At 76.4% G+C, this 55,719-nt stretch carries 54 protein-coding genes (1 of these 54 only partly in view); 20 read left to right on the top strand and 34 right to left on the bottom strand.

All coding sequences use genetic code 11. The annotated features are described in order from the left end of the window. Window positions 1-44 precede the first annotated feature (44 nt). The 17 genes from ACI8AG_RS12290 to mraZ all read right to left on the bottom strand — a co-directional run bounded on the left by ACI8AG_RS12290 (window position 45) and on the right by mraZ (window position 19,339). Window positions 45-332 carry a YggT family protein gene (locus ACI8AG_RS12290; protein WP_456589456.1) on the bottom strand — a complete coding sequence of 96 codons (288 nt, stop codon included), beginning with the start codon at window positions 330-332 and terminating at the stop codon, window positions 45-47. Between the two features lie 51 nt (window positions 333-383). Beyond that, the gene (locus ACI8AG_RS12285) at window positions 384-1,115 is read right to left on the bottom strand and encodes a cell division protein SepF (RefSeq protein WP_456597262.1); all 732 of its coding nucleotides are present in this window, start codon (window positions 1,113-1,115) and stop codon (window positions 384-386) included. Between the two features lie 25 nt (window positions 1,116-1,140). Continuing rightward, entirely contained in the window at window positions 1,141-1,941 is an 801-nt protein-coding gene (locus ACI8AG_RS12280) for a YggS family pyridoxal phosphate-dependent enzyme (RefSeq protein ID WP_456597261.1), read from the bottom strand. An 81-nt stretch (window positions 1,942-2,022) separates the two neighbouring features. Further along, window positions 2,023-2,754, bottom strand: a complete 732-nt coding sequence (gene pgeF / locus ACI8AG_RS12275; protein WP_456597260.1) for a peptidoglycan editing factor PgeF — start codon at window positions 2,752-2,754, stop codon at window positions 2,023-2,025. Between the two features lie 91 nt (window positions 2,755-2,845). Beyond that, entirely contained in the window at window positions 2,846-4,150 is a 1,305-nt protein-coding gene (gene ftsZ, locus ACI8AG_RS12270) for a cell division protein FtsZ (protein WP_456597259.1), read from the bottom strand. Window positions 4,151-4,518: 368 nt separating this feature from the next. Next, window positions 4,519-5,169, bottom strand: coding sequence for a cell division protein FtsQ/DivIB (locus ACI8AG_RS12265; protein ID WP_456597258.1), 651 nt, complete (start codon window positions 5,167-5,169; stop codon window positions 4,519-4,521). A gap of 176 nt (window positions 5,170-5,345) precedes the next feature. Continuing rightward, window positions 5,346-6,806, bottom strand: coding sequence for a UDP-N-acetylmuramate--L-alanine ligase (gene murC / locus ACI8AG_RS12260; protein WP_456597257.1), 1,461 nt, complete (start codon window positions 6,804-6,806; stop codon window positions 5,346-5,348). Beyond that, a complete protein-coding gene (gene murG, locus ACI8AG_RS12255; RefSeq protein ID WP_456597256.1) occupies window positions 6,803-7,900 on the bottom strand; it encodes an undecaprenyldiphospho-muramoylpentapeptide beta-N-acetylglucosaminyltransferase in 1,098 nt (365 codons plus the stop codon). Before murG ends, murC begins: the two co-directional genes overlap by 4 nt. Further along, on the bottom strand, window positions 7,897-9,423 hold the full coding sequence (gene ftsW / locus ACI8AG_RS12250) for a putative lipid II flippase FtsW (protein ID WP_456597255.1): 1,527 nt from the start codon (window positions 9,421-9,423) through the stop codon (window positions 7,897-7,899). Before ftsW ends, murG begins: the two co-directional genes overlap by 4 nt. Continuing rightward, window positions 9,420-10,862, bottom strand: coding sequence for a UDP-N-acetylmuramoyl-L-alanine--D-glutamate ligase (murD, locus tag ACI8AG_RS12245; protein WP_456597254.1), 1,443 nt, complete (start codon window positions 10,860-10,862; stop codon window positions 9,420-9,422). The genes ftsW and murD overlap by 4 nt, the downstream gene beginning before the upstream one ends. Next, complete coding sequence (gene mraY / locus ACI8AG_RS12240; protein ID WP_456589466.1) at window positions 10,859-11,938, bottom strand: phospho-N-acetylmuramoyl-pentapeptide-transferase; 1,080 nt, start codon at window positions 11,936-11,938, stop codon at window positions 10,859-10,861. The genes murD and mraY overlap by 4 nt, the downstream gene beginning before the upstream one ends. Further along, window positions 11,935-13,326, bottom strand: a complete 1,392-nt coding sequence (locus ACI8AG_RS12235) for a UDP-N-acetylmuramoyl-tripeptide--D-alanyl-D-alanine ligase (RefSeq protein ID WP_456597253.1) — start codon at window positions 13,324-13,326, stop codon at window positions 11,935-11,937. Before ACI8AG_RS12235 ends, mraY begins: the two co-directional genes overlap by 4 nt. Beyond that, window positions 13,323-14,879 carry a UDP-N-acetylmuramoyl-L-alanyl-D-glutamate--2,6-diaminopimelate ligase gene (locus ACI8AG_RS12230; RefSeq protein ID WP_456597252.1) on the bottom strand — a complete coding sequence of 519 codons (1,557 nt, stop codon included), beginning with the start codon at window positions 14,877-14,879 and terminating at the stop codon, window positions 13,323-13,325. The genes ACI8AG_RS12235 and ACI8AG_RS12230 overlap by 4 nt, the downstream gene beginning before the upstream one ends. A 110-nt stretch (window positions 14,880-14,989) precedes the next feature. Beyond that, a complete protein-coding gene (locus ACI8AG_RS12225; protein ID WP_456597251.1) occupies window positions 14,990-16,834 on the bottom strand; it encodes a peptidoglycan D,D-transpeptidase FtsI family protein in 1,845 nt (614 codons plus the stop codon). Window positions 16,835-16,837: 3 nt separating this feature from the next. Next, window positions 16,838-17,428, bottom strand: a complete 591-nt coding sequence (locus ACI8AG_RS12220; RefSeq protein ID WP_456597250.1) for a hypothetical protein — start codon at window positions 17,426-17,428, stop codon at window positions 16,838-16,840. Continuing rightward, window positions 17,425-18,420: a 16S rRNA (cytosine(1402)-N(4))-methyltransferase RsmH gene (rsmH, locus tag ACI8AG_RS12215; RefSeq protein ID WP_456597249.1), complete on the bottom strand. Its 996-nt coding sequence runs from the start codon at window positions 18,418-18,420 to the stop codon at window positions 17,425-17,427. The genes ACI8AG_RS12220 and rsmH overlap by 4 nt, the downstream gene beginning before the upstream one ends. 484 nt (window positions 18,421-18,904) lie before the next feature. Beyond that, complete coding sequence (gene mraZ, locus ACI8AG_RS12210; protein WP_456589472.1) at window positions 18,905-19,339, bottom strand: division/cell wall cluster transcriptional repressor MraZ; 435 nt, start codon at window positions 19,337-19,339, stop codon at window positions 18,905-18,907. A gap of 226 nt (window positions 19,340-19,565) precedes the next feature. Here mraZ and ACI8AG_RS12205 point away from each other — a divergent pair, with 226 nt between their 5' ends. From ACI8AG_RS12205 to ACI8AG_RS12195, 3 genes are read left to right on the top strand one after another with little or no spacing between them, the layout of a single operon-like run. Beyond that, window positions 19,566-20,549, top strand: coding sequence for an AAA family ATPase (locus ACI8AG_RS12205; RefSeq protein ID WP_456589473.1), 984 nt, complete (start codon window positions 19,566-19,568; stop codon window positions 20,547-20,549). A 2-nt stretch (window positions 20,550-20,551) separates the two neighbouring features. Continuing rightward, the gene (locus tag ACI8AG_RS12200; protein ID WP_456597248.1) at window positions 20,552-21,898 is read left to right on the top strand and encodes a DUF58 domain-containing protein; all 1,347 of its coding nucleotides are present in this window, start codon (window positions 20,552-20,554) and stop codon (window positions 21,896-21,898) included. Continuing rightward, the gene (locus ACI8AG_RS12195; protein WP_456597247.1) at window positions 21,895-24,231 is read left to right on the top strand and encodes a transglutaminase family protein; all 2,337 of its coding nucleotides are present in this window, start codon (window positions 21,895-21,897) and stop codon (window positions 24,229-24,231) included. The genes ACI8AG_RS12200 and ACI8AG_RS12195 overlap by 4 nt, the downstream gene beginning before the upstream one ends. Here the strand turns inward: ACI8AG_RS12195 and ACI8AG_RS12190 are convergent. From ACI8AG_RS12190 to ACI8AG_RS12180, 3 genes are all read right to left on the bottom strand, one after another. Further along, window positions 24,219-24,608, bottom strand: a complete 390-nt coding sequence (locus tag ACI8AG_RS12190; RefSeq protein WP_456597246.1) for a DUF3040 domain-containing protein — start codon at window positions 24,606-24,608, stop codon at window positions 24,219-24,221. The two genes, ACI8AG_RS12195 and ACI8AG_RS12190, sit on opposite strands and share 13 nt — an antisense overlap. Before the next feature lie 164 nt (window positions 24,609-24,772). After that, on the bottom strand, window positions 24,773-25,987 hold the full coding sequence (dinB, locus tag ACI8AG_RS12185) for a DNA polymerase IV (RefSeq protein ID WP_456597245.1): 1,215 nt from the start codon (window positions 25,985-25,987) through the stop codon (window positions 24,773-24,775). Between the two features lie 105 nt (window positions 25,988-26,092). Continuing rightward, window positions 26,093-26,749 carry a permease gene (locus ACI8AG_RS12180; protein ID WP_456597244.1) on the bottom strand — a complete coding sequence of 219 codons (657 nt, stop codon included), beginning with the start codon at window positions 26,747-26,749 and terminating at the stop codon, window positions 26,093-26,095. 181 nt (window positions 26,750-26,930) lie between these two features. Here ACI8AG_RS12180 and ACI8AG_RS12175 point away from each other — a divergent pair, with 181 nt between their 5' ends. From ACI8AG_RS12175 to ACI8AG_RS12165, 3 genes are all read left to right on the top strand, one after another. Further along, window positions 26,931-27,260: a BatC protein gene (locus ACI8AG_RS12175; RefSeq protein WP_456597243.1), complete on the top strand. Its 330-nt coding sequence runs from the start codon at window positions 26,931-26,933 to the stop codon at window positions 27,258-27,260. Window positions 27,261-27,328: 68 nt separating this feature from the next. Then, window positions 27,329-28,579 (top strand): cupin domain-containing protein, encoded by a 1,251-nt coding sequence (locus tag ACI8AG_RS12170; protein WP_456597242.1) that lies wholly within the window; start codon window positions 27,329-27,331, stop codon window positions 28,577-28,579. A gap of 13 nt (window positions 28,580-28,592) precedes the next feature. Then, on the top strand, window positions 28,593-29,561 hold the full coding sequence (locus tag ACI8AG_RS12165; protein ID WP_456597241.1) for a sucrase ferredoxin: 969 nt from the start codon (window positions 28,593-28,595) through the stop codon (window positions 29,559-29,561). 10 nt (window positions 29,562-29,571) lie between these two features. Here the strand turns inward: ACI8AG_RS12165 and ACI8AG_RS12160 are convergent, their stop codons facing one another. The 4 genes from ACI8AG_RS12160 to ACI8AG_RS12145 form a co-directional block, all read right to left on the bottom strand. Then, window positions 29,572-30,759 carry an alkaline phosphatase family protein gene (locus ACI8AG_RS12160; RefSeq protein ID WP_456597240.1) on the bottom strand — a complete coding sequence of 396 codons (1,188 nt, stop codon included), beginning with the start codon at window positions 30,757-30,759 and terminating at the stop codon, window positions 29,572-29,574. After that, window positions 30,756-31,493 (bottom strand): class I SAM-dependent methyltransferase, encoded by a 738-nt coding sequence (locus tag ACI8AG_RS12155; protein ID WP_456597239.1) that lies wholly within the window; start codon window positions 31,491-31,493, stop codon window positions 30,756-30,758. Before ACI8AG_RS12155 ends, ACI8AG_RS12160 begins: the two co-directional genes overlap by 4 nt. Before the next feature lie 67 nt (window positions 31,494-31,560). Next, complete coding sequence (locus tag ACI8AG_RS12150) at window positions 31,561-32,046, bottom strand: VOC family protein (RefSeq protein WP_456589484.1); 486 nt, start codon at window positions 32,044-32,046, stop codon at window positions 31,561-31,563. A 66-nt stretch (window positions 32,047-32,112) separates the two neighbouring features. Further along, entirely contained in the window at window positions 32,113-32,724 is a 612-nt protein-coding gene (locus tag ACI8AG_RS12145) for a GDSL-type esterase/lipase family protein (protein ID WP_456597238.1), read from the bottom strand. Between the two features lie 134 nt (window positions 32,725-32,858). Here ACI8AG_RS12145 and ACI8AG_RS12140 point away from each other — a divergent pair, with 134 nt between their 5' ends. After that, complete coding sequence (locus ACI8AG_RS12140; RefSeq protein ID WP_456597237.1) at window positions 32,859-33,044, top strand: hypothetical protein; 186 nt, start codon at window positions 32,859-32,861, stop codon at window positions 33,042-33,044. A 69-nt stretch (window positions 33,045-33,113) separates the two neighbouring features. Next, window positions 33,114-33,419: a hypothetical protein gene (locus ACI8AG_RS12135; RefSeq protein ID WP_456597236.1), complete on the top strand. Its 306-nt coding sequence runs from the start codon at window positions 33,114-33,116 to the stop codon at window positions 33,417-33,419. 28 nt (window positions 33,420-33,447) lie between these two features. Here the strand turns inward: ACI8AG_RS12135 and ACI8AG_RS12130 are convergent, their stop codons facing one another. From ACI8AG_RS12130 to ACI8AG_RS12120, 3 genes are read right to left on the bottom strand one after another with little or no spacing between them, the layout of a single operon-like run. After that, window positions 33,448-37,227 (bottom strand): DNA polymerase III subunit alpha, encoded by a 3,780-nt coding sequence (locus ACI8AG_RS12130; RefSeq protein ID WP_456597235.1) that lies wholly within the window; start codon window positions 37,225-37,227, stop codon window positions 33,448-33,450. Continuing rightward, a complete protein-coding gene (locus ACI8AG_RS12125) occupies window positions 37,224-37,733 on the bottom strand; it encodes an SAV_6107 family HEPN domain-containing protein (protein ID WP_456589488.1) in 510 nt (169 codons plus the stop codon). Before ACI8AG_RS12125 ends, ACI8AG_RS12130 begins: the two co-directional genes overlap by 4 nt. After that, window positions 37,733-38,056 (bottom strand): DUF6504 family protein, encoded by a 324-nt coding sequence (locus tag ACI8AG_RS12120; protein WP_456589489.1) that lies wholly within the window; start codon window positions 38,054-38,056, stop codon window positions 37,733-37,735. Before ACI8AG_RS12120 ends, ACI8AG_RS12125 begins: the two co-directional genes overlap by 1 nt. A gap of 235 nt (window positions 38,057-38,291) precedes the next feature. On the opposite strand from ACI8AG_RS12120, the gene ACI8AG_RS12115 reads away from it, so the two are divergent. From ACI8AG_RS12115 to ACI8AG_RS12090, 6 genes are read left to right on the top strand one after another with little or no spacing between them, the layout of a single operon-like run. Further along, the gene (locus ACI8AG_RS12115; RefSeq protein ID WP_456589490.1) at window positions 38,292-38,840 is read left to right on the top strand and encodes a YbaK/EbsC family protein; all 549 of its coding nucleotides are present in this window, start codon (window positions 38,292-38,294) and stop codon (window positions 38,838-38,840) included. Further along, window positions 38,837-39,430, top strand: coding sequence for a GNAT family N-acetyltransferase (locus ACI8AG_RS12110; protein WP_456589491.1), 594 nt, complete (start codon window positions 38,837-38,839; stop codon window positions 39,428-39,430). Before ACI8AG_RS12115 ends, ACI8AG_RS12110 begins: the two co-directional genes overlap by 4 nt. Then, window positions 39,427-41,097, top strand: a complete 1,671-nt coding sequence (locus ACI8AG_RS12105; RefSeq protein ID WP_456597234.1) for a phytoene desaturase family protein — start codon at window positions 39,427-39,429, stop codon at window positions 41,095-41,097. The genes ACI8AG_RS12110 and ACI8AG_RS12105 overlap by 4 nt, the downstream gene beginning before the upstream one ends. After that, complete coding sequence (locus tag ACI8AG_RS12100) at window positions 41,094-41,906, top strand: carotenoid biosynthesis protein (protein ID WP_456597233.1); 813 nt, start codon at window positions 41,094-41,096, stop codon at window positions 41,904-41,906. Before ACI8AG_RS12105 ends, ACI8AG_RS12100 begins: the two co-directional genes overlap by 4 nt. Then, window positions 41,903-43,039, top strand: a complete 1,137-nt coding sequence (locus ACI8AG_RS12095; protein WP_456597232.1) for a glycosyltransferase — start codon at window positions 41,903-41,905, stop codon at window positions 43,037-43,039. Before ACI8AG_RS12100 ends, ACI8AG_RS12095 begins: the two co-directional genes overlap by 4 nt. After that, window positions 43,036-43,695: a flavin reductase family protein gene (locus ACI8AG_RS12090; RefSeq protein WP_456589495.1), complete on the top strand. Its 660-nt coding sequence runs from the start codon at window positions 43,036-43,038 to the stop codon at window positions 43,693-43,695. The genes ACI8AG_RS12095 and ACI8AG_RS12090 overlap by 4 nt, the downstream gene beginning before the upstream one ends. A gap of 6 nt (window positions 43,696-43,701) precedes the next feature. Here ACI8AG_RS12090 and ACI8AG_RS12085 read toward each other — a convergent pair whose 3' ends face one another. After that, window positions 43,702-44,679, bottom strand: coding sequence for a carbohydrate kinase family protein (locus ACI8AG_RS12085; RefSeq protein WP_456589496.1), 978 nt, complete (start codon window positions 44,677-44,679; stop codon window positions 43,702-43,704). Window positions 44,680-44,814: 135 nt separating this feature from the next. Continuing rightward, window positions 44,815-45,510, bottom strand: coding sequence for a CDP-alcohol phosphatidyltransferase family protein (locus tag ACI8AG_RS12080; RefSeq protein WP_456597231.1), 696 nt, complete (start codon window positions 45,508-45,510; stop codon window positions 44,815-44,817). 66 nt (window positions 45,511-45,576) lie between these two features. Between ACI8AG_RS12080 and ACI8AG_RS12075 the strand changes: the two genes are divergently transcribed. Continuing rightward, window positions 45,577-46,383, top strand: coding sequence for a lipase family alpha/beta hydrolase (locus tag ACI8AG_RS12075; RefSeq protein ID WP_456597230.1), 807 nt, complete (start codon window positions 45,577-45,579; stop codon window positions 46,381-46,383). On the opposite strand, the gene ACI8AG_RS12070 is transcribed toward ACI8AG_RS12075, so the two are convergent. From ACI8AG_RS12070 to ACI8AG_RS12055, 4 genes are all read right to left on the bottom strand, one after another. Then, window positions 46,380-47,180 carry an ABC transporter permease gene (locus tag ACI8AG_RS12070; RefSeq protein ID WP_456597229.1) on the bottom strand — a complete coding sequence of 267 codons (801 nt, stop codon included), beginning with the start codon at window positions 47,178-47,180 and terminating at the stop codon, window positions 46,380-46,382. The two genes, ACI8AG_RS12075 and ACI8AG_RS12070, sit on opposite strands and share 4 nt — an antisense overlap. Window positions 47,181-47,185: 5 nt before the next feature. After that, on the bottom strand, window positions 47,186-48,106 hold the full coding sequence (locus tag ACI8AG_RS12065; RefSeq protein WP_456597228.1) for an ABC transporter ATP-binding protein: 921 nt from the start codon (window positions 48,104-48,106) through the stop codon (window positions 47,186-47,188). Next, a complete protein-coding gene (locus ACI8AG_RS12060; RefSeq protein WP_456597227.1) occupies window positions 48,103-49,212 on the bottom strand; it encodes a LolA family protein in 1,110 nt (369 codons plus the stop codon). The genes ACI8AG_RS12065 and ACI8AG_RS12060 overlap by 4 nt, the downstream gene beginning before the upstream one ends. Before the next feature lie 69 nt (window positions 49,213-49,281). Further along, a complete protein-coding gene (locus ACI8AG_RS12055; RefSeq protein WP_456597226.1) occupies window positions 49,282-49,878 on the bottom strand; it encodes a TetR/AcrR family transcriptional regulator in 597 nt (198 codons plus the stop codon). Between the two features lie 76 nt (window positions 49,879-49,954). On the opposite strand from ACI8AG_RS12055, the gene ACI8AG_RS12050 reads away from it, so the two are divergent. The 5 genes from ACI8AG_RS12050 (at window position 49,955) to ACI8AG_RS12030 (ending at window position 55,332) form a co-directional block, all read left to right on the top strand. Continuing rightward, a complete protein-coding gene (locus tag ACI8AG_RS12050; protein ID WP_456597225.1) occupies window positions 49,955-51,496 on the top strand; it encodes a class I adenylate-forming enzyme family protein in 1,542 nt (513 codons plus the stop codon). Beyond that, the gene (locus ACI8AG_RS12045) at window positions 51,493-52,260 is read left to right on the top strand and encodes a crotonase/enoyl-CoA hydratase family protein (RefSeq protein WP_456589504.1); all 768 of its coding nucleotides are present in this window, start codon (window positions 51,493-51,495) and stop codon (window positions 52,258-52,260) included. Before ACI8AG_RS12050 ends, ACI8AG_RS12045 begins: the two co-directional genes overlap by 4 nt. Before the next feature lie 597 nt (window positions 52,261-52,857). Continuing rightward, window positions 52,858-53,034: a hypothetical protein gene (locus ACI8AG_RS12040; RefSeq protein ID WP_456597224.1), complete on the top strand. Its 177-nt coding sequence runs from the start codon at window positions 52,858-52,860 to the stop codon at window positions 53,032-53,034. 943 nt (window positions 53,035-53,977) lie between these two features. Beyond that, window positions 53,978-54,643: an HNH endonuclease signature motif containing protein gene (locus tag ACI8AG_RS12035; RefSeq protein WP_456597223.1), complete on the top strand. Its 666-nt coding sequence runs from the start codon at window positions 53,978-53,980 to the stop codon at window positions 54,641-54,643. A gap of 53 nt (window positions 54,644-54,696) precedes the next feature. Then, window positions 54,697-55,332 carry a hypothetical protein gene (locus ACI8AG_RS12030; protein ID WP_456597222.1) on the top strand — a complete coding sequence of 212 codons (636 nt, stop codon included), beginning with the start codon at window positions 54,697-54,699 and terminating at the stop codon, window positions 55,330-55,332. Between the two features lie 39 nt (window positions 55,333-55,371). On the opposite strand, the gene ACI8AG_RS12025 is transcribed toward ACI8AG_RS12030, so the two are convergent. Beyond that, window positions 55,372-55,719 carry the end of an AI-2E family transporter gene (locus tag ACI8AG_RS12025; protein ID WP_456597221.1) on the bottom strand. 855 nt of this gene lie beyond the right edge of the window, so only the last 348 of its 1,203 coding nucleotides appear in the window; its start codon lies beyond the right edge, outside the window — the gene reads right to left on this strand; its stop codon occupies window positions 55,372-55,374.

Genomic DNA, 55,719 nt, shown 5'->3' with positions numbered 1-55,719 from the left:
GGAGCGCCACCGTCCGACGGCACTGACCCGGGGGGTTTCAGCGGTCATGCGAGTGCGAGCGTGACGTTCCGGAGAACCACCACGGCGATCAGCAGCACCATAAACCCGAGGTCCAGTCGGATGGACCCCAGGTTCAGCGGCGGGATCACCTTCCGCACCGCCCGCAACGGCGGGTCGGTGGTGGAGTAGACGATCTCGAGTCCGGCCGCGACGGCGCCCGAGGGCCGCCAGCTGCGCGCCAGCACCATCACCCAGTCGACGACGAAGCGCGCGAAGAGCAGGATGAGGAAGACGAGCAGCACCGACGAGACGATCTGCCAGAAAAGAGACACGGGCCCCGCTCGATCAGGGCACCCCCGGGTGCCGACTCCACTCCACGCCGCTCAGGACTTGTCGGAGAACCCGCCCTCGCGGATCTTCGCCTTGTCCTCAGCGGTGACGGCGACGTCCTGCGGACTGAGCAGGAAGACCTTCGCCGTGACGCGCTCGATACTACCGCGCAGTCCGAAGCTCAGGCCCGCAGCGAAGTCGACGAGCCGCTTGGCGTCGGCGTCGTCCATCTCGGTCAGGTTCATGATGACCGGCATGCCGTCGCGGAAGCGCTCCCCGATGGTGCGCGCCTCGTTGTACGTGCGCGGGTGCAGCGTGACGACCTGGTAGCTCTTGGCCGCGGGTGCGGGCGCCGCCTCCGGCTCGGGCTCAGGGGCCGCCACCGGCTCGCGGACGGCCAGGCCGGCCGCGGCGACGGGGGCGCTGGTGGTGCTCAGCGCGCGGGCGCCGGTCGACCCGGACCCGGCGCCGACCGGCGCGAGGCCGAGCGGGCGGGCCTGGATGCGGCGCACCGAGATGGGCTCGGGGTCGCGGGCCGCGGGGACCTCGGCGGGAGCGGGCTCGTCGTCGGCGTACCCGTCGGCGTAGTCGTCGGCGTAGTCGTCGTCATCGGCGTAGCCGCGATCGGCGTAGCCCTCGCCGTAGCGGTCCTCCTCGTAGCGGCCGTAGCGACGGTCGCGGTCGAGCTCGTCCGACGGGCGGGCGTCGTACCGGCCGTAGCCGCGGGGGTCGTCGTCCTCGACGAGCCCCAGGTAGATCCCCATCCTCCGCATGGTTCCGGCCATCGGACCTCCCCCTCTGCTGGTGTCCTCAGCGTCGCGTCTGCACGGTCGTCGTCACATCGTCCCCGTCCGCCCGGTGCTCGAGCGGCTCGTGTGACTGCTGTGACTCGCGTGGCTGGTGTTCCTCGAACTCACCGCAGGGTAGGGGGCGGGCACCGAACAAGGCGGTTCCGACACGCACGATCGTCGCGCCCGCCGCGACCGCCTCCTCCAGGTCGGCGCTCATGCCCGCGGAGACCTCCACCGCCTGCGGGTGGTCGGCGCGCAGGCGGTCGGCCAGGGCGGCCAGCCGGGCGAACGCGGGGGCCGGTCGCTCGCCCCGGGGAGCCACGGCCATGAGCCCGCGCAGCCGCAGCCCCGGCGCCGACGCGACGAGGTCGGCGAGCGCGGGGACCTCCTCCGGGCGCGCCCCGCCACGCGCGGCGAGCCGGCCCTCGGGCCCGCCGAGGTCCACCTGCACGAGCACGTCCACCGGCCGGCCGGTCTCCTGGCCGACGCGGTCCAGCGTCGCGGCCAGGGCGGCTCGGTCCAGCGAGTGGACGGCCGCCCCGGTCCGGGCCACCGCGGCGGCCTTGTTGCGCTGCAGCTGGCCGACGACGTGCCACCGCAGCTCCACGTCGGCGAGCGCCGCGGCCTTCCCCAGCAGCTCCTGCACGCGGTTCTCGCCGAAGTCCCGCTGGCCGAGCGCGGCCAGCGCGCGCACGTCGTCCGCGGGCCAGGTCTTGCTCACCGCGAGGAGGGAGACGGTCGCGGGGTCGCGCCCGGCGGCCCGGGCGGCGCGGTCGATGCGGGCGCGCACCGCGCGCAGGTTCTCAGCGAGCGAGCTCACGTCCTGGAGTGTCCTCCCAGCGACCGGCCCCCGTGCAGGGGCCCGCCGCGAGCCGGCGAGCGACGGGGGGCACGGGGGTCCTCATGCCAGCCAGACCAGCCCGGCCTGGCGGCCGGTGACGCCGTCGCGCCGGTGGGAGAAGAGGGTGGGGTCCTCGACGGTGCAGCGCGGGTCCTGCACCACCTCCGGGATTCCGGCGCGGCGGAGGACCTCCTCCACCCCGGCCCGGAGATCGAGCCCGGGGGTGCCCGAGCGGGTGCGGACCGCGGCCGCCGGTGCGACCCGCGCGACGTCGGCCTGCATCGCCTCGGGCACCTCGTAGCAGGCACCGCAGACCGCGGGGCCGAGCAGGGCGGTCACGTGCCGGGCACGGGCGCCCAGGCTCGCCATCGCTGACAGCGCCGCGGGCAGCACCCCCTGCCGGACCCCCTCGCGGCCGGCGTGCACGGCCGCGACGACGCCCGTCTCGTGGTCGGCCAGCAGCACGGGCACGCAGTCGGCGGCCAGCACGGCGAGCACCAGCCCCGAGGTGGCGGTGACCAGGGCGTCGGTGGCGGCGACCGGCCGGTCCTGCGGCCCGTCGACGACGGCCACGCCGGTGCCGTGGACCTGGTCCATCCACACCAGGTGGCCCTGCGGCACGCCTAGTTCCCGGGCCGCGCGGGCCCGGTTGGCCGCGACGTCCCCGGGATCGTCACCGACGTGGGACCCCAGGTTGAAGGAGTCGTACGGAGAACGGGAACGGCCGCCCCGCCGGTCGGTGACGACCCTGCGGGGTCGCACCGCCGACGGAGCGGCCGGATTCGTATCCATGTAGGCGAAGCCTACGAGGTGACGCTCTGGAACGGCCCCCCTGCAGGGACCCGACGCGAGCGGAGCGTGCGTCGGGGGGCAGGGGGGTCCTTCAGCCCTTGAGGAACTCCGGGATGTCCAGCTCCTCCTCGAAGTCCTCGCTGGACAGCGGCCGACGGCCGTTCGCGGCCGGCCCCGGGATGGGCGGCAGCGGCGGCACGGTCAGCCCGCCCCCCGCAGCCGGCCGGCCCGCGGAGCCCGACGGCGCCTGCTGGGCGAGCCGCTCACCGGTGGCCGGCGGAGCGGCCGGGGCCGGGGCGGGTGCCGGCGCCGCGGCGGGCGGCGGGGCGCTGGCGACCGGCGGGGCAGCCACCGGCCGACGGGGCGCCGCGAACGGCGAGGCGCCGCCGGTGGACACCGGTGCCTGGACCGCACTGGTCACCGCGGCCCCGTCCGAGCGCGTGTTGGGCCGGCCGCCGTCGAAGCCCGCGGCGATCACGGTGACCCGGACCTCGTCCCCGAGCGCGTCGTCGATGACCGCGCCGAAGATGATGTTGGCGTCCGGGTGCGCGGCATCGGAGACCAGCGAGGCGGCCTCGTTGATCTCGAACAGACCGAGGTCCGACCCGCCCGAGATCGACAGCAGGACGCCGTGGGCGCCCTCCATCGACGCCTCCAGCAGCGGCGAGGCGATCGCCTGTTCCGCCGCCAGCAGGGCGCGGTTGTCACCGCGCGCGCTGCCGATCCCCATGAGCGCCGAGCCCGCGCCGGACATGACCGACTTGACGTCGGCGAAGTCCAGGTTGATCAGGCCGGGCGTGGTGATCAGGTCGGTGATGCCCTGGACACCGGAGAGCAGCACCTGGTCGGCGGTGCGGAAGGCGTCCATGACGCTCACGTTCCGGTCGCCCAGCTGCAGCAGCCGGTCGTTCGGGATGACGATGAGCGTGTCGCACTCGTTGCGCAGCTCCTCGATACCCGACTCGGCCTGCACGGCGCGCCGCTTGCCCTCGAACGCGAAGGGACGGGTCACGACGCCGATCGTCAGCGCACCGAGCTTGCGGGCGATCGAGGCGACGACGGGCGCGCCACCGGTGCCGGTGCCGCCGCCCTCCCCCGCGGTCACGAAGACCATGTCGGCGCCCTTGAGGACCTCCTCGATCTCCTCGCGGTGGTCCTCGGCGGCCTGCCGGCCGACGTCGGGCTGCGCGCCCGCGCCGAGCCCGCGGGTGAGCTCGCGGCCGACGTCGAGCTTGACGTCGGCGTCGCTCATCAGCAGCGCCTGCGCATCGGTGTTGATCGCGATGAACTCGACCCCCTTGAGGCCGACTTCGATCATGCGATTGACCGCGTTCACCCCGCCGCCGCCGATGCCGACGACCTTGATGACCGCTAGATAGTTGTGCGGAGGTGTCATGCGGCGCTCCCCAACTGGACCCTCATCCTCAAGTTCAGCCTTACAGTTATGTCAACTCGGTCGACGGGGATGAAGTTAGGTGTGTGCCGAACGGCGCTACAAGCACCCTCTCCGGGTCGGCGTGTCGGCGGTGCCGAATCGCACCGGACCCTCGGGACTCACTGGTCACATTCTCACCACGCGGTGTGACGACTCGCCCCGGATCCGTCTCATCCCGGGCTGCAGGCCCCACCGGCCGGGGTGAGCAGAAAGATCCGGGGGCCGGAGCGCGTGTCGGGCGTGTCGCACCGACCGGCGTGTCGCCCGGACGGCTCAGCCGAGCCGCTGCGCAGCCACCTGGCGACGGTCCGCCACAGGCGGCCGCACGGTCAGCGCAGGACGACGGCGTCCGGCGCGCTGACGTCGATCAGCTCCGCCGGTGGGAGCTCGCCGTCAGCGATCCGGTCCAGCAGCGCGACGAGCACCTCGCCCTTGGTCGCCGACTCCTCGGCACCGCCCCAGGCCACCACCGTGCCGTCGGTCAGCGCGAGGCTGATCGACTCCGCGTCGGGGGCGGCGACCTCGACGACGTCCTCGCGCAGCCAGCCGGGCAGCGCGCCGATCGCGGCCAGCCCGGCCCGGGTCGCGGCGTCGTCCGGTCCCGGATCGGTCACGACCAGCGGCACCACCCCGCGCGGCGCGGGGCCGGTGAGGCTGTCGAACAGGACCCCGTCCGCGTCGACCAGCGACCGCCGGCCGGGCGGGCCGACGACGGCCACCGGCACCCGCTCGGCGACGGTGACGACGATCCGGTCGGGCCATCCGCGCGCCGCCTGGACGTCGCGGACCTGCGGCAGCCGGGACACGCGGTCCTCGACGGCGCCCAGGTCGACCCGCAGCAGCGGTACGCCGTCGGGCACCCGCGCCACCTCGCGTACCTGGTCGGCCGACAGCGTCGCCGTCCCGTCCACCTGCACCGTGCGGACCGCCAGCACCGGGCCCAGCCACAGCAGCCAGCAGAGCCCGGCCACGACCGTCACCGCCGTCGCGACCTGCAGGGAACGCCGCCGGCGGGTGCTCCGCCGCGACGGACGCCGATCCGGCAGCGGGGTGACCCGGGCGCCGCGGCGGTCGGCAGGCCTGCGGTCGGCCGGCGGGCGGTCGGCCCGGCCACGGCTGCGCCGCGTCCGATCGCGGGTGGTGCTGCCGGTCCTGTTCACCGACCGGTGTCCGCCGTGTCGCCCTCCCCGGCCGTCCCCTCCGCGGCGCGCAGCGCGTCGAGCACCTCGGGCCCCACCATGGAGACGTCCCCGGCGCCCATCGTCATGACCAGGTCCCCGGGACGGGCCCGGGCCGCCAGCGCCGGCCCGGCGGCCGACCAGGACGGTTCGAAGTGCACCTGCTCGGCCGGCAGCGGCACGGCGTCGGCCACCATCGCCCCGGTCACGCCCGGCACCGGGTCCTCCCGGGCGCCGTAGACGTCCATGACCACGACCTCGTCGGCGAGGCCCAGCGCCGCGCCGAAGCCCTCGGCGAACTCCTGGGTCCGGCTGTAGAGGTGCGGCTGGAAGGCCACCACCAGGCGCCCCTCCCCCGCCACCGCCCGGGCGGCGCGGAGCTGCGCGGCGACCTCGGTCGGGTGGTGGGCGTAGTCGTCGTAGACCCGCACGCCCCCGGCGGTCCCCTTGAGCTCGAACCTGCGGTGCACGCCGCCGAACCGGCCCAGCCCCTCGATCAGGCCCTCCGCCGGCAGCCCCAGCTCCAGGCCGGCGAGCAGCGCCGCCGCGCTGTTGCGCGCCATGTGCTCGCCGGGGACCCGGATCCGCACCCGGCCGAGCTCGGTGCCGCCCAGGAGCGCCGTGTACGTGGTGTGCTCGCGGCCGACCGCAAGGTCGACCAGCCGCAGGTCGGCGTCCTCGGCCGTGCCGTAGGTGCGCACCCGCGCCGGGGCGGGCACCGTCCGCAACCGCGCGGCGCCCGGGTCGTCGGCGCAGAGCACCACGAAACCGCCGGGGTCGACCGTCTGCAGGAACTGGTCGAACGCGGTCTCCACGGCCGCCAGGTCGCCGTAGTTGTCCAGGTGGTCGGCCTCGACGTTGGTGACGATCGCGGCGAAGGGCGACAGGAGGAGGAACGAGCGGTCGCTCTCGTCGGCCTCGGCGACGAAGACGTCGCCCTCCCCCGCGTGCGCGTTGCTGCCCGACTCGTTCAGGTTGCCGCCGATCGCGAAGGAGGCGTCGACCCCGCAGGCCTGGGCGGCGACGGTGAGCATCGAGGTGGTCGAGGTCTTCCCGTGCGTGCCGGCGACGGCGACGCTGCGCCGCCCGGCCATCACCGCGGCCAGGGCGACCGCCCGGGGGAGGATGCGCAGGCCCCGCTCCCGGGCGGCGGCGAGCTCGGGGTTGTCCGCCCGGATCGCCGTGGAGACGACGACCGTGTCGGCCTCGCCGACGTGCGCGCCGTCGTGCCCCAGCTCCACCCGCGCACCGAGGGCCCGCAACGCCAGGAGGGTGGGGCTGTCCCGCCGGTCGGAGCCGGAGACCGGGACCCCGCGGGCGAGCAGGATCCGGGCGATCCCGCTCATGCCGGCCCCCCCGATGCCGATGAAGTGCACGGCCCCCAGCTCGGGGAGGGACGGGACCGGCCCGGTCCAGGCCGCGACGGAGTGGGCAGTCATGCGCTTGCCACCTCGCAGACGATGTCGGCCAGCCGCTCGTCGGCGTCGGGCACGCCGGCCGCGGCGGCGTGCCGGGCGAGCCCGGCCAGGGCGGTCGGGTCGGTGAGCAGCGGCAGCAGGGTGCCGGTGATCCACCCGGGGCCGAGGTCGGCGTCCTCCACCAGGAGCCCGCCGCCGGCCTCGATCACCGGCAGCGCGTTGCGCCGCTGCTCGCCGTTGCCGATGGGCAGCGGGACGAACGCCGCGGGCAGCCCGACGGCCGAGAGTTCGGCCACGGTGACCGCGCCGGAGCGGCACAGCGCCAGGTCGGCGGCGGCGTAGGCGAGGTCCATGCGCTCCAGGTAGTCGACGACGACGTACGGCGCCTGCCCCACAGCGCGGGCGGGGACGGTGACGTCGGTGTTCTTGGGCCCGCGGGCGTGCAGTACCTGCACCCCTGCGCCGGTCAGCGCGTCGGCCGCGGCGACCGCGGCGCGGTTGAGCGACGCGGCGCCCTGCGAGCCGCCGAACACCAGCAGGGTCGGCCGGTCGGGGTCCAAACCGAACTCCGCCCGCGCCTCCGCCCGGAGGGCGGCCCGGTCGAGCGAGGAGATGGCCCGGCGCAGGGGCATGCCGACGTGCTCGCCCCGGTGCAGCGGCGTGCCGGGCACCGTGACCGCCACGCGGGCGGCGATGCGGGCTCCGACGCGGTTGGCCAGCCCCGGCAGGGCGTTCTGCTCGTGCACGACCACCGGCACCTTGCCCCGGCGGGCGGCCAGGTAGGCCGGGAGGGCCACGTAGCCGCCGAAGCCCACCACCACGTCGGCGGCCAGCTCGTCGAGCAGCGCACGGGTCTGCGACACCGACCGGACCACCCGGCCCGGCACGCGCAGCAGGTCGGGCGTGGGCTTGCGCGGCAGCGGCACGGGCGGGATGAGGCGCAGGTCGTAACCGCGGGCGGGCACCAGCCGGGTCTCCATCCCGCGCGCCGTGCCGAGGCAGGTGAGGCGCAGGCCGCCGTCCCGCCGCCGGAGCGCGTCGGCGAGGGCCAGCATCGGCTCGATGTGCCCGCCGGTGCCGCCCCCCGCCAGGACGACCGACCGGACCGCGGTCATCGGTCGCTTCCCGGGCGGCCGCCGCGCGGCGCGACCGGTCGCTGCCGCGGGGCGGCGGCGCGCACGGGCTCCCGCGCCGCTGCCGGGGTGCGCACCGCGGCACGCGGGCGCCCCGCCGCACCGGGACGCCCGGCCGGCGCCGGCGACCGCCGGGGCTCGGCCCCGCGCGCGTGCAGGAGCGTGCGGGCGCCGCCCACCACCGGCCGCTCGGGGAGGTCGCCCGCGGCGGAGCGCCGCGGGCGCACCTGGTCCACGGCCACGGTCGGGGCGGGCGCGAGCAGGCGGGCCAGGCGGCCGCGCTCGGCGGTCCGCAGGGCCTCGATGGCGGCCGGCTCGGACCGGGCGAACCGGGCGAGCAGGCCGACGAGGAAGAGCGTCAGGATCAACGAGGTGCCGCCCGCCGAGATCAGCGGGAGCGTCACCCCGGTCACCGGCAGGAGTCCGACCACGTACCCCATGTTCATGGTCGCCTGCCCGATGAGCCACACGGTGATCGCGACGCAGGCCAGCTGGACGAACCGGTCGGCCGAGCGCCGGGCGATGCGGAAACCGGCGTAGGCCAGGACCCCGTAGAGCGTCACGACCACCAGGCACCCGAGGAAGCCCAGCTCCTCGCCGATGATCGCGAAGATGTAGTCGGACTCGGCCTCCGGGAGGATGTTCCACTTCATCGCGCTGTTGCCCAGGCCGACGCCCCAGAGGCCGCCGGTCGCCAGCGCGTACATGCCGCGGATCGCCTGGAAGCCGGTGTGGTCGGGATCGGCGAACGGGTCGAGGAACGCGGTGATGCGGGCCATGCGGTACGGCGCCGCCTTCACCATGACCACGATCGCCACGAGCGCGACGCCGGCGAAGGCGGCGAACCAGCGCATCGGCATCCCGCCGGCCCACAGCAGGCCGACGAGCACCAGGCCCAGGCTCACCACCCCGCCGAAGTCGGGCTCGAGGATGAGCAGGAAGGCCAGCAGGGCGAACACCGGGAGCACCGGGACGAGGAGCGACTTCGTCGTCAGGTAGCGCTCGCGGAGCGCGATCACGTGCGCGCCCCACAGCGCGAAGACCAGCTTGCCCGCCTCCGACGGCTGGAAGTCGGTGACACCCAGCGGGATCCACTGCCGGGCCCCGTTGCGCTCCAGCCCGATGCCCGGGATCAGCACGAGGACCAGCAGGCCGATCACCACGAGCAGCGCGATGGGTGACCAGCGGCGCACCAGTCCCACGGGCAGCCGCATCGCGACCACCATCGCGCCCAGGCCGATGCACGCCAGCACCAGCTGCTTGACGCCGGGCGCCCACGCCGGCTGGTCCGCCAGCGCCGCCTCGATCGCGGAGGCGGAGAAGACCATGACCAGGCCGATGAGCAGCAGCAGCCCGGCGGCGCCCAGCACGAGGTGGCAGCTGGTCAGCGGACCGTCGAGCCAGGCGGGGCCGGTCCAGCGGCGCGGCGGGGTGCGGGGCGCCGAGGCCCGGGCGCGACCGCGGGCCGGGCGCGGGGTACGCACCGGGCGTTCGGTGGTCGTCATCGCCCGGCCGCCAGCCCGCGCACCGCGTCGGCGAAGGCGCGCCCGCGGTGGCCGTAGTCCCGGAAGACGTCCATGGAGGCGGCGGCCGGGGCCAGCAGCACGGTGTCCCCCGGCTGCGCCAGCCCGTGGGCCGCGGCGACGACGCGGGCCATCGTCGCCTCTGCCGTCACACGAGTCCCAGCCACCCCGTCATCGTCGCCGCTCGGGACCTCGACGACGGGGACCGACGGGGCGTGTCGCGCCAGCGAGGCGGCCACCTGCGCGCGGTCGCGGCCCAGCAGGACCACTCCCGCGAGCCGGGGCGCGACCGCCGCGACGAGCGGGTCGACGTCGGCGCCCTTGAGCAGGCCGCCGGCGACCCAGACCACCCGGGGGTAGGCCGCCAGCGATGCTCCGGCGGCGTGCGGGTTGGTCGCCTTGCTGTCGTCGACGTAGTCGACGCCGTCGACGGTGGCGACCAGCACGTTGCGGTGCGCGCCGCCCCGGAAGCGGGCAAGCCCTCGGGCGACCGCCTCGGCCGGCACCCCGATCGCGCGGGCCAGCGCCGCGGCGGCCAGGGCGTTGACCGTGTTGTGCGGCCCCGGTACCGGTAGGTCCTCGCGCGCGAGCAGGTGCTCCCCCGCCGCGTCGACGGCGAACGCCCGGTCGACCAGCGCGCCGGCGCGCACGCCGAGCTGGCCCGGCGCCGGCTCGCCCAGGGTCACGGTGACCGGGCGGGGATGGGCGGCCACGAGTGCGGCGGCCACCGCGTTGCCGGCGTCGGCGACGGCGACCGGGGCGCGCTCCAGGATGCGGGCCTTCGCGTCGCGGTACGCGGCGAAGGAGCCGTGCCAGTCGGTGTGGTCGTCGGCGACGTTGAGCACGGCGGCGGCGGCGGGTGCGAGCGACGAGGACCAGTGCAGCTGGAAGCTGGAGAGCTCCACGGCGATGACGTCGTAGGCGGGGGCGCCGTCGTCGTCCCGCGCGGTGACCACCTCGACCAGGGGGCGCCCGACGTTGCCGGCCGCCACGGCGCGCCGGCCGGCGGCGGTGAGGATCGCCTCCAGCATGGTGACCGTCGTCGTCTTGCCGTTGGTGCCGGTGACGGCGAGCCACGGCGCCGGTTCCCCGCCCGGGCCGGCGATGCGCAGCCGCCAGGCCAGCTCCGGCTCGCCGATCACCTCGACCCCGCGGGCCGCGGCGTCGACCAGCAGCGGGGCGTCCGGCCGCCAGCCCGGGGAGGTGACGACGAGGTCGACGCCCCCGGGCAGCGCCTCGGTGGCGCCGAGCCACTCCGCGCCGGCGCCGGTCAGCTCGTCGACCACCTCCGGCCGGGCGGCGTCGGCGAGCAGCACCCGGGCGCCGGAGCGCAGCAGCACCCGCGCGGCTGCGGCGCCCGAGACGCCCAGCCCGGCGACGAGGACGGTGCGGCCGGCGACCGCCGGGGCAGCCACGCTCACAGGCCCACGAAGTTCAGCCAGTCGGCGTAGAACAGCCCGAGACCGAACGCGACCGCCATGCCGGTGACCAGCCAGAACCGCACGATCACGGTGTTCTCGGTCCAGCCGGCGAGCTCGAAGTGGTGGTGCAGCGGTGCCATGCGGAAGACCCGCCGCCGGGTGGCCCGGAAGAAGGCCACCTGGATGATCACCGAGAGCGTCACCGCGACGAACAGCCCGCCGAGGACGACGAGGAGCAGCTCGGTGCGGGTGACGATCGCCAGGCCCGAGAGCAGCCCACCGAGGGCGAGGGAGCCGGTGTCTCCCATGAAGATGCGCGCCGGGCTGGTGTTCCACCACAGGAAGCCCAGGCACGCCCCCATGCCCGCCGCGGCCACGAGGGTCACGTCGAGCGGATCCCGGACGGTGTAGCAGCCCTCGATCAGCTCGTTGGCGCAGTCGTGGGTGAACTGCCAGAACGAGATGACGATGTAGGACGCCAGCACCATCGCCGAGGCGCCGGCGGCCAGCCCGTCCAGCCCGTCGGTGAGGTTCACCGCGTTGGAGAACCCGGCGATGAACAGGTAGGCCAGGATCACGAACGCGATCGGCCCGAGGGCCAGCGGCGCGATGTCGCGGACGTAGGAGACGACGGTCGACGCGGGGGTGACGTCGTTCCCGTCCGGGAAGTTGATCGCCAGCACCGCGAAGGTGACGCCGACGACGAGCTGCCCCACCAGCTTGGCCGTCTTGTTCAGCCCCAGGCTGCGCCGGTGCCGGATCTTCAGGTAGTCGTCGAGGAAACCGACGGTGCCCATGCCGACCATGAGGAACAGCAGCAGCAGGCCGGTGGCGCTGAACCCCCAGCCGGACTCGCCGACGAACACCAGGTGGGCGGCGACGTAGCCGACCACGGTGGCACCCACGATGACGGTGCCGCCCATCGTGGGCGTGCCCTTCTTCGACAGGTGGCTCTCGGGGCCGTCGTCGCGGATCTCCTGACCCAGGCCCTGGCGGCGGAAGGCCCGGATGGCCAGCGGCGTCAGGAGGATCGAGATGATCAGGCCGACGGCCGCCGCGATGAGGACGCTCCTCACTGCGCGGCACCGCCCAGCAGATCGGCCGCGAGCAGCTCCAGGCCGTAGGAGCGGCTGGCCTTCACGAGGACGACGTCCCCCGGGCGCAGCACCTCCGTGAGCCACGCGAGGGCAGCGCCCCGGTCCGGCACGTGCACCGACTCCTCCCCTGCGCGCCGCCCTGCGGCGGCCGCGCCTTCCGCTATGCCTACCGCATCGGCGCCGACGGCAACGACCAGGTCGACCCCTGCCGCGGCCGCGTCGCGGCCCAGCCGCTCGTGCTCGGCGGCGGTGTCCGGCCCCAGCTCGGCCATGCCCCCCAGGACGGCGATGCGCCGCTCCCCCGGCAGCCCGGTCAGCGCCGCCAGCGCCGCGCGCATCGACTCGGGGTTGGCGTTGTAGGCGTCGTTGACGACGGTGACGCCGTCGGCCCGCCGGTCGACCTCCATGCGCCATCGGCTGCGGCTCTCCGCTGCCGACAGCGCCGCGGCGACGGCGGCCGGGGCGAGGCCCACGGCCAGCGCGGCGCCGGCCGCCGACAGCGCGTTGGCGACCTGGTGCTCACCGACCACCCGCAGCGCCACCGGGTGGCGCTCGCCCCCGGCGACCAGCGTGAAGCGGGCGCGGGCGTTCTCGTCCAGCCCGACGTCGACGGCGCGGACCGCGGCCTGCGCGGCGCGGCCCGTGGTCAGCACCCGGGCGCGCGTGCGGCCGGCCATGCCGAGCACCCGCGCGTCGTCGGCGTTGAGGACGGCGGTCCCCTCGGGGGCCAGCGCCTCCACGAGCTCCCCCTTGGCCTGCGCGATGCCGTCGGCGCTGCCGAACTCGCCCAGGTGGGCCGAGCCCACGTTGAGGACGATCCCGACCTCGGGCCGGGCCACCCGGCACAGGCGGGCGATGTGCCCCGGCCCGCGCGCGCCCATCTCGAGCACGAGGAACCGGGTCGTGACGTCGGCGGAGAGCACGGTCAGCGGCAGGCCGATGTCGTTGTTGTAGGAGCCCGGCGGGCTCACCGTGGGGCCGGCCGAGGCGAGGACCTGGCCGAGGAGGTCCTTGGTGGAGGTCTTCCCCGACGAGCCGGTGATGGCCAGCGTGCGCACGCCCGCGGCGGTCAGCCGCACGTGGACGCCGGCGGCGAGGCGGCCGAGCGCGTCGACCGGGTCGTCGACGACGACGCACGGGAGGGCCGGATCCGGGCGCGTGGCGAGCGCGGCGACCGCGCCGGCGGCCGCCGCCGCCCCCAGGAAGTCGTGACCGTCGGCCCGCTCCCCCACCACGGCGACGAAGAGGTCGCCCGCGGCGACCGCGCGGGAGTCCAGGGTCACCTTCCCGGTGACTGCGCCGTCGGACGGGACCGACAGCCGTCCTCCGGTCAGCTCCGCCACCTCGGCCAGCGACAGCCGGATCATGCCGGCGTCCCCGAGCCGGCGAGCACCTCGAGCAGCTCCGTGCGGTCGTCGAACGGGTGCACCGTGCCGGCCACCTCCTGGCCCGTCTCGTGCCCCTTGCCGGCGACCAGCAGGGTGTCGCCGGCCTCCGCCAGCCGCACCGCCGTCGCCAGGGCGGCGCGGCGGTCCCCCACCTCGAGCACCTCCGCGCGACGGTCGGCCGGCACCTCCCGAGCCCCGGCGAGCATCGCGGCGCGGATGCCGGCCGGGTCCTCCGACCGCGGGTTGTCGTCGGTGACCACCAGCACGTCGCTGCCCTCGGCGGCCACCCGGCCCATCTCCGGGCGCTTGCCCGGGTCCCGGTCACCACCGCACCCGAGCACGGTGATCAGCCGCCCGGGGGTGGCGCCCCGCAGGGCCGCGAGCGCGGTGCGCACGGCGTCGGGGGTGTGCGCGTAGTCGACGACGGCGACGAAGGGCTGGCCGGCCTCCACCGGCTCCATGCGCCCCGGGACCACGGTCGCGGCGAGCCCGGTGAGCGCGTCCTCGACGGCGACGCCGATGCCGTCCAGCAGGGCCACCGCCAGCACCGCGTTGGCCACGTTGAACCTGCCGGGCAGCCGCAGCCGCGCCGGCCAGCTCCGGCCCCCGGGCCCGTGCAGCGTGAAGGTCGAGCCACCTCCGGGCGCCGTCGCCACGTCCGAGGCGGTCCAGTCGGCCACCGCGCCCTCGCTGCTGGCGACGGTGACCGGCCGCGGGTGGTCGGCCCGGGCCGCCAGCCGGCGGCCGTAGGCGTCGTCGACGTCGACGACCTCCACGTCGGCCCGGCCGTCGAACAGCAGCGCCTTGGCCTGGAAGTAGTCCTCCATGTCGCGGTGGAAGTCCAGGTGGTCCCGGCCCAGGTTGGTGAACCCGGCCGCGGCGAACCGCACACCGCCCACCCGCCCCTGGACCAGCGCGTGGCTGGAGACCTCCATGACGACGGCGGACACCCCGGCGTCGGCCATGCCGGCGAGCAGCGCGTGCAGGGCGGGCGCCTCCGGGGTGGTGCGGACACTCGGGAGGGCGCTGACGGTGCCGTCCGCGGAGCGGGTCCGGGTCTGGACCGTGCCGATCAGGCCGGTGGCCCGCCCGGCGGCGGTCAGCCCCGCCTCGACCAGGTAGCTCGTCGTCGTCTTGCCGTTGGTGCCGGTGATCCCCAGGACGGTGAGCCGGCGGCTGGGCTCCCCGTAGACGCGGTCGGCGACGGCTCCGAGCACCTGCCGCGGGTCGTCGACGACGCAGACCGGCAGGCCGGTCGCCAGCGCGTCGGCCCGGCCGGCCGGGTCCGTGAGCAGCGCCACGGCCCCCCGGGCGGCGGCGTCGGCCGCGTAGCGCACGCCGTGCGTGCGGGCACCGGGAAGGGCGGCGTACAGGAAGCCGGGGCGCACCTCGCCGGACGCCAGCGTGAGCCCGGAGACGGCGACGTCGGCGGCGGAGCCCTCGGGCGCGCCGATCAGGTCGGCCAGCCGGGCGAGGGACAGCGGGCGGTTCCCCGTCGGCCGCGGGGCCGTCCCGGGGTCGGTCGGGGTCACGGGACTCCAATCTACCGGCGGCGGATGTCCGCACGGCGTCACCGCGCCCGGGCGCCGCTGCAGGGCCCCGCCACGAGCTCGCGAGCGGTGGGGGGCGGCGGGGTCCTTCCTCAGGGCGCGCCGGTCAGGGTGAACTCGGGGCGCGCGGTGCCCGACGGCACGACACCGTCGGCCATGAGCGCGGCCCGCATGATGTCGGCGAACACGGGCGCGGCCACCTGGCCGCCCTCGGCCGAGCTGGTGGGTCGCTCCAGGTCCACCGCGACGACGTACTGCGGGTCGTCCGCCGGGGCGAACCCGACGAACGTGGTCACGTAGCCGCCGCCGGCGTAGCAGTTGCACTCGGGGTTGGCGCGCTGCGCGGTGCCGGTCTTGCCGGCCACCCGGAAGCCCTCGACCTGGGCCAGCGGCGCGGTGCCGCCCGTGCCGACGACGGCCTCGAGCATGTAGGCCATCTGCTCGGCGGTGGACTCGCTGACGACGCGCGTCCGGGCCGGCTCCCCGGGCGACGTGGGTCGGCCGTCGGCGCCGGTCACCGACGACACGATCCGGGGCTCCACCCGCACCCCGCCGTTGGCGATCGCCTGGTAGACCGAGGCCATCTGCAGCGTGGTCACCGAGACGCCCTGGCCGATGGCCACGTTGGCGGCCCGAACCTCGCTCCACTCGCCCGATTCCTGGAGGATGCCGCGGCTCTCGCCGGGCAGCTCGATGCCGGTCCTCTCACCGACGCCGAACGCCCGCAGGTACTCCTCGAGCTTCTCGTCACCGACCTCGCGGGCCAGCATGATCGTGCCGACGTTGCTGGACTTGGCCAGGATGCCGGTGACGGTCCAGTCGACGGGGTCGTGGTTGTGCGCGTCCTTGACGACGCGGTCGCCGGCCTCGATCTGGCCGTCGACGGTCAGCACCCGGTCGGGCGTCGCGACGCCCTCCTCGACGGCGGCCGCGAGCGTCACCGCCTTCATGACCGAGCCGGGCTCGAACACGTCGGAGACCACGGGGTTGCCCAGCAGGGCGGGGTCCGTCGTGGCGTAGCTGCCCGGGTCGTACCCGGGGCAGGAGCCCATGGCCGCGACGCGTCCGGTCGCCACCTCCAGGACCACCGCCGAGGCCCGGGTGGTCGCGCCGTCGGCACAGGCCTGCCCCAGCCGCTCCTCGGTGACGAACTGCAGGTCCTGGTCGAGGGTGAGGGTGACGTCCCGGCCGTCGACGGCCTCGGTGACCTCGTCGATGCCCGAGGGGATCGGGTGACCGCCGCTGCCGACCTCCACGGTCCGCTCCCCCGGCGAACCGGAGAGCTGGTCCTCGAAGACCTGCTCGATGCCGGCCAGCCCGTTGCCCTCGCGTCCGACGAAGCCGACGACCTGGCCGCCCACCGCCCCGGACGGGTAGAGCCGCACCGGGTCGTCCCGGAGGTAGACGCCGGCGAGCTCCAGCTCCGCGACCGCGTCGGCCGTCTCCGGGGCGATCTGGGTGGCTAGGACCACGTACCGGCTGTCGGCGGAGAGCTTCTCGGTGAGCTCGGGCACCGGGACGTCGAGCAGCGTGGTGAGGGCGAGCGCGGTGCGCGCCGGGTCCCGGACCACGGTCGGGTCCGCCACGACCTTCGAGGCGTCGACGGTGTAGGCGAGCGGGTCGCCGTCCCGGTCGAGGATCTGGCCGCGGATCGCCGCCAGCGGGATGGTGCGCAGCCGGTCCTGCTCCGCCGCGCTGGCGTAGGAGCCGCCGTCGATGCCCTGGAGCACCACCAGCCGTCCGACGACGACGACGAGGAGGGTGATCAGGACGGCCAGCCCCCACCGGTTGCGGCGGCCGCGCTGCTCGACCGACAGCCCGGCACCGCTGCGCCGCGTACCGGGGATGCGACGGGGGACGAACGGCCCGGTCTCCCCCCGGCCGGCCGGGGACGGGCGGGGAGCGCGGGCACCGGGTCCGCGGACGCTGCTCGGCACGGGTCAGTTCCCGCCCGGCGGCGCGGGCTCGGGCTGCACTGCCGGCTCCGGCTGCGGTGCCGGCTCGGGCTCGGGGGCGGGCTCGGGTGCACCGCGCAGCGTCGTGGTGCCGTCGGGGCCGAGCACCAGGTAGCCGGCGACGCCGGCCGGGACCAGCCCGGCCTCCACCGCCGCCCGCGCGACGTCCGCAGGGGTGTTGCCGGCCACCACGAGCTGCTCCAGCCGCTGCACCTCCTGGGCGCGCGCGGCGTTTTCGCCGCGCATCTGGGTCGCCTTCAGGCTGTCCACCGCGATGGCGGTGTTGAGCACCAGCAGCCCGAGGGTGGTGAGCGCGAGGAGCGCGACGACCAGGAGGACGAACGGCGCCTTGCGGGAACGCGCGGCGCTCCGCACGCTCCGGCGCGGCCGGGCGGCGGCACCGGTCGGTACCAGCCGCAGCTCCGGGCGGGGCGTGGCGCGGCCGGTGCCGCGCGCACCCGACGGCGAGGGGCGCGGAGCCGGGCCGGTGGCCCGGGAGGGAGCGGTCCGGGCGTGGGGGGTGCGGGGAGCCGTGGCGCGCGGCAGGGGCGTGCGCACGGCGGCGGCGCGGGTCATGCCGCCCGCCGGATGCGCTCGGCCGCCCGCACCCGGGCCGACGCCGCCCGGGAGTTGCCGGCCGTCTCCTCCGGCCCGGGGGCCTCGCCACCGCGGGTGAGCAGGCGCAGCACCGGCCCGTGCTCCGGGAGCGGCACCGGCAGCTCCGGCGGGGTGCGGTCCGCGGCTCCCGCGGCCAGGGTCTGCTTCACGATCCGGTCCTCCAAGGAGTGGAAGGTGATGACGGCGACGCGCCCGCCCACGGCGAGGGCGTCGATCGCGGCGGGGAGGGCACGCTCCAGCGCGCCGAGCTCGTCGTTGACCTCGATGCGCAGGGCCTGGAAGGTCCGCTTCGCGGGGTGGCCACCGGTCCGCCGGGTGGCCGCGGGGATGGACTCGCGGACGAGCTCGGCCAGCCGGGCGGTGCCCGTGAACGGCTCGCGGGCCCGCTCGCGGTCGATGGCGGCGGCGATCCGCGAGGCGAACCGCTCCTCGCCGTAGACCCGCAGCACGCGCGCGAGGTCCTTCGGCGGGTAGGTGTTCACGACGTCGGCTGCCGTCCGGGGCGCGCCCGGGTCCATGCGCATGTCGAGCGGGGCGTCGGTGGAGTAGCTGAACCCCCGGTCGGGCCGGTCCAGCTGGAGCGAGGAGACCCCGAGGTCGAACAGGACGCCCTGGACCTCGTCGATGCCGAGCCGGTCGAGCACCTCGGGGAGCTCGTCGAAGACGGCGGGCACGACCGTCACGCGCCCGGCGTGCCCGGCGGCCTCGATCCGTCGGGTGGCCTCGGCGCGGGCGTCCGGGTCGCGGTCCAGCCCGACGACCCGCAGCCCCGGGTGCGCCTCGAGCATCGCGAGGGTGTGGCCGGCCAGCCCCAGCGTCGCGTCGACCATCACGGCACCGTCGGCGGCGCACGCCGGGCCGAGGAGCTCGAGGACCCGGTCCAGCAGCACCGGCACGTGCACCGGGGGCTGCCCGGGCCCGGGGGCCGCGGCAGGTCCGGTGCTGCTCATCGTCTGCTGCCTCTCGAGTGGTCCTGACGGGTCCCGCGATGGTGCCGCGCCGCGGGCGGCCGCTGGGGGACGCGGAAGCGGGGGCGTGCGGGATCGGGCGGGTGGGGGGCAGGAGGTGGGTGGGCGCGGTGGGGTGGGCGCGGTGGGGTGGGTGGGGCGCGGTGGGGTGGGTGGGGCGCAGTGGGGTGGGTGGGGCGCAGTGGGGCCGGTGGAGCGCAGTGGGGCGGCGGGAGGCCGGATCCGGGGGGGGGTGTCCGGCCCCGCGGCTCCGCCTGGCGTCGGGGAAGAGCGTCAGGTGGGGTTCCGCGGGGCCGGTGGGTCACCCCCTGCCGGCGAGGGGCCGGCCCGCTGATCCGTGCGGTCCTCCTCGTGGGACCGAGCCGCGGGGAAGGCGGCTGGGGCCCGGTCCGGTCGAGCCGCGGGGAAGGCGGCTCGAACGGGTGCGTCGCGGAGGCCGGTGGGAGCGGGTGGGGCGATCCCGGGATCACGACAGCGTCGGCATCCCCTCGCTCTCCATGTCGGCGAAGGCGGCCTCCTGCTCGGCCACGTAGGCGTCCCAGGTCGCGGAGTCCCAGATCTCGAAGCGGGTGTCCACGCCGACGACGACGACGTCGCGGTCCAGGTGGGCGTACTCGCGCAGGCTCGCGGGGATGGTGATGCGGCCCGTCTTGTCCGGCTCCAGCTCCACCATCGAGCCGAAGCTCATGCGGGCGCGCATGCGCGCCGCGGCGGTGTCGGAGGGTGCCATGGCGGCCATCGCGGCGCTCTGCTCGGCGACCCGGGCCATCGTCAGCCCGTAGATGCAGCGCTCCTGGCCCTTCTTGATCACCATGCCGTCGGCCACCTGGTCGCGGAAGCGGACGGGGAGGGCGAGCCGGCCCTTTTCGTCGAGGCGCAACTGGTAGCTGCCGACGAACACCGGATCACCCCCTGCATCGGTCCTCCCATGGCTCTGCAGCTCCCCCGGACGGGACCCTGCCTCCCCACCAGGCGACACAGTAACCCACTGGCCCCCACTGGACACCACCTGAGGCCGTGTCGTGACCCACCGCCCCCACCTCGCGGAACGCCCTCGCGACCGGGGTCGCGGAGCACCGTGATCCGCGCCCGGGACGGGGGGTCGACTGCGCACGTACGGTGGAGCGGTGACGGAGGCGACACGGTCCGCCGACGGGACGGCCGACGCGTCGGTCGACGTCGCCGCGGAGGGCGCACGCATCGCGGCCGCGGTCAGCCGCGTCGTCCAGGGCAAGGAGGACGTCGTCCGGCTGGCACTGGTCGTGCTGCTGGCCGAGGGCCACCTGCTGATCGAGGACGTGCCCGGGGTCGGCAAGACCACGCTGGCCAAGGCGCTGGCCGGCGCCGTCGACGCCAGCGTCCGGCGCATCCAGTTCACGCCCGACCTGCTGCCGAGCGACGTGACGGGGGTGGCGGTCTACGACCAGGAGACCCGGGCGTTCGAGTTCAAGCCGGGGGCGATCTTCGCCAACCTGGTCGTCGCCGACGAGATCAACCGCGCCTCCCCCAAGACCCAGTCGGCGCTGCTGGAGTGCATGGAGGAGCGGCAGGTCACCGTCGACGGCGTGAGCTACCAGCTGGCCCGCCCGTTCCTGGTCATGGCCACGCAGAACCCGCTGGAGATGGAGGGCACCTACCCCCTCCCCGAGGCCCAGCGCGACCGGTTCACCGCCCGCGTGTCCATGGGGTATCCCGATCCGGCCGCGGAGCTGGCCATGCTCGACGACCGCTCCACCGCCGACCCGCTGACCGCCCTGCGCCCGGTGGCCGACGCCACCCTCGTCCGGTCCCTGGTCGCCGCCGTGGGCCGGGTGCACGTCGCCGAGGCCGTCCGCCGGTACGTCGTCGCCCTGGTCGAGGCCACCCGCCGGTCACCCGACCTGCGCCTGGGCGCCTCCCCGCGCGCCGGCCTGCAGCTCCTGCGGGCCGCCCGCGCCTCCGCCGCCCTCGACGGGCGTGACCACGTGCTGCCCGACGACGTCCAGGCCCTCGCCGTGCCGGTGCTGGCCCACCGCCTCCTGCTCAGCGGGGAGGCCGTGGTCGGCCGACGCAGCGCCGAGCAGGTGGTGGCCTCGCTGGTGGCCTCCGTGCCGGTCTTCCGCGGGCGCTGAGCGTGCGCGGCGTTCCCGGCCGGTCCGTCGGGGCCCTCACGACCCGCGGCCGCTGCCTCCTCGCCGGGGGCCTGGCGCTCGGGCTGGTGGGGGCGGTGCTCGGCGAGCGGTCGCTGGTGCAGCTGGCCGCCTTCGTCCTGGTCCTGCCGCTGCTCGCCGCCGTCAGCGTGGCGCGGGGGCGGTTCCGGGTCACCACCCGGCGCACCGTCACCCCGCAACGGGTGCCGCGCGGCACGCCGGCCGAGGTCGAGCTGCAGCTGCAGAACGCCGACGCGCGGCGCGGCGGGCTCTGGCTGCTGACCGAGCAGCTGCCGGCGGCGCTGGGCCGCTCGCACCGGTTCACGGTGGCCGGCCTGGCCCCGGGCGCCGGCACCACCGTCAGGTACCGGCTGGTCGGCCGGCACCGCGGTCGCTACCAGCTGGGGCCGCTGCGGCTGCGGGTCGTCGACCCCTTCGGCCTGGTCGAGCGCACCGCCGTCGGCTCCGACACCGCACCCCTGGTCGTGGTGCCCCGCGTCCGACCGCTGGGACGCGGTGGCCCGGGTGGCGGCCGGGGTGGCGACGACGGCACGCACCGCGCGTTCGCCGTCCACGGCGACGACGACGTCAGCGTCCGCGAGTACCGGCGCGGTGACGACCTGCGCAGGGTGCACTGGCGGGCGAGCGCGCGCACCGGCGAGCTCATGGTGCGGCTCGAGGAGCAACCGTGGCGCGCCCAGGGCACCCTGCTGCTGGACACCCGGGCGCGCGCGCACCTGCTGGCTCCGGCGTGGGACGCCTCCCGGCGCGCTCCGGGGCCGCCGGGCGACGACCAGCCACCCGCCGACAGCCTGGAGTGGCTGGTCGAGGCGGCGGCCAGCATCGGGGTCGCGCTGGCCCGGCGCGGCGCCCGGCTGCGGGTCGTAACCAGCACCGGGGAGCTGACGCCCGATCCCGGCGCCGCGGCGCTCGGTGCCGAGGAGCTCCTGGACCGGCTGGCCGTCGTCGGGGCCTCCCGGGTCGGCGACCTGTCCGACGCCGCGTCGGCCGCGTGCCGCGCCGCCGGCGACGGGCCGCTGATCTGCCTGCTGGGCGCGGTCGGACCCGACGACGTGGCCGATCTCGTGCGGCTGCGCCAGGGACCGGTGCCCGGCCTCGCCGTGCTGCTGGACGTGGCGACCTGGGGCGAGCCGGGCCGCGGCCGGCGCAGCGCGACCGGTGCCGCGCTGGACGCGCTCTCGACCCAGCGCGACCAGGCCGTCGCCGCCCTCGCCGCGGCCGGCTGGCGGGTGACCACCGCGTCGGCCGGGCAGGACGTCGGCGAGGCGTGGGCCGCGCTGACCGGGACTCCCGTCGGGGCGCCGGCATGACCGCGACGGACGTCCGCACCCCGGTCGCCGCCGCGGCAGCGACCCTCCTCGGCGCGCTGGCGCTCTCCCCCGTCTTCACCAGCCGGGCGTGGGTGCCACCGGTGGTGACGGTCGTCGTCGCCGTGCTGGCCGGCGGCCTGGCGCTGCGCGCGGCGGTCGCCCGGCTCGCCGGCGACCGCGCACGCTCGTGGCCGGTCGAGGCGCTGGGCCCCGTGGTGGTGCCGGTCGGGCAGCTCGTCCTCGTCGCCTGCGTGCTCACGGCCGTGTTCGTGCCGGATGCCGCGCCGGCCGGGGTGCTGCCCACGCCGGCCGCGCTGGCCCGGCTCGCCGAGGTCTTCGGGGCGGGGGCGGCCGAGATCCAGGAGCAGGCCACGCCCGCGCTCCCGCTGACCGGCCTGCTCGCCCTCACCACCTTGTTCGTCGGGCTGGTGGCCGTCGCGGTGGACCTGCTGGCGGTCACCGTGCGGCAGGCAGCGGTGGCCGGGGCCGCGCTGCTCCCCCTGGTGTGCGTGCCCGTGGCGACGGTGACCGGCGGCATCGGGCTGGTGGCGCTGGTCGGGCCGGCCGCCGGCTTCGCCGTGCTCCTGTGGGCCGACCAGCGCCGCTCCCTGGAGGGACCCACCGGCGGTGGCACCGCCGTGCGCATCGGCGTGGTCGCGGTGGCGGCGGGCGCCGTCCTGGGCACCGCGGTGCCCACCCTCCCCGAGGGTTCGTTCGCCACCGGGCTCGGCGGCGGGGCGGGGTCGGCCACGGGGACCTCCCTGGACCCGGCGGCGGAGCTGCGGGGGCAGCTGACCCTGCCCGAGCCGATCGAGCTGCTGCGCGTGGACACCTCGGTGGAGGACCCCGGCTACCTGCGCGCGGTGGCGCTCGACGAGTACGACCCGGTGGAGGGCTGGTCGCTGAGCAACCTCGACGGCGAGGTCTCGGTCGCCGAGGACGACCTCCTCGCTCCGCCGCCGGCCCGCCAGCCGGCCCGCCAGGTGGTCGCCGAGGTGCAGGTGCTGGACCACGACGACCGGTTCCTCCCGGTGCCGACCTCTCCCCTCTCGGTCCGCACGGACGGCGAGGACGGCGCGTGGCGCTTCGACGACGCGACCGGGACCGTGTTCGGCCGCGGGATCACCAGCGCCGGGCTGGCGTACCGGGTGACCGCGATCGAGCCGCGCCCGTCCGACGAGCTGCTCGCGCGCGCGGCCCCGCTCCCCGCGGACGACCCCCTGCAGCAGCGCTTCGGCGCGCTGCCCGAGCTGGACCCGGCGATCACCGACCTGGTCGCCGGGCTGACCGAGGGCGCAGGCACCCCGTACGAGCGCGTGCTGCGCATCCAGGCGTACCTGACCGACCGGTCCAACGGGTTCGTCTACAGCCTCTCCACCGCCCCCGGCACCAGCGGCGACGACCTGGTGGACTTTCTGCGGTTCAAGCGCGGCTACTGCGAGCAGTACGCCGGCGCCATGGCCGTGCTGGTCCGGCAGGCGGGGCTGCCCGCCCGCGTGGCGCTGGGGTACACGCCCGGCGACGTCCTGCCCGACGGAACCCGGCTGGTCACCAGCGACGACGCCCACGCCTGGGTGGAGGTCTGGTTCCAGGGGATCGGGTGGGTGCCCTTCGACCCCACGCCGCTGGCCGCCGACCGGCAGGTGGAGCTCCCCTGGTCGCCGCGGACCACGGCGCAGGAGCGGCTGGACGCCGCACCGGCCGTCCCCGCGCCGTCGGTGGCGCCTCCGCCGGCGGCCCCCCGGACGGACCGCCTCCCGCAGGCGGCACCCCAGGTCGCCGCCCCGACGCAGACCGGGGCCGACCGGGGTCCGCTGCTGATCGGCGCGGGACTGCTGGCGCTCGGCGCCGTCGTCCTGGCCGCCCCGGGCTCCGCGCGTGCCCTGCAGCGCCGCCGCCGGCTGGCCGGGGGCGGGACGTGGGCGGAGCTGCGCGCCACCGCCACGGACCTGGGCGTGCACCTGCATCCCTCGTGGACCCCGCGCCGGGTGGCCGACGCGCTGGCTCTCACCCTGACCCGGGGACCTGGCGGACCGTCGGTGGAGTCGTCGGTGGCGGCCGTGCGCCGACTGGCCCGCGCCGAGGAGGCAGCCAGCTACGGGCGGCCGGGCAGCGCGCGACCGGACGCCGAGCTGCAGACGGCGCTGCGGACGGCCCGCCGGGGGCTGCTCGGGGCGCGCCCGCGGGCGGTGCGGGTGCGGGCGCTGCTGTGGCCGGCGTCGCTGGTGGCCGAGATCCGGGACCGGGGCGCCCGGTGGGCCCGGTACGGCTCCGGCCGCCGTCCGGGGCGGACGGCGGCCGGGAGGTCGGCGCGCGAGGGCTACTGGTCGTAGCGGCGGCGGAAGCGCTCCTCGAGCCGGTTCTTCATCGGCTGCCGCCCGCGCTTGCCACCACGGCCGGCGGCCGAGGAGCCGCGCGGCCCGGCGGCCTCGACCGCGCCGGTGGCCCCCCGGTAGTGCAGCACCCCGAGGGCGGCACCGCCGAAGGCGACCAGGAATCCCAGGACGCCGAGCGGGACGGACTCGGCGACCGCGCCGGCGACCAGGACGGCGAGGCCGACCAGCACCAGCAGGGCTCCGAGTTGCAGTTTGCGGCGAGCCTTCTGACGGCGATCGCCGGTGCGGACCGAGGATGCGAACTTCGGGTCGTCATCGACGAGGGCGCGCTCGATCTGCTCCAGCAGACGCTGCTCGTGCTCGGAGAGCGGCACGTCGACCTCCAAATGGGCGGAGCCAGTTCCGTCGGAGGCTCCCGCCGACGGTATCTCCGAGGATACGAGCCGATTGGACGCGGCGAAAGGCGACGCCACGGTGACCGGCCCGACGCGCCGGCCGATCACTCCTCCGGGTGCAGCCCGCGGCGCGTCGTGCCTGGTCAGCGAGCCGCCCGCCCGACCGGCCCCGAAGAGCCCAGCAGCGTCGCCGGCCGGACCGCTCCCGCTCCGAAGCGCCGGGCGGCGCGATCGGCGGCCAGTTCCGCCTCCCGGCGGCCGTGCTCGCGGGCGCCGAGCTCCAGCTGCCGGGGGGCGGAACCCGCCTCGACGAGCCGTTCGGCCCGGACGCCGACCAGCCGGATGCGGGTCCGGTCCAGGCCCAGGGCGTCGTAGAGGGCGCGGGCCGTGTCGTAGAGCTCCTGCCCCACGTCGGTGGGCGCGGCCAGCGTGCGACTGCGGGTGATCGTGGTGAAGTCGGCGAAGCGGACCTTGATGCTGACCGTGCGGGCCAGGCAGCCGGTCGAGCGCAGCCGCCCGGCCGTCCGCTCCGCCAGCCGCAGCAGCTCGCGGTGGACCACCCTGGGGTCGTCGACGTCAGCGGCGAAGGTCTCCTCCGCGCCGGTGGAGCGCTCGGGCTCGTCGGGGACGACCCGCCGGGGGTCGCGCCCCCACGCGAGTTCGTGCAGGTGGGCGCCCGCGGCGGCACCCAGCGCCCGCTGGAGGGTCTTCGCCGGCACGTGGGCCAGGTCGCCCACGGTCCGCAGCCCGAGCCGCAGGAGCGTCTCCTCCGTCTTCGGACCCACTCCCCAGAGCGCACCCACCGGCAGCGGGTGCAGGAAACCCATGACCTCCGGGGGGCGGACGACGAGCAGCCCGTCGGGCTTGGCCCGGGTGGAGGCGAGCTTCGCCACGAACTTGGTGCCGGCGACCCCGACCGAGCAGGTGATGCCCTGCTCGTCGAACACCCGGGCGCGGAGGTACTCGCCGATGGCCACGGGGTCACCCAGCCGCCGGCCGGCGCCCGAGACGTCCAGGAACGCCTCGTCCAGGCTCAGCGGCTCGACCAGCGGGGTGATCGACCGGAACAGCGCCATGACCGCCCGGGACACCTCGGCGTAGAGCGCCATGTCCCCCGGCAGCACCGTCGCCGTCGGGCACAGCCGCAGCGCGCGGGCGGTGGGCATGGCCGCGTGCACCCCGTACCTGCGGGCCTCGTAGGTGGCCGAGGTGACCACGCCGCGGTTCCCGGCCCCGCCGACGATCACCGGCGTGCCGGCCAGCTCCGGGCGCCGGCGCACCTCGACGCTGGCGAAGAAGGCGTCCATGTCGATGTGCAGGACGGTGCACCCGTCCGCCCGTCCGACGCCGCCCGCCACCGCCACCTCCCGCACGTCCCCGTGGATCGAACATGCGTTCGATCCACGGGAACGATAACGGTCCGGCGCCGGGGCGGCCGACCGGCGCGCCCCGGCCCGCCGAGGTCAGCGGGCGACGACCTCGGTGTCCTGCTTGCCCGGCCACATCTTGGCGCCGATCACCCCGCCGAGCGCGGAGGCGATGATCGACAGACCCAGCCCGAGGACCGCCCAGCTGGCGGCCGAGCGCGCCGTCTCGGCGGCCTGGCCGGCCTGGATGTCGGGCAGGTTGGCCTGCTGGATGCCGGCGACGTCGGTGACCACGCCGGCCAGGGAACCCAGCAGGGCACCGCCACCGAACAGCGTCAGCAGCACGATGGTGACCACGGTCAGCGCCCACACCAGGATGCCGTGGAGCAGCCCCTCGCTGACCCCGCGCCACAGCGCGGTCGCCCCGGCGGTGAGACCACCCAGGAAGAGGGCGAGCAGCCCGTTGATGCCGCTGATCAGGTCGGCGTTGTTCCCGTCACCACCTCCCATGTCCCACCAGCCCAGGGCCAGCGTGGCCAGCTGCAGCAGCAGGAAGGTGGGCACCGCGACGATCAGGCCGGCCCAGACCGGGCCCCAGCGGACGCGGTCCCGGCGCGTGGGCGGCGTCTGGTGGTGCGTGTCCCGGAGGCCTACGCGGCTCGCCCCTTCGTCCCTGGCCGGGTCCAGCCGGCCACCCGACGTCTCCTGGGACACGTCGGCGCTCGCGCCTGTCTGCGTACGACCCTCTGTCATGACATCTCCTCCTCGTGCGTCGTCTCGTGCCTCTGGCCCCTCAGGGGTGCCCCTCAGGGGTGGACCCACACGAGATGCCCGCCAGGAAGGAGACGACTGCACCGGACGCCGAGCCGTCACGCGATCGTGACCCTCCCCGCACAGCGGAAACCGCTGGCCGGACGGCAGGTGTCAGACCCCGGTGAGGGAGGTAAGCAGCGACGCAGGGACGGCCGGCCGGCCGCTCCTGATCGACCTGGACGGAGATGCCATGGCGCTCGACGACGACGACATGACCAGCACGGAGGGCCCGGCCGACGGCGGCGCCTCGGGCACCCCGGGCGCCCATGACGGTGGCGCGGACGGCGGTGCCGACAGCGGCGCGGACGGCGGCGCGGACGGCGGCGCGGACAGCGGTGCCGACGGCGGCGCGGACAGCGGTGCCGACGGCGGCGCGGACAGCGGTGCCGACGGCGGCGCGGACGGTGGCGCCGACGGCGGTGCCGACGGTGGCGCGGACGGTTCGGCCTGAACGAGCACCCGACCCCGCGGGGCCGGACGGAGCCACAGCTCCGCCCGGCCCTGCGGCGGTGCACGAACATGGCCCCCGAGCAGTTCGCCCGGGAGCACTGGGCGCGGCACCCGCTCCTGACCCGCGCCGAGGACACCGGCAACTCCTTCACCGACCTGCTCGACCTGCCGGCGGTCGACGAGCTGCTCTCCCGGCGCGGCCTGCGCACACCGTTCCTGCGGATCGCCAAGGACGGCGCGGTCGTCGACGCGAAGCGGTTCACCACGTCGGGCGGGGCCGGCGCGGAGATCGCCGACCAGGTCTCCTCGGACGCGGTGCTGCGGCTGTTCGCCGACGGGAGCACCGTCGTCCTCCAGGGGCTGCACCGGCTCTGGCCGCCGCTGATCGAGTTCGCCGACCAGCTGGCCGCCGACCTCGGCCACCCGACCCAGGTCAACGCCTACGTCACCCCGCCGTCGTCGCAGGGCTTCAGCCCGCACTACGACGTGCACGACGTCTTCGTGCTCCAGGTGGCCGGTGAGAAGCACTGGACCATCCACGAGCCGGTGCTGCCCGATCCGCTGCGCACCCAGCCGTGGAACGACCGCGCTGCCGAGGTGGCGGCGGCCGCCGAGCAGGCACCGGTGATCGACGCGGTGCTGCGGCCCGGCGACGCCCTCTACCTGCCGCGTGGGTTCCTGCACTCGGCGAAGGCCCTCGGCGAGATCAGCGCGCACCTGACCGTCGGCATCCACTCGGTGACCCGCTGGGCGGCGGCCGAGTCGGTGCTGGACCTGGTGCGCACGCTGGCGGCCGAGGACCGCGCGCTGCGGAGCTCGTTGCCCCTCGGCGTCGACCTGTCCGATCCCGACGCCCTGGCCGACGACGTCGCCGCCGTCGTCGAGGGGCTGCGGGAGTGGCTGGGCCGGGTGGACCCGGCCGACGTCGCCGACCGCCTGCGGGCCCGGACCTGGGCGCAGGTGCGGCCGGAACCGGTCGCACCGCTGGCGCAGTCCGTCGCCGCGGCCGCGCTGGACCCGGGGACGGTGCTGCGACTGCGCCGCCACCTGCGGTGCACCCTGCGCGACGCCGACGACGGCCGGGTGACCCTCGTGGCGGGCCGGCGCACCCACTCCTTCCCGGAGGACGCCCGGGCCGCGCTGACCGAGCTGCTGGCCGCCGGCGAGCTGAAGATGGGCGACCTGCCCGGCCTCGACCCGGCGGACCGCCTGACGCTGGCCCGCCGGCTGGTGACCGAGTCGATCGCCACCGTGCCCGACGCGACCCTGCCCGCCACCGGGCACGGCGGGCGGGGGGCGGCGTCCGGGGAACCCCGGTGACCCGGTGGAGGGCGTGACCGCACCGGACCCGGCGGGGAAGGACGACTTCTGCCGCACGGAGGTCCCCGCCCGCCCGCCGGGCCGGCTCGACGCCGGCCGCTGCTCGGTGCAGGCGCTCGAGCGCGGCGACTCGGGGGTGGCGACGGCCTCACCGGTGTCCCGCTGGCTGCTGGTCGAGCAGCCGGGGCCGTGGGGACGGCAGGCGCTGCTCCAGTCGAGGTTCGACGCACGCGTGGCCCGGTTGCTCGCCGAGCGGGCCGAGCGGGAGGGGGTCCGGGTCCTGCTGGTCCGCCGGCCCGGCGACCGGCTGGCCGACTCCGGCCGGCGCTGGGCCTACGCCGACAGCCGGCTGGGCCGGGAGGGGCTGTGGTGGTCGGTGCGCTCGACCGACGCCGACCTGCTCAGCGCGCCGTGGGACGGGTCGGTCGGCGAGCCGGCGTCCGGGCCGGCCTACCTGGTGTGCACGCACGGCGGCCACGACGCCTGCTGCGCGCTGCGCGGCCGTCCGCTGGCCCGTGCCCTGCCCGCGCCCGGCCCGACCGACGTGTGGGAGTGCAGCCACCTCGGGGGCGACCGGTTCGCGGCGAACGTGCTGGTGCTGCCGCACGGCTTCTACTACGGGCAGGTCCCCGGGGACGGCGGGCTGGTCGTCGCCGCGCACGACCGGGGGCAGGTGGCTCTGCCGTGGTTGCGCGGACGGGCAGGGCTGCCCGCACCGGTGCAGGCCGCCCAGCACTACGCGCGCGAGGAGCTCGGCGTCCTCGGCGTCGACGAGCTGCCGCCGGTCCGCTCGACCCGGCGGGAAGCGGCGGACCCGGGCGCGGAGCGGTGGGAGGTCATCCTGACCGGCCCGGCGGGCCCGGTGACCGTCACCGTGGAGAGCCGGCCGTCACCGGAGACGGTGCACCTCACCTGCTCCGCCACCACGGCCGGCCGGGTGCGCACCTGGCACCACCTGTCGCTGTCGGCGCCGCCGGGCTGACCAGCCCGGCTCAGCGGAGCGCGCGTCCCCGGGCGGCGAGCAGCGGGATCGCGAGCTCCGTCGCGGTCAGCGACCCGTGGTAGGCGGCCAGCCGGCTCGGCCCCGGCTCCAGTCGGGGGCTGACCAGCGCCCAGCTGCCGCGGGCCAGCGCCACGACGTCCCCGATGCGGGCCGCCAGCGCGTCGTCCACCGGCCCGAAGACCCCGCTGGCGACGGCCTCGTCGCGCCCCACCACCCACGCCCGGTTGCCGAGGACTCCGCGCCAGCGGGCCAGCACGTCGGCCTCCGCCCCGGGCTCGGTGTGCACGTACCGGGCGCGGGGTTCACCGGCGAGCACCCGCACCCCGTCGGCGAGGTCGGGCTCGTCGTCGAGGTCCAGCCGCGTCGCGGCGGGGACGTCGAGCATCCCGTGGTCGGCGGTGACCAGCAGCGCGGCGTCGTCGGGCAGGCCGTCGACCAGCTGCGCGACGACGCGGTCGACCAGGGCGAGCTGCGCGCGCCAGCTGGGCGAGTCGACCCCGCGGACGTGGCCGGTGAGGTCGAGCTCGGCCATGTAGCCGTAGACCAGGGACCGCCGGCCCGCCTCCAGGCCCGAGCGCATGAGCGCGGTGAGGTCCCCGGGCCCCACCGCCCCGGTGTACTCGGCGCCGCGGTAGGCGGCCACGGTGAGGCCCGATCCCGCATAGGCCCAGGGCCCGACGGCGGTGACCGCCACCCCGTCGGCGGCGGCGCGCTCGAAGACGGTGGGCTGCGCCTGCCAGTCGGCGGGGTCGGGGTCGTCGGTCCACTGGGTGTGGTTGAGGGTGCGCCCCTCCCCCGGCACCTCGGTGACGAAGCCCAGGATCCCGTGGCTGCCCGGGGGCAGTCCGGTGCCGATGGTGGTGAGGCTGACCGGGGTGGTGCTGGGACAGGGCGCCTGCAGGGTTCCGGCCGGGCTGCTCATGCCGGCCAGCGTGGGCGCCAGGTCGGCGTGCGCCCGGACGAGGTCGGCGCCCAGGCCGTCCACGAGCAGGACCGCCACGCGGCGGGCCCCGTGCAGCGCGTCGGCCAGGCCCAGCGGGTCGGCGGGCAGGTCCCCCCGGGCCACCGGCGTCCCCAGCGCCGCCGCGACGCCGGGCAGCACGTCGGCGAGGGTGGCGACGCCGTAGGCCGGCCGGTGCAGGTCGGGCGGCAGCACGCCGTCGCCCTCCCCGGTCACGCGCGGGTCGCCAGCAGGTGGAGGCCTGCGGCCACCTCGCGGTAGGGCGAGGTCTCGGCGAGCGCGAGCTCGAGGTCCCGGACGGCGGCCGGATCGGCCCCGGAGGCGGAGTCGAGCAGGTCGGCGACGACGGAGACCCCGCGCCAGGCGCCGGGGGTCAGACCGGCACCGCCGACGAGCGCCAGGAGCTCGTCGGGGCTGAACCGGCGGCGGAGCGGCCGGCCGGGGTGGGCGTCCTGGTCCCGGAGCTGGGCCAGCGCCTCCGCGGGGTGGCCGCCGACGGCTCGGGCGAGGACCGCGCCGGCCCGGTTGGCGACGGCGAGGCTCACCCGGCCGCCGGGCCGCAGCGCGCCGGCGATCTCGGCCAGCGTGACCCCGGGGTCGTCGACCACCTCGAGCACCGAGTGGCACAGCGCGAGGTCGTACCCGCCCTTGTCGTCGGCGAGGACCTCGTGCAGCAGGTCGCCGTCCCCCTGGACACCGCGCACCCGCCCGCCGACACCCGCCGTCTCGGCACGCCGGCGCAGGGTGGCCAGGGCGTCGGCGCTGGGATCGACGACGGTGACGGTGTGCCCCAGGCGGGCCAGCGGGACGGCGAACATCCCGCTCCCCCCGCCGACGTCGAGCACGCGCAGCGCGTCACCGGCGTCGACCAGCGGGTCGAGCGCGGCCCACACGGCGGCGGTGCGGGCGGGCAGCTGCTCCGCGGTCGGCGGAGCGGGAACGGTCGGCACCCACCGGAGCCTAGTGGCGGAGCGCGGCGCCCACCGCTTCCCCGCCGGTGGGCGCCGCGGGCCCGGGCTACGCGTCCGCGCCGTCGGCGGCCCGCCGGATCTCGGCCAGGTCGATGCGGCGCATCTGCAGCATCGCCTGGGTGGCGCGCTGGGCGCGGCCGGGGTCGGGGTCACCGAGCAGCGTCATGAGCTCCGCCGGGATCACCTGCCAGGAGACACCGAAGCGGTCCTTGAGCCAGCCGCACATGCTCTCCTCGCCGCCCTCGGTGAGCCGGTGCCAGTAGTGGTCGGCCTCCTGCTGGTCGGCGCACATGATCTGGAAGGAGACCGCCTCGGTGAACGAGAACTCCGGGCCCCCGTTGAGCGCGGTGTACTCCTGGCCGTCGAGGGTGAAGTCCACGGTCACGACGTCGCCCTCCTTCATCGGTGGGGGCAGGCCGGGCCCATAGCGGGTGACCTTCCCGATGCCGGAGTTCGGGAAGACCGAGGTGTAGAGCGCCGCGGCCTCCTCGGCGGTGCCGTCGAACCACAGGCACGGGATCTGTTTGGGCATGGCCGGTCCTCCTTCGCGCCGGCCGGATGCCGACGTCGGTGGTGGGACTGCCGCCGGCGCCCTGACTCATCGGTCGTCGCGCAGGCCGGTCCAGGCCGCCCATGCGGGCCAGAGGAGGTCGGCGTAGCGCTGGTAGCCGGCGGCGCCGGGATGCGCGCCGTCGCCCTCGGCGACCTCCCGGCGCCAGGTGGCGCTGCCGGTCAGGGACGCCAGCACGCCGGCGTAGGGCACTCCGCGGGCGGCGCAGAGTTCGCCGAAGCGGACGTCGAGCGCGGCGATGCGGTGGTTCTGGCCGGCGTCGGCGACCGGGGGCGGCCCCACGACCAGCACCGGCCACCCGGCGTCCGCGGCCGCGGCCAGCAGCTCCGCGAGCACGGCGACGGACGCGTCCTCGGGCACGCGCGGGCCCCCGGCCTCGACGGTGGTGTCGTTCACGCCGAAGGCCACGACGACCCGGCGGTCGTCCCCGGCCGACAGCCGCGGCCGGCACTCCGCGGACCACCGGGCGAGGACGTCGGCGCTCGTCTCGCGGCGGACGCCGAGGTTGTACGCGGTCAGCGGCAGGCCGGCGCCGTGGCTGCGGGCGCACAGCCGGCCGACCCAGCCCCGGTGTTCGGGATCGCCGACCCCGGCGACGAAGGAGTCACCGATGAAGCAGACGCGCAGATCACGGCTCACCGGGCCCATCGTGCCGATCCACCTCCCGGCCGGCGGCGGGGCACCCGCCGACCGGATCGCCCGTCGTTTACCGGGCCGGCCCCCGGGGGCACGGACCCGTCGTCAGCACCGTCGAACCCTCGCGAGGAGTTCCCATGGTCAGGGCCCCCCGCCCCCGCCTGGTCCGCCGGACCGCGGCCGCGTTCGCCATCACCGCCGCGTCTCTCACGACGGTCGCCTGCGGGGACGACGTGGTCGACGACGACGTGGAGCAGAACATCGAGCAGGGCGTCGACGACGTCGAGCAGGAGGTCGAGGACGCCACCGACGGCGAGGGCTGAGCGCACTGGCCGCAGACCACCGGAACGCACGGTTCCGGTTCGGGCGGGAGCGCGGCTAGCCTGGTGCCCGTGACGGTCCTGATCGGTGCCGGGCTGATCCTCGCCGGGGCGGCCGTGGCCGTGCTCCAGGTACGGCTCGCCGCGGCCTCCTCGGGACCGCCGCCGCGCAGGTGGCACGTGTCCGAGTCGCTCCCCCGTGGTCAGCGGTACGGCTCCGACATCGCCATCGCGGTCCTGCTCTGCGCCGGTGCGTTCGTCGTCGCGCACGGCCGACGGGGGTGGGTGTTCTACGTGGCGATCGTCGGCGCCGCGCTCGTCACCGCCGCCGCGCAGGCGCTCGCTCTGCGCGCGCTGCCCGAGCGCGCCGAGCACTGACGGGCGAGCGTGCGGTCGGGAGCCCACCTCAGTGACCGGAGCTGCCCGGGCTGGAGTGCCAGAGCTTGCGGGGCGGCGCGGCCGCGGCCCGCCGGGCAGCGCCCTTGGTCTCGTCGCCGGCGGGCTTGATGTCGGCGTAGGGCGACATCCGAAACCCGGTCGGGTGGACCAGGACCGGCCGCACGACCACCGGCCGGGAGCCGTGCGAGGCCGCGGCCCCCGCGATCGCCTGCTCGGTGTACTCCCCCGGAGCCGCCATCAGCTCGGCGACCGACTCGAGCCCGCCGGCCTCCCAAGCCTCGTGCAGCGCCGGGAGCTCCCACGCCCCGGTGGCCCGCAGCGACACCCCGCGCGGCCCCGTCCGGCGCAGCACCCCGCGGATGACCAGCAGCCACGAGTGGAAGACCGTCGCGGCGTAGGGGCCCTGCGCGTCCTCGAAGAAGGTCGAGTCGGTGCAGCCGGTGCCGTCGTCGAGGGTCACGAACACCACCCGGCGCCCGGACCGGATCGGCGGGGTCTGGGTGGCCACCTTGACGCCGGCCACCAGCACCTCCGCGCCGCTGCGGCAGCCGAGGAGCTCACCGGCCGGCACCGCGCCGAGCGCCGACAGGAACGGCCGGTAGAAGTCGATCACGTGCCGGCTGGCGTCCAGCCCGAGCACCTCCAGCTCTGCCCGCACCAGCTCGGCGTCGGTGAACTCGGGCAATCCGCTGCTCTCTGCCCACTCCGGGCCGGCCGGCTCCCCGGCGGACTCTTCGGACAGCTCCAGCCCCATGAGGTCCAGGCTCAGCTGCCCGTCGGACGTCGCCCGCGCGCCGCTGCGGCTCCACCGGTCGAGCTCGCTGATCTGCAGCAGCAGGTCGCGCCGGGTCACCTGCCGGCGCCGGCGGGTCGGCCGGCCGGCCTCCCGGTCCCGCATGCCGAAGCCGTAGAGCGAGTCGAAACCACCGGCCAGCACCAGCCGCTCGACCACCGGGCGGGACACCGACGCCCGCGCCCAGAAATCCGTCAGTGACCGATAGGGCTGGCCGGCGACGACCCGCGCCACCTCGTCGTCGGAGATGCCCTTCACGTCGGCCAGCGACAGCCGGATGCCGTACCGCGTCGGGTCGGGCATCGCCGCGGGCATCCACTCCGGACGCTGCCAGCCCGAACTCTCAGCCTCCACCTCACGGTCAGGGCTCGTCGCGTCGTCGTCCACGTCGTCGTCGGCGGCCAGCCGTTCGACGCGGTAGCTGCCGGCCGAGGCGTTGACGTCCAGGCCGAGCACCCGGATGCCGAAGTTGCGGGCGTCGTCGAGGATCAGCCGCTTCGGGTACATGCCGGGGTCGTGGGTGAGGACCCCGGCCAGGAAGGCCGCCGGGTGGTGGGTCTTCAGCCAGGCCGACTGGTAGGTGGGGAGCGCGAACGCCGCGGCGTGGGCCTTGCAGAAACCGAACGACCCGAAGGACGCCAGCACCTCCCACACCCGCTCGGCCACCTCCACCGGGTAGCCGGCAGCCAGCGCCCGCGGCACGAACCACGCCCGCACCTCCGGGTGGGCGTCCTTCTCCCCCAGGGCGCGGCGCACCTCGTCGGCCTCGGCCAGCGTGCAGCCGGCCATCCGGGCCACCACCTGCAGCACCTGCTCGTGGAAGACGACCACCCCGGCGGTCTCGGCGAGCGCGAACTCCAGGTCCGGATGGGGGTACTCCACCTCGCGCCAGCCGTTCCGGGCCATGAGGAAGGGGGTGACCATGTCGCTCTTCACCGGCCCGGGCCGGAACAGCGAGATGTCGATGATGATGTCCTCGAACGTCCGCGGCCCGAACTTGCCGACCAGCTCGCGCTGCCCCGGCGACTCGATCTGGAACATGCCGAGCGTGCGGGTGCTGCGGATCAGCTCGAAGGTCGTCGGGTCGTCCCGCGGGACGGCGTCGATGTCGACCGCCTCCTCGTCGACCCGCTCGATCTCGTCGAGGGCGTGCGCGATCGCCGACTGCATCCGGATGCCGAGCAGGTCCAGCTTGAGCAGCCCCAGCTCCTCGACGTCGTCCTTGTCGAACTGGCTCATCGGGTAGCCGAGGTAGCTGCTCTCCACCGGGGTGCGGTCCAGCAGCGTGGCGTCGGAGAGCAGCACCCCGCACGGGTGCAGGGCGATGTGCCGGGGCAGCCCGTCGAGCCGGGACACGAGGTCGAACAGCAGGTCGAGGTCGCCGGTGCCGCCGGCGCGGCGCGAGCCGTACCGGCTGGCCCGCAGCTCGGGGAGGTCGCGCAGCGCGGCGTGCACCTGATTGGCCCGGATGTGCGGGAACGCCTTGGCGACGGCGTCGACCTCCGCCTGCGGCAGGCCCAGCGCGGCCCCGACGTCGCGGATCGCGTGGCGCACCCGGTAGGTGTCCATCATCGAGATGCAGCTGACCCGGTCGGCGCCGAAGCGGTCGATCACCGCGTCGTAGACCTCCATCCGGCGCGCGGACTCCACGTCGATGTCGATGTCGGGCAGCTGGTGGCGCAGCGGCGAGAGGAACCGCTCCATCAGCAGCCCGTAGCGCAGCGGGTCGACGTCGGAGATGCCCAGCAGGTAGGTGACCAGGCTGCCGGCGCCCGAGCCGCGAGCCGCCGCGCGAACCCTCAAGCTCTTGATGAGGTCGACCACGTCCGCGACGGTGAGGAAGTAGGACGGGTAGCCGAGGGAGTCGATGACCCCGAGCTCCTCCTCCAGCCGCTGCCGCACCCGGGTCGTGGGCACCACGCCCCGCCGCCCGAGCCCCGCCTCGCACCGGGCGCGCAGCACCTGCGCCGGGCCCATCCCCCGCTCCGCCGGCGTGGTGACGACGTCCAGCTCGGGGTACCGCACGCTGCCGATGCCCAGGTCGCCCGCGGGGTCCACGGCGCACTGCTCGGCCAGCCGGGCGGTGCGCTCGAGCAGCCGCAGGGCGGCGTCCCGGTCGGGGCCGGTCAGGTCCTCGGCGACCTCGGCCATCTCCTTGCCCGACTTCAGGTAGCCCTCGGCCGTGGTGCGGTCGACGTGCCGGGCGCCGAGCGGGACCAGCCGCCGGGCGGCGTCCAGCACGTCGGCGGTCGGGGCGTCGAGGGCGTCGACGTACCGGACCGCGTTGCTCAGGACCACCGGCACCTGCTGCTCGGCGGCGAACCGGAGCAGCGCCTGGGCGCGCTGCCGGTCACCCCGGCCCCGGTGGTGCACCACCTCCAGCGCCAGCCCCGGCCCGAAGACCGCCCGCCAGGCGTCCAGCTGCTGGCCGGCCAGGTCGGCCCGACCCGCCAGCAGCGCCCGGCCCACCGGGGAGTCGGGACCGAGCAGGGGGACCAGCCCGGAGGCGTGCTCGGCGGCGATCGCCAGCGAGCTCACCGGCTCGCCGCGGGTGCCGCGCAGGTGGGTGGCGCTGGTCAGCCGGCACAGCGACCGCCAGCCGGCCCCGTTCCGCGCGAGGAAGGTGACCCGGGGCAGCCGCGGGTCGACGTTCACCCCGCCCCGGGCCGGGGTCCGGCGCGGGGGCGCCGCGGCCCGCGACCGCGGGGACCGGGCCGCGGAGGGCTCCTCCCCCAGCACGTGCGCGAGCGCCGGCGGCACGCTGGTACCCAGCGCCGGCGCCACCGCCAGGTCGACCCCGAAGATCGGCCGCACCCCGGCCGACCGGCAGGCCAGCGCGAACTTCACCGCGCCGTAGAGCCCGTCCCGGTCGGTCAGGGCCAGCGCCGGCATGCCGTGCTCGGCGGCCCGGGCCACCAGATCGGCGGGGTGGTTGGCCCCGTACCGCATGGAGTAGCCGGAGGCGACGTGCAGGTGGACGAAGGGGTCACTCACGTCCGGGACCCGGTGGACCGGGACCCCGACCGGGACGGCGCCCCGCCGACCACGTGCGGCCTCGGGTAGCGGGGCGGCTCGGGCGGTGCGTCGACCCCGAGCCCGGCCTCGACCACGGCGAGGAAGCCCCGCACGTCACGGACCAGGTCGTCGGCCTCCCGCTCGGTGACCGCCCGGGACAACCCCGCCTCCGCCGCGGCGCGTTTGGCCGCACCGGCGGCGAAGAAGGTGGCCCACTCCCCCAGTTCGGGGGCGACCTGCCCCAGCAGGACCCAGGCGCTGCGCGGCCGCCGGCGGCCGCCCTCGGGACGGGTGCGGGCGGCCAGCACCGCGGCGGCGGCCCGGAGCGCCGCCAGGTGCGCGGTGGCGTACCGCTCCCGCGGATCGGTGGCCGCGGCCGCCTCGGCCAGGCCGCGGTGCGCCTGGCGGAGCAGCCCGGCGGCCGCGGCGGGCAACGCGGGCGGCAGCGGCAGCTGGCCGGCCGGCACGGCTCGTGCGGCGCCCATCAGTCGTGCACCCGGACGAGCCACCAGCGGTTGCCGGCGGCGTCCCACGTCAGGTCGTAGACGCCGGCGAAGCTCATCCGGGACCGCCCGGCCCGCACCGCCTCCACCCGCCAGACCTCACGGGGCGCCACCAGGTCGTCGGACGCACCGCCCGCCTCCGCGTCCCGCAGCCACCACGGCGCGGTCTCCAGCCAGGAGTCGAGCAGCTCGCCCACGACGTACCGGGACTGCCCGCGCCAGAACTGCACCGGCCCCAGCGGGCCGCGCTCGACCTGCACCTCTTCGCCGGCCCGACCGACGACCTCACCGAGCACCCGGCTCATGACAGCCTCCCCACGCCTCACCCCGCGCGCACGCCCGCCACCCCACCGGCGGGGAAGAGAGCCGGGAAGGACGGGCCGGACGTCGTTCGAACACAGGTTCGAACGACGTCCAGTAGACCCGAGCGCCCACCCCTCGTCAAGCCGGGCCACGGCGTGTCCGTCGACCGCGCCCGCACCCCCCGCCGGACGGGACACACCGGGCGCGCCTCTTTCCGGGCGGTGGCAGGATCAGTGCATGAGCCCACCCCCGCACCCCCGGGTGGCCGCCGTCGCCCGGGCCCTCGCCGCGGCCGGCGCCGAGGGTGAGGTGAGAGTCCTCCCCGCCGAGGTCCGCACCGCGGCCGCAGCCGCCGCCGCGCTGGGCGTGCCGGTCGGTGCGATCGTCAACAGCCTGCTCTTCCTCGCCGACGGCGCGCCGCTGCTCGTCCTCACCAGCGGCGCGCACCGCGTCGACGTCGTCCAGGTCGCGGCGCTGCTCGGCGTCGGCTCCCTGGCGCCCGCCCCCGCGGACGTCGTCCGCGAGCACACCGGCCAGCCCATCGGCGGGGTGGCCCCGGTGGGGCATCCGGCCCCCCTCGGCACCCTCGTCGACGTGGAGCTCGCCCGGTACGACCGGCTGTGGGCCGCGGCGGGGCACCCGACGGCGGTCTTCCCGACCAGCTACGACGAGCTGCTCCGCATCACCGCCGGCACCGCGGCCGAGGTGGGCGGCGGTCCGCTCGACGGGACCGCCACGACGGTCGGCGGCGGCGACCTGTCGGACGCCACCGGGGTCGCGCCGTGACGGGCACCCGCCCGGCCACCCGGATCCTCGAGCTCCCCGTCCCCTGGATGCGGGAGCACATGCACGAGGTGCTGGCCATCTACGGGCTGGCCATGGGCTACGACTCCGGCATCGTCGCCGGCCGGTACGGCTACGCGATCCAGCACACCGAACGGCCCGGCTTCCGCGCCGTCGGGGCCTTCGCGCAGACCCCGGAGGGCGAGCGGCTGGTCGGCTTCGGGTACGGCTACCTCATCGCCCCCGGGCAGTGGTGGCACGACCAGGTGCGCGCGGCGCTGGACCGCCGCACGGCGAAGAAGTGGCTGCCCGGCGCCTTCGAGGTCTGCGAGCTGCACGTCCACCCCGACGCGCAGAGCCAGGGGCTGGGCCGGCGGCTGCTGCACGCGCTGGTCGAGGGCCTGCCGCACCCGGTCGCCCTGCTCTCCACACCGGACGCCGACACCAAGGCGTTCCGGCTGTACCGCGCCGACGGGTTCGTCGACCTGGCCCGCGGCTACCACTTCCCCGGCGACTCCCGCCCCTTCGCGATCCTGGGCGCACGGCTGCCGCTGCATCCGCGCGACCCCTCCGCGACGAACTCCCGGTCGTGACCGCCCCCGAACCCGCCGCACCCGTGGACGTCGCACCCGTGGACGTCGTCGTCGTCGGCTCCGGCCACAACGGCCTCGTGGCCGCCTGCTACCTCGCCCGGGAGGGCCTGTCCGTGGAGGTCGTCGAGTCCGACGACGTCCTCGGCGGGGCGGTCTCCACCGTGGAGCGCTGGCCCGGGGTCCGCGTGGACCGCGGGTCCAGCGCGCACGTCATCGTCCGGCACAGCGGCATCGTCGAGGAGCTCGACCTCGCCGCCCACGGGCTGCGCTACGTCGACTGCGACCCGTGGGGCTTCGCGCCGGCCCCCTCGCCCGGCGATCCCGGGCCGGCCGGCCGGCCGCTGGTCTTCGCCGTGGACCTCGACGCCACCTGCGCCTCGATCGCGGCCGCCTGCGGACCGGCCGACGCCGCGGCCTACCGCCGGTTCGTCGAGGTCTGGGGTCCCCGCAGCCGGGCCGTGGTCGCCTCCTTCGGCCGCGCACCGTCGGCCGGTGGCCTGGTGCGGTCGTTCTGGCCGCTGGGTGCGCCCACCGAGGGACGGCCGCGCACCCCGGGCGGTGAGCTGGCGGTCGACTTCCTCGGCTCCGGCGACGCCCTGCTGGACAAGTGGTTCGGCAGCGAGCGGCTCAAGGCGGCGCTGGCGTGGTTCGGCGCCCAGTCGGGCCCACCGATGTCCGAGCCCGGCACCGCGGCGATGGTCGGCTGGGTGGCGCTGCTGCACGACGTCCCACCCGGGCACCCCGTGGGCGGCTCCGGCGGGCTGACCCAGGCGCTGCGCCGGCGGCTGGAGTCCGACGGCGGCCGGGTCGTGCTCGGCGACGGCGCCGCGCGGCTGCTCGTGGAGGACGGCCGGGTCGCCGGCGTCGAGACCCGCGCCGGCCGGGTGGTCCGGGCACCGGCGGTGGTGGCCGCCTGCCACATCGGCGTCACCCGGGAGCTGGCCGGCGACGCGGCCCCGCCGGTCCTGGCCGACGCCGCCCCACCGGTCGGCAACGGCTTCGGCCTGGTGGTCCGTGCCCTGACCGACGCCCCGCCGTCCTACCCCGGTGCCGGGCCGGAGGCGCTGCAGGGCCTCCAGCTGCTCTGCACCGACCGGGCGCAGCTGGCCGCCGCGCACGGCGACTGGGGTGCCGGGCAGCTGCCCCGCGAGCCGGTGCCGCTGGCCATGTCGTTCTCCGCGAGCGACGACAGCCTGGCCCCGCCCGGGCGGCACGTGGTCACGATCTGGGGCCAGTGGTACCCGTACGCACTGGCCGACGGCGGCGACTGGGACGCCCTGGCCGACACCGAGGCCCGGCGGCTGATCGAGGCCGTCGACCGCCACGCCCCCGGGTTCGCCGCCTCGGTCCGGGAGACGTACGTGCAGACCCCGCTGGCCCTCGAGCGGGAGCTGTCCCTCCCCCGTGGCAACGTCATGCACGTGGAGATGGGCCTGGCCAGCATGTTCGCCCTGCGCCCGGCCCCTGGCCTGTCGGGCTACCGCGTGCCCGGGCTCCCCGGCCTGTACCTCTCCGGCGCCTCCACCCACCCCGGCGGCGGGGTCTCGGGCAACTCCGGGCGGACGGCGGCCCGCACGGTCCTCGCCGACCGCCGGGCGCTGCCCCGCGCGCGGGCGGCGGCCGGCCGCGCGGTCCGCCGGATCCGGGACGGAGCGGGACGGGCGTGACGACCACCACCGCGGCACCGCCGGCACCGACCGCGGCGCGCGTGGTCCCCGTCCTGCTGGTCGCGGCGCTGGTCGCCACGGCGATCGCCTACCCGCTCACCTCGGGCCCCGACCGGGACGTCGTCTCCTGGGGCATCGTGCTGCTCGGCTCGGCGCTGTCGGTCGCGCACGCGGGGCTGAGCCGGGGTGCCCGCACCGGGCTGGGCGTGCTCGTGCTGGTTGCGTCGGTCGCCATCGCGTTCGAGTCGGTCGGGGTGGCCACCGGGTTCCCCTACGGCAGCTACCGCTACAGCGACGTCCTCGGCCCCACCCTGCTCGGCGTCCCGTTCCTGGTGCCGCTGGCCTGGCTGATGATGGCCTGGCCCAGCTGGTTGCTCGGCGAGGTGCTGGCCCGCCCGGTACGCGCGAGCCGCCGCCGGCCGGCGCGGGTCGCCTGGGCGGCGGCGGTCTTCGCGGCGTGGGACGTCGTCCTCGACCCGCAGCTGGTGCAGGCCGGCTACTGGACGTGGGAGCACCCCTCCCCCGGCCTGCCGGGCATCGAGACCGTGCCGCTGACCAACCTCGCCGGGTGGCTGCTGGCCGGGCTGGTGCTGATGACGCTGCTCGACTTGCTGGTCGCCCTCACCGCGAGCGAACCACGCGTCGGCCCGGGCGCCCCGTTGTTCGCGCTGGCGTGGATGACCCTCGGCGGCGCCCTCGCGCACGCCGGCTGGCTGGGCCTGCCCGGCTCGGCGGCCTGGGGGGCGGCGCTGGGCGCCTGCGTCCTGGCCGTCCTGGCGCTGCAGCGCCGGCGCGCGGGGCAGCCGTGAGCGGGCGCCTGCTGCGCACGCTGGCCGGTGTCTCGGTCGCCGGCGCCGTGCACGCTGCCGTCAACACCGCGCTGCTGCGCCGCCCGCCGGCGGATCCCCCGGCGGTGGACCGGCCGGTCACCGTCGTGCTGCCGGTGCGCGACGAGGCCGAGCAGGTCGCCGGCTGCCTGGCGGCGCTGCTCGACCAACGCGGCGCGGAGCGGCTCCGGGTCGTCGTGGTCGACGACGGCTCCACCGACGGCACCGCCGACGTCGTCCGGGCCGTGGGCGACCCGCGGGTGCGGCTGGTGACCGCCCCGCCCCTGCCGGCCGGGTGGCTGGGCAAGCCGCACGCCTGCGCGGTGGGGGCGGCCGAGGCCGGGGACGCCGAGGTGCTGGTGTTCGTCGACGCCGACGTCCGCCTCTTCCCCGACGCCGTCGCCGCGGCCGTGGCGGTGCTCGACGCCCACCGCCTGGACCTGGTCTCGCCGTGGCCGCGGCCGTTGGCGGTGGGCCCGGCGGAGCGCCTGGTGCAGCCACTGGCCCCGTGGCTCTGGCTGACGACCCTGCCCCTGCGGCTGGCCGAGCGCTCGCCCCGCCCGTCGCTGGCCGCCGCCAACGGCCAGTTCCTCGTGGTGCGGCGGTCGGCGTACGAGCGCGCCGGGGGCCACGCGGCCGTGCGCGGGGAGGTGCTCGAGGACATCGCCCTGCTGCGGGCGGTCAAGCGCGCCGGCGGGCGGGGCGTGCCGATCGACGGTTCGTGCCTCGCCGCCTGCCGGATGTACGACGGGTGGGCAGCGGTCCGCGACGGCTACGCGAAGTCGCTGTGGGCCTCCGTGGGCGGGACGCCGGTGGCCGGGCTGGCGGCCGCGGCCACGCTGACCGCCGTCTACGTCGTCCCGCCCCTGGCTGTCCTCCGTGGCTCGCCCGCCGGGCTGGTGGGCTACCTGGCCGGGGTGGCCGGCCGCCTCGCCGGCGCACGGGCCAGCGGAGCGCGCGCCTGGCCGGACGCCCTCGCGCACCCGGTGTCGGTGCTGGCCCTGGACGTCCTGATGATCCGGTCGGTCCGGGGGCGGCGGCGGGGCACCCTGCGCTGGCGCGGCCGACCCGTCGGCGCGACCCGGCCGGCGGCGTCGGCGACGATGAGCCGGTGACCTCCGCCGAGCAGCAGCGCCCACGCACCTCGTTCGACCCGGCCGCGATGGACGCCGGCGCCTTCTACCGTGTGCTGAACTCCGTCGTCGTGCCCCGCCCGATCGCATGGGTGTGCAGCCGCTCCGCCGCCGGCGTGCACAACCTCGCCCCGCACTCCTTCTACACCGTCGCCTGCGTCGACCCGCCGGTCGTCCAGTTCACCTCGGTGGGCCGCAAGGACTCGCTGCGCAACGTGGAGGCCACCGGCGAGTTCACCGTGAACCTGACGCCCGAGGCGCTCTTCGAGCAGGTCAACGCCACCGCCACCGACTTCCCGCCGGACACCAGCGAGGCCGAGCAGGCCGGCGTGCGGCTGGAGCCCGCGGACACGGTCGCCGCGATGCGGGTGGCGGAGTCCCCCGTGTCCATCGAGTGCGTCCTGCACTCGACCCTGCGGCTGGGCGACAGCACCGTCGTCCTCGGCCGGGTCCGGCACATCAGCGTGTGGGCCGACGCCGTGCGGGACGGGCGGCCGCGGATCGAGCACCTCAAGCCGCTGGCCCGGCTCGGCGGCAACGAGTGGACGACGGTGGGCGAGATCCGCGAGATCGCGCGCATCCCCTACCGCCGGTGGGCCGAGGACCCCGCGATCGGGGAGGCCGTCCGCGGGGAGTGACCGCGGTCAGCCCGGCAGGTGGGCGGCGACCTCGTCGGCGGCCTCGGCCCCGAACGCCTCGGCGAAGCGGGCCAGGAAGCTCTCCCGTGGCAGGTCGTACTCCTGCGTGCCGATGACCTCGACCGCGGCGGTGGCGACGGCGGAGCCCAGCTGGGTGGCGCGCTCCAGGCCCAGCCCCCACGTCCGTCCGGCGATGAACCCGGCGCGCAGCGCGTCGCCACCCCCGGTGGGCTCCACCGGCTTGGTCTCGGGCACCGCGATCACCGACAGCGGCTCCTCGCCGGCCCGCCGCACCAGGACGCCGTCGGCGGCGCGGGTGGTCACCCAGATGCCCACGCGGGCGAGCACCTCGTCGGCCGTCCAGCCGGTCTTCTGCAGGAGCAGCGCCGACTCGTACTCGTTGGTGAACAGCACCTCCGCGCCGTGCACCAGCTCGCGGATCATCTCGCCGTCGGCCCAGGCCAGCTGCTGGCTGGGGTCCGCGGCGAAGGCGTAGCCGCGCTGCCGGCACTCCTGCGTGTGGCGCACCATCGCGGTGGGGTCGTTCGGCCCGACCACGACGAGGTCGGGACCGCCCACCCGGTCGACGACCGGTGCGAGCTCGATCTGCGCGGCCTCGGCCATCGCGCCCGAGTAGAACGACGCGATCTGGTTGTTGGCCTCGTCGGTGGTGCACACGAAGCGGGCGGTGTGCTTGAGCTCCGACCAGTGCACGCTGCCGGTGTCCACCCCGTGGCGCGACAGCCAGGCGTCGTAGTCGGCGAAGTCGCTGCCGACCGCCCCCACCAGCACGGGTGCGAGCCCCAGCAGGCCGAGCCCGTAGGCCATGTTGGCCCCGGCGCCGCCGCGGTGCTGCACCAGGTCGTCGACGAGGAAGGAGAGGGAGACGTTCTCCATCTGCCCCTCGACGAACTGCTCGGTGAACCGACCGGGGAAGGTCATCAGGTGGTCGGTGGCGATGGATCCGGTGACGACGACGGGCACGAGAGGCGCTCCTCCGGGTCGGGCTGCCTCCGGCCCGCTGCGCCGCGGTACCGGGCGGGAACGGGAGAGGAACGGCGGGGGTCGGGCACCGCACACCCTAGGTGCCGCGCACGGACACCGCCGCCTCGAGGGCCGTCAGTGCGGCGGCGCGACGTCCTCACCGGGACCGGCCAGCTCGGCCCCCAGCCACCGGCCGAGCTGCACCGTGCCCACGACGCCGAGGAGGAGGCCCGTGGCGGCGCCGGCGGTGACGGCCAGGGTGGCGCCGTCGACCCCCGCGACCTCCAGCCCGCTGACCACCCCGGCACCGCCGAGCGTCAGTCCCGCCATGGCCACCCGGGTGGGCCGCTCCCACAGCGAGATCGGGCCGGTCCGGTCCACACCGGCCTGCCCGGCGCGGGCGCGCAGGTAGTCGGGCAGCCAGCACAGCGCCCCGAACGCGACCGCCAGCCAGCCGGGCGCCCCGGCGACCCACAGCGCTGCCGCGTAGGCGGCCTCGGTGAGCCGGTCGACCACGGAGTCCAGGACGAAGCCGCGCTGGGAGGCGCGCCCGGTACCGATCGCCAACGCCCCGTCGAGGCTGTCCAGCAGGCCGGAGAGCCCCACCAGCACGCCGGCCAGGAGGAGCCAGGCGCCGCCCGCGGCCGCCGGGGGCACGGCCGCGACCGCGACGACCACGCCGGCGGCCGTGGCGAGCGACGGGGGCAGCGCCGCGAGCGGGCGGGCGAGCGCGTGCGCGAGGGTCAGCCAGCCCCGCACGATCGGCGCCTGCGTGTCGGCGCCGCCGTGCCAGCGCGACCAGGCCTCGAGGTACTCGTCACGGCTCAGCACGGCGCCCCCTCCCGCGACCGGGCGCCCTCCGGTGACGCCGGCCCCTCCGCCAGGGACAGTAGGTGAGTGCTCGCCGGTCTCTCCCCTGCCCGCCGCCGTCTGGTCGTCGCGGTGCTCGCCCTCGTCACCGCCGCGGTCGTGGGCCTCGGCGTGCTGCTGGCCACCCGGACCACCGACATCGAGGGCCCGGGCCCGGGTCCGCAGGCGCGGCCGGGGCCGGTGCTGCTGGTGCCCGGGTACGGCGGCGGGACGGCGTCTCTGATGACGCTGGCCGACCGGCTGGAGCAGGCCGGCCGCGACGCCACCGTGGTGCCGCTGCCCGGGAACGGCACGGGCGACCTGGGCGAGGCTGCCGCGGCGCTCGACGAGGCCGCCCGCGCGGCCCTGGATCGCACCGGCGAGGAGAGCGTGGACGTCGTCGGGTACTCGGCCGGCGGGGTGATCGCCCGGCTGTGGGTCGTCGACGGCGGCGCGGAGGTGGCCCGCCGCGTCGTGACGCTCGGCTCGCCGCACCACGGCACGGGGCTCGCGGACCTGGCCGGGCAGGTGGCGCCGTCTTCCTGCCCGGAGGGGTGCCGGCAGCTGGCCACCGACAGCCCGGTCCTCGCCCGGCTCAACGCGGGCGACGAGACGCCGGGTGACGTGGGCTGGGTGTCGGTCTGGACCACGCTCGACCGCACGGTCACCCCGCCGGACTCGGCCCGGCTCGACGGTGCGCTCAACCTGACCGTGCAGTCGGTGTGCGCGGAGAGCCGGGTCGGGCACGGGCAGCTGCCCGGCGACCCGCTGGTGCAGTCGATCGTGCTCGAGCAGCTCACCGCCGGGGAGCCGGTGGCGCTGGACGCCGCCGACTGCGCCCGCCTGAGCGGTTAGCTGGTGACGTCCTTGGTGGTGAAGTTCGCCCAGGCGGCGGCGAGCAGCACGCCGACGTAGACCGCCTGCAGCGCGAGCCCGCGGGTGATGTCCCGCCACAGGATCGGGTCGCGGAACAGGTCGACGAACGCCAGCCAGTAGCGCGTCGGGAGGTAGGGCGCGATCGGCGAGGCGGCGTCGAGGGTGAACAGCAGCGAGGACGTGACCAGCACGGCGAGCGCGCCCATCGTCGCGCCGAGCGGTGAGTCGGTGAGGGTCGAGAAGAACAGCGCGAACGCTGCGACGCCGAGCATGGAGACCCCGACGTAGCCGACGGCCAGCACGGTGCGCACGCCCAGCTCCTCCGCGCTGAGCGACGTCCCCGACACCGACGTCCCCGTACCCGGCCGCGCCTCGAACAGAGTCGTCCCCACGAGGTACCCGACGGCCGCGACCACGACCACGGTGACCAGCACGAAGGCCAGGACGGCCACGAGCTTGGCCACCAGCAGCCGGGTCCGCCCCGCCGGCCGGGCCAGCAGGTAGCGCAGCGTGCCCGCCTGCGCCTCGCCGGCGATCGAGTCGCCGGCGACCACCGCCACCGCGATGGGCAGGAACAGCGGCAGCACGATCGCCAGCGCGGCGAGCGGGTACAGCGCGCCGTTGGTGAGGACGGCAGAGAGGAACGGCGGGCCCTCGCCCGGCCGCGGGGCCAGGTCGGTGAGCACGAGCAGCACGGCCACGAGCACCGGCAGCGCGTTGAGCACGGCGATCGTCGCCCAGGTGCGCGGCCGCCGGAACAGCTTGCGCAGCTCCACGGCGATCACCGTGCGCGCTCCACCCGGTCGGCGCTGGTGGCCGCGGCCGCCAGCACGACCTCCTCGAGCGTCGGGCGATCGGCCGCGAGGCCGGTGACCGGGACGCCGGCGCGCACGAGCAGCGCGTTGACCTCGGCGGGGTCGCCGCCGCGCACCACCACCCGCTCGCCGTCCACGGCGGCGACGCGGCCGTCGAGCACCGCGCGCACCTGCCCGGGCGCGGGCGTGCGGACGACGGTGGCGCCGGTCGGGGCGGTGAGGGTGGCCAGGTCGTCCTGCAGCACGAGGTGGCCGCGGTCGAGCACGCCCACGCGGGTGCAGAGCTGCTCGACCTCGGCCAGCAGGTGGCTGGAGAGGAAGACCGTCGTCCCGCCGCGGTGCAGCTCCAGCAGCAGCTCGCGGATCTCGGAGATGCCCTGCGGGTCGAGCCCGTTGGTCGGCTCGTCGAGCACCAGGAGCTCGGGACGGCGGAGCAGCGCGCCGGCCAGGCCGAGGCGCTGCCGCATGCCGAGCGAATACGCCTTCACCGGCCGGCGTCCCACGCCCCCCAGCCCGACCTGGTCGAGCACCTCGGCGACGCGCCGGCGCCGGTCGCGGCGCGGTCCACCGGGGCCGGCGGCGTCGAGCAACGCGAGGTTCTCCCTGCCGGAGAGGTGGCCGTAGGCGGCAGGCGACTCGATCAGCGCTCCCACCCGGGGCAGCACGCGGCGGCCGGCGCGCGGCATCCGCCCGCCGAGCAGGTCGATCTCCCCGCGGGTCGGCAGGACGAGGCCGAGCAGCATCCGCACGGTGGTCGTCTTCCCCGAGCCGTTGGCGCCGAGGAAGCCGTAGACGTCGCCGGCGCGCACGTCCAGGTCGATGCCGTCGACGGCGCGCACCCGCCCGTACTGCTTGGCCAGACCGCGGGTCGCGATGACCGTGCTCACCGCTGCCGCCCCAGCACCGGCAGCTCCGCGGCGGCCTCGACCAGTGCGTCGAGGGTGACCGTCCCGGTGAGCAGGTACGGTTCCGCGTCCTGCGGGTCCACGAGCATGAGTGCGACGGGGCCGGCCGCGATGCGGGTGCTCGTCTCGTCGGTGACGGCGTCCGGGCTCTGCGCCAGCGTGCGGCGCAAGGCTTCCGCCACCAGCCGCGGCACGGGGGCGACGGCGAGCAGGGTGACACCGCGCCCGTAGAGCCCGATGCCGGGCGGAGCGCCGTCGAGCGTCCGGCGCGGCAGCCCGGCCAGCGTGGGGAGGAAGCGCACCGGCGGGAGCCGCCGCCCCGCCTCGAGCACGATCTCGGCCTGGTCGGCGGTGCGCAGGTGGGCGTCCGGGGGCGGGGCGAAGGACGTGGTCGCGGCATCCGGGACCGCCAGCTCCAGGTCCAGGAAGCGGGTATCCAGCGCCGGCACCTCGGAGGTCTTGCCGAGGACCACCACCTGCACCGGCAGGCCGCTGGCCCGGTCCACCCACACGTCGACCTGCCGCACCGACGAGGCGGGGTCCGCCGGGGTCGAGCGCAGCCCGAGGGCGTCACGCCCGGCGATCCGCCGGGCCCCGATGCGGGTCAGCTCCTCGTCGGCGGCCTCGGACAGCAAGCGGCGGCCCAGGGTGGCGGGCAGCAGGTCCGGCGGGGCGGGGAGGGCGAACGGCGTGGCGTCCGCCCACGTCGCGGTGGCGCGCTCGTACTCCCAGGTCCAGGTGCCCCGGGCATCGCGGTGGATGCCCGTCTCACCGGCCGTGGTGACGACGGCGACCCGATGGTCGTCGGGGCCCCGCCACCACACGCGCATCTCCGTGCGGTCGCTGAACAGGTCCGCGAGGGAGTCCAGCTGGTCGGTCACCGGCAGGGCCAGCCCGCCGGCCGATTCGGCGTACCCGGAGTACTGCACGTCCCGCGAGGCCAGGACCGCCGCACGCAGCTCGGCCGCGGGCACCGCCGGGTCTTCGACCGGGAGCGCGCCCACCAGCGCCGGGAGCGCGACGAGGACCGCGACGACCGCCCCCACGACGGCCCAGCGCGGAGCCGCCGCCCGCGGTCCGGACGCCATGCGGTCACCGTAGCCCCGGCCGGCCCGGTGGGTCCCGCGGCGATCCTCACCGGGAACTCACCGGGAGGGCTATCGGGCGGCTCGGTCCACGGACACCGCGGGCGCGGCGCCGAGCACCCGGCCGACCCACAGCTGCAGCACGCGCCGGTCGCGGTCACCGTCCTCGCGCAGGACGCTGGTGAGAGCCAGCCCGCGGTAGAGGGCGAGCAGGCCGTCGATCTCGGTCCGGTCCCGGGAGGAGCCGGGGAACAGCTCGGCGACCAGGTCGCGGACGGCCGCCCCCACCCGCCGCTCGGCGGGGAGCAGCGCGGCGCGCAGCACCGGCTCGGTGCGTGCGGCGGCCCACAGCTCCAGCCCGGCCAGGAACAGCGGGCCGGACATCACCCGGTGCAGGAGGTCCACCTCGCTGGCCACCCGGCCGGTCGCGGCATCGGCACGCACCTGCTGGATCTGCGCGTCGGCGACGTGCGAGACGGCGGCGACCAGCAGCGCCTCCTTGGTGGCGAAGTGGTGCAGCAGCGCCCCGCGGGACAGCCCCGCCCGCTCCTGCACCCGCTGCGTCGTCGTCCCGGCGTAGCCGTGCTCGACCAGGCAGTCGATGGTCGCGGAGAGCAGCCGCGCCCGGGTGTCCGCCCGGCGCTGCTCCTGGGTGCGTCGCTCCGTCACCGCGTCAGGATAGGTACTGACAAACCGTCCGAACGGACTGTAAGTTGCCGTCCGACTCGAGAGGGAGTGGTGACCGGTGTTGACGGTGGAGCTGGTGCGGAGGGGCGCCCGGCGGTTCGCGGACCGCACGGCAGTGATGAGCGGCGATGCGTCGCTGACCTTCCGGGAGGTGGACGAGACCGCCAACCGGATGGCGCACGTGCTGATCGGGCTGGGGGTGGCCCGTGGGGACCGGGTCGGCCTCCTGGTCGAGAACGGGCTGTGGTCGGTGCCGATCGACTTCGCCTGCCTCAAGGCCGGCGCCGCGCGCGTGCCGCTCAACGCCCGGCTGTCGGCCGACGAGCAGGCGCGGATGCTCGCCGCCACCGGCGTCCGGATGCTCATCCACGGTGCGGCGCTCGCCGACCGGGCGGCGGAGCTCGCCGGGCGGGTGGACGGCCTCCGGCTGGTCAGCCTGGGCCAGACCTCCGACGTCGAGGCACTCGACCTGCTCGACGAGATGGCCGACGCGAGCGCCGCCGACCCGCGGTTGCCCGCCGAGCCCACCGACCCGGTGCTGATCCTCTACACCTCGGGCACGACCGGCGCGCTCAAGGCGGTGGTGCACACCCAGGCCAGCTACGCCGCCATCTGCGCCAACATCCTGGCGAACCTGGTCTCCCCCGGCCGGGACTCGGTCATGCTGCACGCGGCGTCGCTGATCCACGCCAGCGGCACGTTCGTGCTCCCCTACTGGATCCGCGGCGGCGCGGCCGCCGTCCTGCCGGGCTTCGACCCCGCCAGCTACCTGGACTCACTCGCCCGCTACCGGGCCACCGAGATCAACCTGGTACCCACCATGCTCGGCATGCTGCTGTCCTCCGGCGCCGCCGAGCGCGCCGACGTCTCCAGCCTTCGCACGGCGGTGTACGGCGCCAGCCCCATGCCCGGCCCGGTGCTGGCGCAGGCCCTCGACGTGTGGGGTCCACGCCTGGTGCAGTACTACGGGCAGACGGAGGCACCCCTGGCGATCACCGTGCTCGACGCCCTCGACCACACCGACCCGTCCCTGGCCGGCTCGTGCGGCCACCCCTCGGTCGACGCCGAGGTCCGGGTCGTCGGCAGCGACGGCGGCGCCCTGCCGGCCGGCGAGATCGGCGAGCTCCAGGTGCGTGCCCCCTTCGGCATGGCCGGCTACCACGACGCGCCCACCCTCACCGCCGAGACGATCAGCGGGGACGGCTGGATCGCCACCCGCGACCTGGCCCGGCTGGACGACCGCGGCTACCTCACGCTTGTCGACCGGACCAGCGACATGATCATCACCGGCGGCTACAACGTGTACCCGCGGGAGGTCGAGGAGGTGCTCATGGCCCACCCGGCGGTGTCCGGTGCGGCCGTCGTCGCCGCACCCGACCCGACGTGGGTGGAGGCGGTGACCGCCTTCGTCACGCTCCGCCCCGGGTCGAGCGCCACCCCCGACGAGCTGCGGGACGCGGTGCGCGGCGCGCTCGCCGGTTACAAGGTCCCCAAGACCGTGCACGTCGTCGACCAGCTCCCCCTCTCCCCCGTCGGGAAGATCCTCCGCCGGGCCCTGCGCGAGCCGCTGTGGGCCGACGCCGCGGGGCGCTCGTCGTGAGCGAGACGGTGACCGTCGAGCGGAACGGTCCGGTGACGACGGTGCGGCTGTCCCGCCCGGCGGCACGCAACGCCGTCGACGGGCCCACCGCCGCCGCGCTCGCCGACGCGTTCCGGGCCTTCGACGCCGACGACGAGGCCGCCGTGGCGGTGCTGCACGGCGAGGGCGGCACCTTCTGCGCCGGCGCGGACCTGCGGGCCATCGGGACCGACCGCGGCAACCGCACCGAGACCGACGGGGACGGGCCCATGGGCCCCACACGGATGCGGCTGCGCAAGCCCGTCATCGCCGCGATCGCCGGGCACGCCGTCGCCGGCGGCCTGGAGCTCGCGCTGTGGTGCGACCTGCGGGTCGCCGACGAGACGGCGATTCTCGGGGTCTACTGCCGCCGCTGGGGCGTGCCACTGGTCGACGGCGGCACCGTGCGGCTGCCGCGACTGATCGGCACCTCCCGGGCCATGGACCTGGTGCTCACCGGGCGAGGGGTGGACGCCGCCGAGGCGCTGCAGATCGGATTGGTCAACCGGGTCGTGCCCGCCGGGCAGGCGCTGACCGAGGCCCGGGCGCTGGCCGCCCGGATCGCCGCCTTCCCCCAGACCTGCCTGCGGGAGGACCGGGCCTCCCTGCTGGAACAGGACGGCCTCGACGAGGAGGCGGCCATGGCCAACGAGTTCCGCCACGGCATGGCCTCCCTCGCCGTCGACGCGCTGCCGGGGGCCGCACGCTTCGCCGCCGGGGAGGGCAGGCACGGCAGCGGCGTCTGACCCGGCCCGGGTGGCCACCGCGGCGCGGGACGACACGACTCCGCGCCCGGGGCCGCACCGCGCTGAGCAGCACCTTCGCGCAAGTACGTCTTGCACTCCCGGGTTATCGAACGTACGTTCGATGCATGGCGGACGCCGGCGCAGTGAGCGACTGGTACGCCACCGCCCGCGCCCGGGCGGTGGCCGCCGGACGGCGCCGACGAGCCCGCGAGGCGTCCACCGAGTGGCCCGAGTCCGCCCCGCCGGTGAGGCTGGCCGCCGGCCCGCTCGGCGAGGTGCAGGCCGCGGACCGCGAGATCGCCCGGCAGACCGCGCTGCGCGCCCGCGCGGTCGCCAGGTTCGCCGCGGACCGGCCCGCCGACGGCGACCGTGCCCAGGGTGAGCCGGGCGCGATGAGCCCGGAGCGGTGGGCCGCGCGTCCCGAGGTGCTGCGGGGGGTGAGCGAGTGGGCGACGCAGGAGCTCATGATCGCCCTCTCGCTCTCCGCCCGGGCCGCGGAAGCGTTGCTGGTCCGCTCGCTGACGCTCGTGGAGCGGCTGCCCGGCACGCTGGCCGCCCTGGAGGCGGGGGCCCTGCACCCCCGGGCACCTCTGGACCATGCTCGAGAAGGTCGCTCCCATCGCCGACGACCGGGTGCGGGCCGAGGTCGAGGCCGAGCTGCTGCGCTGGGCTGCAGGCCGGGTGGTGACGCCTGCGCAGCTGAACGACAAGGCGCGCCGCGAGGTGGCCATCGGGACGCCCGCGCCGCGGCCCGCACGCTGCAGGAAGCGCTGAAGCGGCGCGGGGTCCACATCCGCCCGGACGCCGTCGACGGCATGGCGACCGTGAGCGTGTACGCCACCATGCCGGAGGCCCAGGCGCTGTACCGGGCACTGACCGCCTGCGCGGAGGCGCTCGACGACGGCGACGACGGCGACGACGATCAGCGCACGCGGGGCCAGAAGATGGTCGACTGCCTGCTCGACCTGGTGCTGCGCCCGGGCGAGACCGATCTGCCGCCGGTGCAGGTGCTGCTCACCGTCGTCGCCTCGCTGGCCACCCTCGCCGGCGGAGACGGTTCCGGGGAGATCGACGGGCAGGTCGTGCCGGCCGAGATGATCCGCCACTTCCTGACAGCGCTCACCGGCCGGCCGCTGGGATCCGACTCCGCGGAGCCGGCCCCGGGGCAGCCGTCCGGCTCGATGTCGTGGCAGGCGCAGGAGCAGGCCGAGCTGGAGTGGTGGCTGGCCGAGACGGAGCGCCGGCTGCTCAGCGGTGAACTGGTCGATCCGACCCCGACGGCAACGGCGACCTCGCCCCTCCCCCGGACGTCGCCGGCGACCCCGCCCTTCCCCCGGACGTCGCCGGCGACCCCGCCACCACGCACGACGCACTCCCGGGCGACACGATCGAGGACGCCGAGATCGAGGGCGCCGAGATCGAGGGCGCCGAGATCGAGGACGCGCCCCGCGCCGACACCGGTGCCGACGCCGCCGTGGCCCAGGAGCGCCGGGGGTGCACCGCAGCCTCACCGACGTCGCGAGGGCCAGACCGGCGGCGCGGTGATCCTCCGGCGCCGGAACCGGAGGACACCCCACCGGATGCCGGCAATTCCTCACCGGCAGCAGCGACCACGGCCGGGGCGGTACCTCCCGGGCCGGCGGCCACCTCGCCCGGAACCGGCTGGTGGACGCTGGCCGACGAGGCGGTCGAGACCGCCGGCCTCGCCGTGCTCCGCGTGGAGCAGGAGCTCTCCCGCGCCGGACGACTGGTCCGCACGGCAGTCACGGCCGACGCCGACGACGAGGCCACCTGGCGGGCCGGCCCCGGAGGGCGGCTCACCGCAGCGGAGGACGCCTTGGCCGCGCTGCGGTCGGCCTCCGACGGGCGACGGGCGTGGCTCGCCGACCTGCTGGGGAGCACCGGTGGCGGCGGGCTGGCCGAGCGGCCGAGGATCGCTCTGACCGACGCGTTGTCCGGCACGCTGCTGGCCCTGACCGACCTGCCCCGTCTGCGCCGCGCGGGCAGCTGCGACCGTCCGAGCTGCCGTCGGAGCACCGGTCGCTGCACCCACGACCTCTCCGACCGGCCCGGCCTCGGCGCCCCGGGGCCCAGCACCGGCTACCGCCCTTCGGGCGAGCTGGATCGGTGGGTGCGGGCGCGGGATCGTCACTGCCGGTTCCCCGGCTGCCGTCGACGGGTGCCCCGCGGCGGCGAGCTCGACCACCACCGCCCGTATCCGGACGGTCCCACCAGCGCCGGCAACCTCGCCGGCTACTGCACCACCGACCACCGCGGCAAGCACCAGGCCCCGGGGTGGCGCCACGACCTCGGCAGCGACGGGAGCCTCACGGTCACCACCCCGAGCGGTCTGGTCGCGACCACCTCGCCGCCGCCGTACTGAGCGCCACACCACCGCCACGCATCGAGAAACCGGGTACGGGGCACCCCGTGCCCATGGCTGCTCAGATCAGCGACGCCGTCGTCGTCGACGTCCTCCGCCGGCTCGATCGGCTGCTGACCCCGCTGGCGGACCGGATGGGCCGGCCGCCGGAGCTGCCGCGCGAGGAGCGCGACCGCTGGTGGGCCGACCGGGTGTCCCGGGTGGCCGCGGGCGTGTCGGCGGTCCCCCGCTTCGCCGGCAAACTCGCCGATCTGCTGCCGCTGCAGAACAGCGTCGGCACCGCGGTGCAGTCGTTGGTGGTGCTCGGTGTCGCCGGGGAGCACGGGGTGACTGCCCCGGCCGACCGGGTGTCGCTGCTGGCGCGGGTCCTGCTGCGCCGGGAGCTCACGCCGGCCCAGGTCGAGCCGCTGCTCACCCGGAGCAAGGGCACCTACGTGGAGGGCGCGTTCGGCCCCCGGGACGAGCGCCGCGGGGCGAAGGGCGCCGTCCGCACGCTGTGGCGGGCGGCTCGGCTGCTCGGCCGAATCGACGACGCGCTGGACGCCCGCCCGAAGGGGAAGGTGTTCGCCCGCGCCCTGTCGAACCTGCCGGTCGTCGGTGTGGCCGGCGGGTACGCCTCCGAGCGCGAGGGGCTGCGGCGGGCGGCTGCCCGCGCCGCCGACCTGCTGGAGGGGACGCGGCAGGGCTGACGCCCGGGTGGTGCGGGCCGGCCGCCCCGGCAGTCCGCCCTACCCGGTGCGGGCGCTCGCCGGTTCCGCGGGGGTGGCGTCCCGGGCACCGCCCCGGCCCTCGTCCCGGTCCTCGTCCCGGCTCTCGTCCTGCGCGTCGTCCCGCTCCGGGTCGCGCCAGCCCGGCCCGGCAGCAGGCTCCCGGCCGCGCAGGTAGTCCACGACCCGGGCCACGCAGGCGGCGATCGGCACCGCCAGGAAGGCGCCGAGGACGCCGTAGGTCACGCCCCCCACCGTGACCGCGAGGATGATCGCGAACGGGTGCAGCCGCAGCACCGGGCTCAGGATCAGCGGTTCGAGCAGGTTCCCCTCGGCCTGCTGCACCACCACGACGAGGACCAGCACCAG

Source organism: Blastococcus sp. SYSU DS0552, assembly GCF_054050815.1.
Note: the sequence above shows the minus strand (reverse complement) of the source record. Positions and strands in the feature narration are given on the sequence as shown.

Bases quoted from the DNA above. Each gene is read 5' to 3' on its own strand.
- ACI8AG_RS12040 (WP_456597224.1), top strand. From the start codon at position 52,858: ATGCTCGAGAAGGTCGCTCCCATCGCCGACGACCGGGTGCGGGCCGAG.
- ftsZ (WP_456597259.1), bottom strand. From the start codon at position 4,150: ATGACACCTCCGCACAACTATCTAGCGGTCATCAAGGTCGTCGGCATC.
- ACI8AG_RS12030 (WP_456597222.1), top strand. From the start codon at position 54,697: ATGGCTGCTCAGATCAGCGACGCCGTCGTCGTCGACGTCCTCCGCCGG.
- ACI8AG_RS12285 (WP_456597262.1), bottom strand. From the start codon at position 1,115: ATGGCCGGAACCATGCGGAGGATGGGGATCTACCTGGGGCTCGTCGAG.
- ACI8AG_RS12150 (WP_456589484.1), bottom strand. From the start codon at position 32,046: ATGCCCAAACAGATCCCGTGCCTGTGGTTCGACGGCACCGCCGAGGAG.
- ACI8AG_RS12195 (WP_456597247.1), top strand. From the start codon at position 21,895: ATGACCGCGACGGACGTCCGCACCCCGGTCGCCGCCGCGGCAGCGACC.
- murG (WP_456597256.1), bottom strand. From the start codon at position 7,900: ATGACCGCGGTCCGGTCGGTCGTCCTGGCGGGGGGCGGCACCGGCGGG.
- ACI8AG_RS12170 (WP_456597242.1), top strand. From the start codon at position 27,329: ATGGCCCCCGAGCAGTTCGCCCGGGAGCACTGGGCGCGGCACCCGCTC.
- ACI8AG_RS12220 (WP_456597250.1), bottom strand. From the start codon at position 17,428: ATGACCCGCGCCGCCGCCGTGCGCACGCCCCTGCCGCGCGCCACGGCT.
- pgeF (WP_456597260.1), bottom strand. From the start codon at position 2,754: ATGGATACGAATCCGGCCGCTCCGTCGGCGGTGCGACCCCGCAGGGTC.
- murC (WP_456597257.1), bottom strand. From the start codon at position 6,806: ATGACTGCCCACTCCGTCGCGGCCTGGACCGGGCCGGTCCCGTCCCTC.
- ACI8AG_RS12180 (WP_456597244.1), bottom strand. From the start codon at position 26,749: ATGACAGAGGGTCGTACGCAGACAGGCGCGAGCGCCGACGTGTCCCAG.
- ftsW (WP_456597255.1), bottom strand. From the start codon at position 9,423: ATGACGACCACCGAACGCCCGGTGCGTACCCCGCGCCCGGCCCGCGGT.
- ACI8AG_RS12140 (WP_456597237.1), top strand. From the start codon at position 32,859: ATGGTCAGGGCCCCCCGCCCCCGCCTGGTCCGCCGGACCGCGGCCGCG.
- ACI8AG_RS12125 (WP_456589488.1), bottom strand. From the start codon at position 37,733: ATGGGCGCCGCACGAGCCGTGCCGGCCGGCCAGCTGCCGCTGCCGCCC.
- ACI8AG_RS12060 (WP_456597227.1), bottom strand. From the start codon at position 49,212: ATGGCGTCCGGACCGCGGGCGGCGGCTCCGCGCTGGGCCGTCGTGGGG.
- rsmH (WP_456597249.1), bottom strand. From the start codon at position 18,420: ATGAGCAGCACCGGACCTGCCGCGGCCCCCGGGCCCGGGCAGCCCCCG.
- ACI8AG_RS12120 (WP_456589489.1), bottom strand. From the start codon at position 38,056: ATGAGCCGGGTGCTCGGTGAGGTCGTCGGTCGGGCCGGCGAAGAGGTG.
- ACI8AG_RS12235 (WP_456597253.1), bottom strand. From the start codon at position 13,326: ATGATCCGGCTGTCGCTGGCCGAGGTGGCGGAGCTGACCGGAGGACGG.
- ACI8AG_RS12115 (WP_456589490.1), top strand. From the start codon at position 38,292: ATGAGCCCACCCCCGCACCCCCGGGTGGCCGCCGTCGCCCGGGCCCTC.